At 59.8% G+C, this 56219-nt stretch carries 55 protein-coding genes (1 of these 55 running past the window's edge); 20 read left to right on the forward strand and 35 right to left on the reverse strand.

Annotation, left to right across the window (positions count from 1 at the left end):
• Together CGA22_RS20270 and CGA22_RS20275 are read left to right on the forward strand one after the other, a co-directional pair.
• On the forward strand, window positions 1-2212 hold a 2212-nt coding region (locus tag CGA22_RS20270), incomplete at its 5' end, for an RHS repeat domain-containing protein (RefSeq protein WP_188258688.1).
• Window positions 2212-2628 carry a hypothetical protein gene (locus tag CGA22_RS20275; RefSeq protein ID WP_041021866.1) on the forward strand — a complete coding sequence of 139 codons (417 nt, stop codon included), beginning with the start codon at window positions 2212-2214 and terminating at the stop codon, window positions 2626-2628. The genes CGA22_RS20270 and CGA22_RS20275, both read left to right, overlap by 1 nt.
• Window positions 2629-3024: 396 nt before the next feature.
• On the opposite strand, the gene CGA22_RS20280 is transcribed toward CGA22_RS20275, so the two are convergent.
• Together CGA22_RS20280 and CGA22_RS20285 are read right to left on the reverse strand one after the other, a co-directional pair.
• Complete coding sequence (locus CGA22_RS20280; protein ID WP_041021865.1) at window positions 3025-4812, reverse strand: bifunctional diguanylate cyclase/phosphodiesterase; 1788 nt, start codon at window positions 4810-4812, stop codon at window positions 3025-3027.
• A 119-nt stretch (window positions 4813-4931) separates the two neighbouring features.
• Window positions 4932-7013 (reverse strand): carboxy terminal-processing peptidase, encoded by a 2082-nt coding sequence (locus tag CGA22_RS20285; protein WP_177329239.1) that lies wholly within the window; start codon window positions 7011-7013, stop codon window positions 4932-4934.
• A 139-nt stretch (window positions 7014-7152) separates the two neighbouring features.
• Between CGA22_RS20285 and CGA22_RS20290 the strand changes: the two genes are divergently transcribed.
• Window positions 7153-8115 carry a zinc-binding dehydrogenase gene (locus tag CGA22_RS20290; protein WP_041021863.1) on the forward strand — a complete coding sequence of 321 codons (963 nt, stop codon included), beginning with the start codon at window positions 7153-7155 and terminating at the stop codon, window positions 8113-8115.
• Window positions 8116-8177: 62 nt separating this feature from the next.
• Here the strand turns inward: CGA22_RS20290 and CGA22_RS20295 are convergent, their stop codons facing one another.
• Both CGA22_RS20295 and CGA22_RS20300 read right to left on the reverse strand, forming a co-directional pair.
• On the reverse strand, window positions 8178-9761 hold the full coding sequence (locus tag CGA22_RS20295) for a hypothetical protein (RefSeq protein WP_156996887.1): 1584 nt from the start codon (window positions 9759-9761) through the stop codon (window positions 8178-8180).
• Window positions 9762-9945: 184 nt separating this feature from the next.
• A complete protein-coding gene (locus CGA22_RS20300; RefSeq protein WP_052435103.1) occupies window positions 9946-11445 on the reverse strand; it encodes a hypothetical protein in 1500 nt (499 codons plus the stop codon).
• Window positions 11446-11681: 236 nt separating this feature from the next.
• Between CGA22_RS20300 and CGA22_RS20305 the strand changes: the two genes are divergently transcribed.
• Together CGA22_RS20305 and CGA22_RS20310 are read left to right on the forward strand one after the other, a co-directional pair.
• Window positions 11682-11924 (forward strand): hypothetical protein, encoded by a 243-nt coding sequence (locus CGA22_RS20305; protein WP_041021862.1) that lies wholly within the window; start codon window positions 11682-11684, stop codon window positions 11922-11924.
• A 283-nt stretch (window positions 11925-12207) separates the two neighbouring features.
• A complete protein-coding gene (locus CGA22_RS20310; RefSeq protein WP_052435102.1) occupies window positions 12208-13701 on the forward strand; it encodes an Ig domain-containing protein in 1494 nt (497 codons plus the stop codon).
• 44 nt (window positions 13702-13745) lie between these two features.
• Here CGA22_RS20310 and CGA22_RS20315 read toward each other — a convergent pair whose 3' ends face one another.
• From CGA22_RS20315 to CGA22_RS20340, 6 genes are all read right to left on the reverse strand, one after another.
• Complete coding sequence (locus CGA22_RS20315; RefSeq protein WP_041021860.1) at window positions 13746-14399, reverse strand: HAD family hydrolase; 654 nt, start codon at window positions 14397-14399, stop codon at window positions 13746-13748.
• Between the two features lie 46 nt (window positions 14400-14445).
• Entirely contained in the window at window positions 14446-15435 is a 990-nt protein-coding gene (locus tag CGA22_RS20320; RefSeq protein WP_041021859.1) for an ABC transporter ATP-binding protein, read from the reverse strand.
• A complete protein-coding gene (locus CGA22_RS20325; protein WP_041021858.1) occupies window positions 15432-16232 on the reverse strand; it encodes an ABC transporter permease in 801 nt (266 codons plus the stop codon). The genes CGA22_RS20320 and CGA22_RS20325 overlap by 4 nt, the downstream gene beginning before the upstream one ends.
• Window positions 16219-17055, reverse strand: coding sequence for an ABC transporter permease (locus CGA22_RS20330; RefSeq protein ID WP_162164414.1), 837 nt, complete (start codon window positions 17053-17055; stop codon window positions 16219-16221). Before CGA22_RS20330 ends, CGA22_RS20325 begins: the two co-directional genes overlap by 14 nt.
• Before the next feature lie 5 nt (window positions 17056-17060).
• A complete protein-coding gene (locus tag CGA22_RS20335) occupies window positions 17061-17867 on the reverse strand; it encodes an alkaline phosphatase family protein (protein WP_041021857.1) in 807 nt (268 codons plus the stop codon).
• Between the two features lie 183 nt (window positions 17868-18050).
• Entirely contained in the window at window positions 18051-19118 is a 1068-nt protein-coding gene (locus tag CGA22_RS20340; protein ID WP_041021856.1) for an ABC transporter substrate-binding protein, read from the reverse strand.
• 361 nt (window positions 19119-19479) lie between these two features.
• Between CGA22_RS20340 and CGA22_RS20345 the strand changes: the two genes are divergently transcribed.
• Window positions 19480-20208 (forward strand): UTRA domain-containing protein, encoded by a 729-nt coding sequence (locus tag CGA22_RS20345; protein WP_041021855.1) that lies wholly within the window; start codon window positions 19480-19482, stop codon window positions 20206-20208.
• On the opposite strand, the gene CGA22_RS20350 is transcribed toward CGA22_RS20345, so the two are convergent.
• The 6 genes from CGA22_RS20350 to minC form a co-directional block, all read right to left on the reverse strand.
• Entirely contained in the window at window positions 20200-20382 is a 183-nt protein-coding gene (locus CGA22_RS20350; protein ID WP_041021854.1) for a hypothetical protein, read from the reverse strand. The genes CGA22_RS20345 and CGA22_RS20350 overlap by 9 nt on opposite strands.
• A 121-nt stretch (window positions 20383-20503) precedes the next feature.
• Window positions 20504-21793 (reverse strand): M18 family aminopeptidase, encoded by a 1290-nt coding sequence (locus CGA22_RS20355; protein ID WP_024779630.1) that lies wholly within the window; start codon window positions 21791-21793, stop codon window positions 20504-20506.
• Between the two features lie 196 nt (window positions 21794-21989).
• Window positions 21990-22625 (reverse strand): RluA family pseudouridine synthase, encoded by a 636-nt coding sequence (locus tag CGA22_RS20360; protein WP_003204542.1) that lies wholly within the window; start codon window positions 22623-22625, stop codon window positions 21990-21992.
• Window positions 22626-22805: 180 nt separating this feature from the next.
• A complete protein-coding gene (minE, locus tag CGA22_RS20365; RefSeq protein WP_007960071.1) occupies window positions 22806-23060 on the reverse strand; it encodes a cell division topological specificity factor MinE in 255 nt (84 codons plus the stop codon).
• The gene (gene minD, locus CGA22_RS20370) at window positions 23060-23872 is read right to left on the reverse strand and encodes a septum site-determining protein MinD (protein ID WP_041021853.1); all 813 of its coding nucleotides are present in this window, start codon (window positions 23870-23872) and stop codon (window positions 23060-23062) included. The genes minE and minD overlap by 1 nt, the downstream gene beginning before the upstream one ends.
• 202 nt (window positions 23873-24074) lie before the next feature.
• On the reverse strand, window positions 24075-24812 hold the full coding sequence (minC, locus tag CGA22_RS20375) for a septum site-determining protein MinC (protein WP_041021852.1): 738 nt from the start codon (window positions 24810-24812) through the stop codon (window positions 24075-24077).
• Window positions 24813-24930: 118 nt separating this feature from the next.
• Between minC and CGA22_RS20380 the strand changes: the two genes are divergently transcribed.
• Entirely contained in the window at window positions 24931-25863 is a 933-nt protein-coding gene (locus CGA22_RS20380) for a lipid A biosynthesis lauroyl acyltransferase (RefSeq protein ID WP_041021851.1), read from the forward strand.
• A 36-nt stretch (window positions 25864-25899) separates the two neighbouring features.
• On the forward strand, window positions 25900-27060 hold the full coding sequence (locus CGA22_RS20385) for a patatin-like phospholipase family protein (RefSeq protein WP_041021850.1): 1161 nt from the start codon (window positions 25900-25902) through the stop codon (window positions 27058-27060).
• A 215-nt stretch (window positions 27061-27275) separates the two neighbouring features.
• Here the strand turns inward: CGA22_RS20385 and CGA22_RS20390 are convergent, their stop codons facing one another.
• From CGA22_RS20390 to puuE, 6 genes are all read right to left on the reverse strand, one after another.
• Complete coding sequence (locus CGA22_RS20390; RefSeq protein ID WP_041021564.1) at window positions 27276-28061, reverse strand: outer membrane protein OmpK; 786 nt, start codon at window positions 28059-28061, stop codon at window positions 27276-27278.
• 263 nt (window positions 28062-28324) lie between these two features.
• Window positions 28325-29626, reverse strand: coding sequence for a urate hydroxylase PuuD (locus tag CGA22_RS20395; RefSeq protein ID WP_041021563.1), 1302 nt, complete (start codon window positions 29624-29626; stop codon window positions 28325-28327).
• Between the two features lie 52 nt (window positions 29627-29678).
• Window positions 29679-30182: an ureidoglycolate lyase gene (locus CGA22_RS20400; protein ID WP_041021562.1), complete on the reverse strand. Its 504-nt coding sequence runs from the start codon at window positions 30180-30182 to the stop codon at window positions 29679-29681.
• A 137-nt stretch (window positions 30183-30319) separates the two neighbouring features.
• The gene (alc, locus tag CGA22_RS20405; RefSeq protein WP_041021561.1) at window positions 30320-31315 is read right to left on the reverse strand and encodes an allantoicase; all 996 of its coding nucleotides are present in this window, start codon (window positions 31313-31315) and stop codon (window positions 30320-30322) included.
• Between the two features lie 64 nt (window positions 31316-31379).
• The gene (gene uraD, locus CGA22_RS20410) at window positions 31380-31895 is read right to left on the reverse strand and encodes a 2-oxo-4-hydroxy-4-carboxy-5-ureidoimidazoline decarboxylase (RefSeq protein WP_024779639.1); all 516 of its coding nucleotides are present in this window, start codon (window positions 31893-31895) and stop codon (window positions 31380-31382) included.
• Window positions 31892-32818 carry an allantoinase PuuE gene (puuE, locus tag CGA22_RS20415; RefSeq protein ID WP_041021559.1) on the reverse strand — a complete coding sequence of 309 codons (927 nt, stop codon included), beginning with the start codon at window positions 32816-32818 and terminating at the stop codon, window positions 31892-31894. The genes uraD and puuE overlap by 4 nt, the downstream gene beginning before the upstream one ends.
• Window positions 32819-33230: 412 nt before the next feature.
• Here puuE and uraH point away from each other — a divergent pair, with 412 nt between their 5' ends.
• A complete protein-coding gene (gene uraH, locus CGA22_RS20420) occupies window positions 33231-33584 on the forward strand; it encodes a hydroxyisourate hydrolase (protein WP_024779641.1) in 354 nt (117 codons plus the stop codon).
• Between the two features lie 93 nt (window positions 33585-33677).
• On the opposite strand, the gene CGA22_RS20425 is transcribed toward uraH, so the two are convergent.
• The 5 genes from CGA22_RS20425 to CGA22_RS20445 form a co-directional block, all read right to left on the reverse strand.
• The gene (locus CGA22_RS20425) at window positions 33678-35033 is read right to left on the reverse strand and encodes a hypothetical protein (RefSeq protein ID WP_156996875.1); all 1356 of its coding nucleotides are present in this window, start codon (window positions 35031-35033) and stop codon (window positions 33678-33680) included.
• A 386-nt stretch (window positions 35034-35419) separates the two neighbouring features.
• Window positions 35420-39145, reverse strand: coding sequence for a calcium-binding protein (locus CGA22_RS20430; protein ID WP_156996873.1), 3726 nt, complete (start codon window positions 39143-39145; stop codon window positions 35420-35422).
• 96 nt (window positions 39146-39241) lie between these two features.
• Window positions 39242-39871: a LysE family translocator gene (locus tag CGA22_RS20435; protein ID WP_041021557.1), complete on the reverse strand. Its 630-nt coding sequence runs from the start codon at window positions 39869-39871 to the stop codon at window positions 39242-39244.
• 62 nt (window positions 39872-39933) lie between these two features.
• The gene (locus CGA22_RS20440; protein ID WP_041021556.1) at window positions 39934-41283 is read right to left on the reverse strand and encodes an NCS2 family permease; all 1350 of its coding nucleotides are present in this window, start codon (window positions 41281-41283) and stop codon (window positions 39934-39936) included.
• Between the two features lie 324 nt (window positions 41284-41607).
• Window positions 41608-42054 carry a MarR family winged helix-turn-helix transcriptional regulator gene (locus tag CGA22_RS20445; RefSeq protein WP_041021555.1) on the reverse strand — a complete coding sequence of 149 codons (447 nt, stop codon included), beginning with the start codon at window positions 42052-42054 and terminating at the stop codon, window positions 41608-41610.
• 82 nt (window positions 42055-42136) lie between these two features.
• Between CGA22_RS20445 and CGA22_RS20450 the strand changes: the two genes are divergently transcribed.
• Window positions 42137-43303 (forward strand): PLP-dependent aminotransferase family protein, encoded by a 1167-nt coding sequence (locus CGA22_RS20450; RefSeq protein ID WP_041021554.1) that lies wholly within the window; start codon window positions 42137-42139, stop codon window positions 43301-43303.
• A gap of 134 nt (window positions 43304-43437) precedes the next feature.
• Here CGA22_RS20450 and CGA22_RS20455 read toward each other — a convergent pair whose 3' ends face one another.
• Window positions 43438-43809, reverse strand: a complete 372-nt coding sequence (locus tag CGA22_RS20455) for a glutathione S-transferase N-terminal domain-containing protein (protein ID WP_041021553.1) — start codon at window positions 43807-43809, stop codon at window positions 43438-43440.
• A 103-nt stretch (window positions 43810-43912) separates the two neighbouring features.
• Window positions 43913-44458: a GTP cyclohydrolase I FolE gene (gene folE, locus CGA22_RS20460; protein ID WP_010456659.1), complete on the reverse strand. Its 546-nt coding sequence runs from the start codon at window positions 44456-44458 to the stop codon at window positions 43913-43915.
• Between the two features lie 475 nt (window positions 44459-44933).
• Here folE and CGA22_RS20465 point away from each other — a divergent pair, with 475 nt between their 5' ends.
• Genes CGA22_RS20465 through CGA22_RS20475 form a run of 3 tightly spaced genes read left to right on the forward strand, consistent with a single transcriptional unit; the run spans window position 44934 to window position 46260 of the window.
• Entirely contained in the window at window positions 44934-45365 is a 432-nt protein-coding gene (locus CGA22_RS20465; RefSeq protein WP_156996871.1) for an SRPBCC family protein, read from the forward strand.
• Window positions 45362-45796 (forward strand): EVE domain-containing protein, encoded by a 435-nt coding sequence (locus CGA22_RS20470; RefSeq protein ID WP_041021552.1) that lies wholly within the window; start codon window positions 45362-45364, stop codon window positions 45794-45796. Before CGA22_RS20465 ends, CGA22_RS20470 begins: the two co-directional genes overlap by 4 nt.
• Complete coding sequence (locus tag CGA22_RS20475; RefSeq protein WP_052126348.1) at window positions 45796-46260, forward strand: MarR family winged helix-turn-helix transcriptional regulator; 465 nt, start codon at window positions 45796-45798, stop codon at window positions 46258-46260. Before CGA22_RS20470 ends, CGA22_RS20475 begins: the two co-directional genes overlap by 1 nt.
• Before the next feature lie 54 nt (window positions 46261-46314).
• Here CGA22_RS20475 and CGA22_RS20480 read toward each other — a convergent pair whose 3' ends face one another.
• The 3 genes from CGA22_RS20480 to CGA22_RS20490 form a co-directional block, all read right to left on the reverse strand.
• A complete protein-coding gene (locus CGA22_RS20480; protein WP_041021551.1) occupies window positions 46315-46872 on the reverse strand; it encodes a Smr/MutS family protein in 558 nt (185 codons plus the stop codon).
• A 74-nt stretch (window positions 46873-46946) separates the two neighbouring features.
• The gene (locus tag CGA22_RS20485) at window positions 46947-47267 is read right to left on the reverse strand and encodes a hypothetical protein (protein ID WP_041021550.1); all 321 of its coding nucleotides are present in this window, start codon (window positions 47265-47267) and stop codon (window positions 46947-46949) included.
• Window positions 47268-47397: 130 nt separating this feature from the next.
• Entirely contained in the window at window positions 47398-47988 is a 591-nt protein-coding gene (locus CGA22_RS20490) for a cysteine hydrolase family protein (RefSeq protein ID WP_041021549.1), read from the reverse strand.
• Window positions 47989-48242: 254 nt separating this feature from the next.
• Between CGA22_RS20490 and prmB the strand changes: the two genes are divergently transcribed.
• A complete protein-coding gene (prmB, locus tag CGA22_RS20495) occupies window positions 48243-49151 on the forward strand; it encodes a 50S ribosomal protein L3 N(5)-glutamine methyltransferase (RefSeq protein ID WP_041021548.1) in 909 nt (302 codons plus the stop codon).
• 70 nt (window positions 49152-49221) lie between these two features.
• Here prmB and CGA22_RS20500 read toward each other — a convergent pair whose 3' ends face one another.
• Both CGA22_RS20500 and CGA22_RS20505 read right to left on the reverse strand, forming a co-directional pair.
• Window positions 49222-50010, reverse strand: coding sequence for an N-acetyltransferase (locus CGA22_RS20500; RefSeq protein WP_041021547.1), 789 nt, complete (start codon window positions 50008-50010; stop codon window positions 49222-49224).
• Window positions 50011-50109: 99 nt separating this feature from the next.
• The gene (locus CGA22_RS20505) at window positions 50110-51075 is read right to left on the reverse strand and encodes an alpha/beta hydrolase (protein ID WP_041021565.1); all 966 of its coding nucleotides are present in this window, start codon (window positions 51073-51075) and stop codon (window positions 50110-50112) included.
• 142 nt (window positions 51076-51217) lie between these two features.
• Here CGA22_RS20505 and aroC point away from each other — a divergent pair, with 142 nt between their 5' ends.
• Genes aroC through mtnC form a run of 5 tightly spaced genes read left to right on the forward strand, consistent with a single transcriptional unit; the run spans window position 51218 to window position 55358 of the window.
• A complete protein-coding gene (gene aroC / locus CGA22_RS20510; protein WP_041021546.1) occupies window positions 51218-52309 on the forward strand; it encodes a chorismate synthase in 1092 nt (363 codons plus the stop codon).
• Between the two features lie 34 nt (window positions 52310-52343).
• Window positions 52344-53489 (forward strand): MFS transporter, encoded by a 1146-nt coding sequence (locus CGA22_RS20515; RefSeq protein WP_041021545.1) that lies wholly within the window; start codon window positions 52344-52346, stop codon window positions 53487-53489.
• Window positions 53486-54106, forward strand: a complete 621-nt coding sequence (locus CGA22_RS20520; RefSeq protein WP_041021544.1) for a methylthioribulose 1-phosphate dehydratase — start codon at window positions 53486-53488, stop codon at window positions 54104-54106. The genes CGA22_RS20515 and CGA22_RS20520 overlap by 4 nt, the downstream gene beginning before the upstream one ends.
• Before the next feature lie 18 nt (window positions 54107-54124).
• The gene (locus CGA22_RS20525; RefSeq protein ID WP_041021543.1) at window positions 54125-54670 is read left to right on the forward strand and encodes a 1,2-dihydroxy-3-keto-5-methylthiopentene dioxygenase; all 546 of its coding nucleotides are present in this window, start codon (window positions 54125-54127) and stop codon (window positions 54668-54670) included.
• A 4-nt stretch (window positions 54671-54674) separates the two neighbouring features.
• Window positions 54675-55358: an acireductone synthase gene (mtnC, locus tag CGA22_RS20530; RefSeq protein WP_041021542.1), complete on the forward strand. Its 684-nt coding sequence runs from the start codon at window positions 54675-54677 to the stop codon at window positions 55356-55358.
• An 85-nt stretch (window positions 55359-55443) separates the two neighbouring features.
• Here the strand turns inward: mtnC and CGA22_RS20535 are convergent, their stop codons facing one another.
• Entirely contained in the window at window positions 55444-55722 is a 279-nt protein-coding gene (locus CGA22_RS20535) for a DUF3509 domain-containing protein (protein ID WP_041021541.1), read from the reverse strand.
• A 351-nt stretch (window positions 55723-56073) separates the two neighbouring features.
• Here CGA22_RS20535 and CGA22_RS20540 point away from each other — a divergent pair, with 351 nt between their 5' ends.
• On the forward strand, window positions 56074-56219 hold the 5' portion of the coding sequence (locus CGA22_RS20540) for a long-chain-acyl-CoA synthetase (protein ID WP_041021540.1). Its footprint extends 1681 nt past the window's final position; only the first 146 of its 1827 coding nucleotides appear in the window; the start codon lies at window positions 56074-56076; the stop codon falls past the right edge of the window.

A 56219-nucleotide genomic window follows, 5' to 3' on the forward strand; every position in this document is an offset into this window, starting at 1 on the left:
GGCCTGGACCTACAACGCCTATGGCAAGGTCATCTCCGAGCGCGATGAACAGGGCCGCGTCACCCGCTACGAATACGCCGACGATCTGCATCTGGTCAGCCGCCGTCTCAATCCCGACGGCAGCACGTTGCGCTACCGCTACGACTCGGCGCGGTTGCTGCTGACCGAGATCGAGAACGAATCCGGCGAAAAATATCAGCTGGACTACACCCCCAGCGGATTGATCCGACAGCAAATCGGCTTCGACGGCCAACGCACCGCCTATGCCTACGACCTCAATGGGCACCTGCTGGAGAAAACCGAGTTCGGTGCCGACGGCAGCCAGCTTGTCACCGCCTACCAGCGCGACACGGCCGGACGCCTGCTGATCAAGACCCTGCCCGACGGCCAGACAATCCAGTACCGCTACGACGGGCTGGGCCGGCTGGTGGATGTCGATGACGGCAGCGACCACCCGCTGGCCTTCGAGTACGACACCCAGGACCGGCTGATCACCGAGCATCAGGGCTGGGGCACCCTGCGCTATGGCTACGACGCCTGCGGGCGGCTCAATCACCTGCGCCTGCCGGACAACAGCAAGGTCGACTACCACCATGCCCCGGGTGGTGCGCTGACTGCCATCGACCTGAACGGCGCACGCCTTACCGAACACCTGGTGCGTGGCGGCCGCGAATATCAGCGCCAACAAGGCCTGCTGCTCAGCCAGTACGAACACGACGAACAGGGCCGGCTCAAGGCCCACAGCGTGCTGCAGAACCAGCAGACCTTGTTCTGGCGCGATTATGCCTACAGCCCCAAGGGCAACCTCGCCGCGATTTCCGACAGCCGTCGAGGGCGGCGCGAGTACCAGTACGACCCGCTGGACCGCCTGACCCGGATCGAGCATTCCCACACCGATCCCGCGGAACACTTCGCCCACGACCCGGCCGGCAATCTGTTGATGCAGGACCGCCCCGGCCCGACCCACCTCAAGGGCAATCGCCTGCTGATGGAGGGCGACCGCCACTACGACTACGACGCCTTCGGCAACCTGATCCGCGAACGCCGCGGCAAGGCCCAGGTCCTCGTCACCGAATACCGCTACGACAGCCAGCACCGCCTGATCGGCGTCACCACGGCGGACGGCCGCGAAACGTCCTACCGCTACGACGCCTTCGGCCGACGCATCAGCAAGACCGTGGCCGGCCTGACCACCGAGTTCTTCTGGCAGGGCGACCAACTCGTCGCCGAAAGCAGCCGCCAGCACCACCGCAGCTACCTCTACGAACCCGGCACCTTCCGCCCGCTGGCGCTGCTCGACGGCAAAGGCCTCAACGCCTGCCCGTTCTACTACCACCTCGACCACCTGGGCACGCCCCAGGAACTGACCAACTACGGCGGCCAGATCGTCTGGTCGGCGCGCTATAACGGCTACGGCAAGGTCCGCGAGATCCAGCACGACGGCGGCGAACAACTGGAACAACCGCTGCGCTTCCAGGGCCAATACTTCGACCCGGAAAGCGGCCTGCACTACAACCGTCACCGTTACTACAATCCGGAAACGGGCCGCTACCTGACCCCTGATCCGAGCAAACTGGCGGGTGGGCTCAATGGGTATCGATACACCCTGAACCCGACGGGGTGGGTGGATCCGTTGGGGTTGGTGGATTGTCCGGGGAAGGGTGGGTGCAGGCCGGCGGTTGCGGAGCAGGATCCGGCTGCGAAGGTTGGGGTGGATGAGGGGGAGCCGCGGCTGCCGATGACGGCGGAGCAGCGGCGGGATCGGATTGATGAGCTGGGGGAGGCGAATGCCAAGCGACGTGTCACTCGAATGGAAAAAGAATACGGCATGCATACCGTTGAAAAGCATGGGTCAGAAATATCAGATGCTGCGCTCAAACAGAGGGCAATTAACGGTGCAAATCCGCATACGGGCGAAATTCCGAAAGGCGCGAATGGAAGTTTAAGCTCCCAGTTCAGCAATTGGCGCGTTCATTTAAATGCGCTGAATAAGGCTATGACTAGAGGAGAGCTTGGGTTGGATCCGTTTACAGGTCTGGATCACAAAAAAGATAGAATAGTAAGACAAGAGTTGCCCGGAGCAGGGCGTGGGTACAAGCCGAATAAGAAGGATAAGCAGAATCCAAAGTTGAACGAAAACCTAAATTGGTTCGAGGTGAAGTTCGATAAGCAGGGCGTGCCGTATACCGGATTTCCCACGGAGAGAAAATAATGTTGAAAGATCCTTTTCTGAATGAGGCGTTTGTGCCTGATCTCATGTGGTTTATCGGCCAGTTCGATGTCTACGATCAAGAGGAAACAAGAGGCGTAGCGTTGGGGGGATACGATCCCAATGATAAGCATGACCGCTCTGAATTGATTATTAAATATGCTCTTGATTTAGCGTGTCTGTCATATAGGCACAAATATGTGCTAGTAGCATTTCTCGAGGAGACACTTAAGGATCCGAATTATGATTTCCAGGCGTTGTTTGAAATAGATGAGGATTGTGCGGGCAGTTGGCCTCGCGACGAATGGTATAACTTAAAGAGTCCTCGAGAGTTTCTCCAAGATGTGTTTGTGCTTGCGAAGGAGGTTTGGAGAGAGGATCTCAAGACAGCGGCCCAAGAAGATCCATCGACTTGGTAGACCAGCAGTAGCTTACCAAATGGATGTGCAGATAGCCTTGCATAGCAAATACTCTGCTCAAAAACCCACTAGACTGATGGATTAAATGACGGCTTTCACAAGTTACATAATTTTTTGGCGCTCATTTCCATTAAGACCTGGCCAGCCGAACACGAAACCGTTGAGCAAGTCCTTAACGCCTTCCTGGCTGAATCTGACACGGAAGTTCTTAGGCAGGCGGTGTCGGTAAGCTGTCAAAGCTGCATTGATTTGTTGCGGATATGATCCGCACACAGCGGTTCTCTACTACCTATCAGCACACCATGAACTGCTTTTGTGGCGAGGGAGCAAGCTCCCTCGCCACAGGGTTTCGCTAGTCGTGCTTGCAGCGGGCGGTCTTTGCCCAGGACGCTCGCCTCACACCGATAAACTTGATCTCATGACAGGCTCCCGCTCAGCCAAACCATCAATCAAATAGACACTTCCTCCCAAAATCTCCTTCGCATGATGCTTAGCCTGCGAAGCCAGTTCCGCCAACTGGCTCGCATCCAGCTCTCCGCAAACCTCCGAGCGCAGATGCACCACGCCAATCGACAGCGACAACAACGCAAACTCCTGCCGAATCCCCTGTCGGTTCAACGCCGTAAAGCATCCAGCTTCCAGATGTTCAGGGCGATAGAACCGACGGCAATGGGTCTGGAAGTCGCTCAGCAGTTGGTTCAGGCGCTTGCGCCAGTCTTCCGGGCCGAGGACCAGCAGGAAGTCGTCTCCGCCGATGTGGCCGACGAAGTCGCGGCTGGGGTCGATGCGTTCGTTCAGGCATTGGGCCAGGCACAGCAGGACTTCGTCGCCGCGACCGTAGCCATAGATGTCGTTGAAGGGTTTGAAGCTGTCGATGTCGACGTAGCAGATCACCGCTTCCTGCCGCTGTTGCAGCAGACGGGTGAGGCATTGCTGGATCGGTACGTTGCCCGGCAGCAGGGTCAGCGGGTTGGCGTAGCGGGCCTGTTGGATCTTCAGTTCGGTGATGAGCTTGAGTACGTCGATCACCCGTCCCAGCCCCAGGTAGTGACCGTTGAGGGTGATGATGAAGTCTTCTTCGATGCGTTGTCGGGCGCGGCTGGTGATGAGGCGGCTGACTTGCTGCAGCGACTGGCTCAGTTCCACGGCCAGGAAATCATCGCTCATCAGGCGGCTGATGGGTTTGCGGGCGAACAGGTCAGTGGCGAAGGGTTTGAGCAAGGCGTCCGAGAGTGAATGGCGGTGGACGATGCCGCAGGGGCGGTTCTGATTATCCAGCACGGCCAGGGAATTGAGGTTGGCCTGGCGCCGAAAGGCTTCCAGGACCCGTGCCGTGGGGGTGTCGTGGGGCATGGCCGGTTGCTCGTTGAGCAGGGCGCTGAGGTCGTTGATTTCATCGCTCAGCGGCACCGCGCCGCTGTCCTGCCGGGGCATCAGCGCCTTGGCATCCCGGGATGGCTGTTCCTGAGGGCGGGCGAGCAGGTATCCCTGGACCAGATCCACGCCCATTTCCATCAGCACTGCCAGTTCTTCCGGCAGTTCGATGCCCTCGGCAATCACTTGGGAACGTGACGTCCGGGCGATCTTCAGGATCGAGCCGACGAACTCGCGCTTGAGGGCATCCTGGTGAATGCCGTCGATGAAGTGGCGGTCGATCTTCACGTAATCGGGGCGCAATTCGGACCACAACCGCAGGCTCGAATAACCGGCGCCAAGGTCGTCCAGGGCAATGGAGAAGCCCATGGCCCGGTAATGATGCAACGCGTTCTGCAGAAGCTGGAAATCATCGATCGGGGTTTGTTCGGTCAGTTCGATGACCACTTGGCTGGGCGGGATGCCGAAGTCCTGCAGCAGTTGCAAGGTGCGCCCGGTCTGGTGTGCCGATTCCAGCAGCGACTCGGGCGAGACATTGAGGAACAGCTTGCCCGGCAGTTTCTGCTCGTTGAAGCGTTGGCACGCGCTGCGTCGGCAGGCCAGTTCCAGTTCACTGAGGCGTCCGGCCTGGCGGGCCACGGAGAGCAAGGCGATGGGCGAGTGCAGTGGGCTGTTGGACGGCCCGCGGGTCAAGGCTTCGTAACCCAGGATGCGCCGTTCGGACAGGCACACGATCGGTTGGAACAGACTGTGCAAACCGCTTTGAGCCAGGATTGAACTCAAGGCACTCAGCTGTTCGGTCGTGGTCATGGCGATCTCTGGCAATAAAAAAAGGACTGGGCGCCGTGGTGGGGCGCCCAGTCCTGTATTTCACGACAGACTGATGTCAGTTTGATGACACTCCGACGAGAGTCACCATTAAATGGCCATCATCCTTGCTTGGCGACCGTCGTATTGAGTTTCAGGTAATCCAGCAGGATTCGCCCGGTCTCGCTCAGGTACGCATCGTCTTCCGGCTTGGTCTTTTCCGGTTCGGTGATCAGGTCTTCGTCTTCTTTCTTCAGTTCCTTGAGCGGCTCTTCGCCCTTGGCCTTGCGACGCAGGTTTTCCATTGCCAGTTGCTTGGCCTCGATGTCGGCATGCTGGGCGCGACGGTCGGCTTCGTTGAGGCTGACGGTTTTCTCCAGCATCAATTTCTGCGCCAGGGCCAGTTTGTCGCGGATGAACACGAACTCGGCATCCTGGGAGGTCCGAGCGTCGTGGTCGGACTTGAGCTGGGCCAGGAATGGTTTGAACGGATCCACCGCCGGTTTGATCGCTGGCCGGATGGTGTCCCACGGCATGGCTTCGGGCAGGGCGCTTTCGCCGATTTCCTTGGTGTCGATGATCGACGGGTAATCGATGTCAGGCAGCACACCCTGGTGCTGGGTGCTCTGGCCGGACACCCGGTAGAACTTGGCCAGGGTCAGTTTCAGTTCGCCATGGTTCAGCGGCTGGATGGTCTGCACGGTGCCTTTGCCGAAGGTCTGCCCACCGATGATTAACGCCCGGTGATAGTCCTGCATGGCGCCGGCAAAAATCTCCGAGGCCGATGCCGACAGGCGATTCACCAGCAAGGCCATCGGCCCTTTGTAGAACGCGCCCGGGTTCTCGTCTTCGAGTACGTCCACCCGGCCATCGGCGTTGCGCACTAGCACGGTAGGGCCCTTGTCGATGAACAGGCTGGTCAGTTCGGTGGCTTCCTGCAAGGAGCCGCCGCCGTTGTTGCGCAAGTCGATGACGACGCCGTCGACCTTGTCCTTCTGCAGTTCGGTCAGCAGTTTCTTGACGTCGCGAGTGGTGCTCTTGTAGTCCGGATCCCCAGCGCGGAACGCCTTGAAGTCCAGGTAAAAGGCCGGGATCTCGATGACGCCGAGCTTGTAATCCTTGCCATCCTGTTTCAGGTTGAGGATCGATTTCTTCGCGGCCTGTTCTTCCAGTTTCACCGCTTCGCGGGTGATGGACACGATCTTGCTGGTCTGGTCGTTCGGCGCATTGCTGGCCGGAATGACTTCCAGGCGCACCACCGAGCCTTTCGGGCCACGGATCAGCTTGACCACTTCGTCCAGGCGCCAGCCGACCACGTCGACCATTTCCTTGCCGCCCTGGGCAACACCGATGATCTTGTCCGCCGGGCCGACCTGCTTGGTCTTGTCGGCAGGGCCCGCCGGTACCAGGCGCACGATTTTCACCTGGTCGTTGTCGCTCTGCAGCACTGCGCCGATGCCTTCCAGGGATAGGCTCATGTTGATGTCGAAGTTCTCCGCGTTATCCGGCGACAGATAATTGGTGTGCGGGTCGTAGGACATGGCGAAGGTATTGATATACGCCTGGAAGATGTCTTCGGCGCGAGTCTGATCCAGGCGAGCCAATTGGTTCTTGTAGCGCTTGGTGAGGGTTTCCTGGATCTGTTTGGGGTCCTTGCCGGCGATCTTCATGCGCAGCACTTCGTCCTTGACGCGTTTGCGCCACAGGTCATCGAGTTCGGCTGCGCTTTTGAGCCAAGGAGCGTCCTTGCGGTCGACCAGCAGGGTTTCCTTGGCATTGAAGTCGATCTTGTCGACGCCTTTGTTCAGCTCGGCAATGGCGTAATCCAGGCGCGCCTTCACGCGGTCCAGGTAACGCTTGTAGATGACGAACCCGGCGTTCAGGTCGCCGCTCTTGAGAAAGTCGTCGAACTGGGTTTTCCACTTGTCGAATTCAGCGATGTCGCTGGCCATGAAATAGCTGCGTGACGGATCCAGCAGCTTCAGGTAGCTGTCATAGATGATGACCGAGCGCGCGTCATCGAGCGGTGGTTTGCTGTAATGATGACGTTTGAGCAACTCGACGACGTTAAGGCTGGCAATCACCTCGTCGCGATCGGGTTGAAGCTTGTCCCAGCTGTTGGCTGCGAACGTATCGCTCGACAGTGGCAACAGGCCGAGGCCAATGACAAGCGCGAGGGCGGTGCTGGGGAACAGATGCTTCATACTGATTCGACGCAGGGACAATTGATAACGCATATTAGGCCGTCTTTGAAGTCGCCGGTTCCATGTGGCCCGGGCGCATAATGCAAGAAAGCCCGGCGTTACAGCAGCGGGCCCAGTCGAGACTCACTATGGAGGCACCGTGAAAGCATTGCAAGGCGTTGAAGGCCAAGTGGTATGGGCTGATGAGCCAAGTCCGACATGTGATGTAGGGCAAGTTCGCATTCGTGTGGCGGCTGCCGGCCTGAATCGGGCCGATTTGTTGCAGAAAGCCGGACTTTATCCGCCGCCCCCCGGGGCCAGCCACGTACTGGGCTTGGAGTGTTCCGGGGTCATCAGCGAGGTTGGGCCGGGCTCGTCCTGGCAGGTGGGCGACCGCGTGTGTGCCTTGCTCGCCGGCGGCGGTATGGCCGAGGAGGTGGTGGTCGACGCCCGGCATGTACTGCCGGTGCCCGAGGGCCTGTCCTTGGCTGAAGCGGCCGCGCTGCCGGAGGTCTACAGCACTGCGTGGCTGAATCTGTTCCAGCTGGCAGGCCTCAAGCCGGGGGAGAAAGTGCTGTTGCACGCCGGAGCCAGCGGCGTCGGTTCGGCCGCGATCCAGCTGTGCAAGGCGTTCGGCAACCCGTGCTGGGTCAGTGTCGGTTCTGCGGATCGACTGGCCTATTGCGAGGCGTTGGGGGCCCAGGGCGGTGTGGTACGGGCTGATGACATCGAGCGCTTGAACGACTTCGCGCCCTTCGACGTGATCCTCGATCCGGTGGGCGCCAGCTACGCCAGACTCAACGTGAAACTTTTGTCAGTTGACGGGCGTTGGGTGTTGATCGGACTGATGGGGGGACGGGAAAGCCACCTGGACCTGGCGAAGATCCTTGCCAAGCGTATCCAGTTGCTGGGTTCGACCTTGCGCAGTCGCGACGATCAATTCAAGGCCGATCTGCTGCGGGAGTTGGGTGAACATGTCTGGCCGTTATTCACCGAGAAGCGCCTGAGCCCACAATTGGTCGCGACATTCCCGATCATGGAAGCCGAGGCGGCGTTTGCTGAGCTGGCGAGTAACAAGGTGTCAGGGAAGTTGGTATTGGTGATTGATGAGAGCCTGGGCTGATTCCGGGGAAACTTGCCCGTGCTGCCTGAATGTGGAAAACCACGTACTGCCAAAGGGTTGACCTAGAGGTTAACCCTGAGGACCTGGGAGAACATTCGTTGCTCGTTGCTGTTTTTACGGACAATCGAGTAGTTGATCAGGACGGGTTTTCCGCTGTTTTCGGATACCCAGGCACTGGGAATGTCAAAAACGTTGGCTTGACCGGACGTCACATCCTGGCTTTCAGTATCGTGAGTCGTGACACCGACCCAACGAACCCTGACGGTGTAACCTGTCTCACCGCCGTAGTTCACGCTAACCTTCGAGTTGGAATAACTCGGCGCCGGTAATGGATGCACCGCTTGCGGATCGATATGCAGCGTCAATCTTGCCGACTCTATCGTCTCACCGACACCTTTCTCCTTGACTGAATAACCGACCTCGACAGATCGACCGATATTGTCGACGACTTCCAGACGGGGGATCGGGATCAATCTTTTCCCGGGCGGGTCGCCCACCTCTATTACCCCGCTGTTGTAGTTGACCCGACCCTGCCAGCGCACCCTGATGGTATCGGTTGCATGCATACCGGTGTAGTGAGGTACTTCTACGTCCACATGCGCGTCGGTGTAGATGTCGCTCATTCTCAGATGGTCGCCCGCCGCGTTATACGTTTTGGGAACCCCGGGTCTAAGTTTGTGCGAGGGAAGCACAGCCTGGTCCGCGACATCGTAGACAAACGTGGCGTCCTCCGAAGGGGTGTTGGGTAAGGTAAGACGAATGATGGGGACCACCATGCCTCCGGTGCGGTCGTAATATTTCTGTTGGTCGATTCGGGCATTCGCGAGCCCGGCACCGAGATAGAAGAAGGCTTGAATCGGTAATACCCCTGGCTGATTCTCAGGCCAGGCTTTGATTCGAAGTTCGTTGTGGTCCCCAAAGGCTACGGTGGGGATCAAGGAGCGCACTCGGATGGCTTGATTGAAGGCGCTTACTGCTTCGGCGCCCAAGTCACTTTCCACCATAAAGGCACAAGAGTGCACAGTTGGATTCCTGGAATGAGGAACCGATTGATAATGAGCCACCCACTGCTCCGCGGTGGTCACATTTTGTTCTCGGCAAGGTTTACTGGTAGGGAACACGAACGGAGGAACAATGCTGTCCCTGCATCCATACTGTCCCGCCGCGTCTCGATAGAAAGTAGCGCCGTCGAGTGGGAAATAGCAGATGATTTCAGGTTTGATTTTGTCCGTTGGGGCACTGAAATAAGGGTAGAAGATAAAACCGTTGGCCCCATTCCAGGGCGCGCGCACAAATTTCGTATCGGCTCTTAAATAGGAAAAAGAAACAGCGTCGGTCGTTCTTGAGAAGTCGCTATGATCCCAAGGATCGTAATTATCACTGGTTTTAGTGATGCGTAATGTTACGCCTGAGCAGAGAAAGGCCGGTGTAGTGGGGGTTCCGCAGTCGGTGACGGTATTGTGATAAGCCGTGGTCAGGTTTCTGGCGGTTTCCTCACCGGAGTGCTCATAAATATTAGACGCCTGAAGGGCGGGCGGCGGTGAGGGTGATTGAGTTGCACAACCAAATAATACGGCGAGCGTGAGGGCCGTAAGTACCTTTATGCTGGCGTTGATATAAGTCCACTGTTCAAGGCGCTTGTCCATGAAGATTCCCGTCGTGGAGGACTGTCGAGTTGATCAGACGTGGAGTGTATTAACCTGCGGACGCAGCGTTGCGTCTACTGTCAGAAATAACAGGTCAAAGCAAGAAGGCGCACCATCTATCGGATACCTGGATGCGCGCCGCGTTGAACTTGTGAGATCGAACCTTTGAAGCGCCAAGTGGTGACTACGGGGTCATCCTTAATACGCTAGAGAACATCCGCTTCTCGCTACTGTTTTTACGCACGATGGAGTAATTGATAAGGACCGGCCTTCCACTGTTCTCGGTTATCCAGGCACCGGGAATGATGAACACGTTGGCCTGGCCGGTCGTCACATCCTGTGTTTCCGTATCCCGGGTGATCACCCCAGTCCAGCGAACTCTGACGGAATAGCCGGTCTGGCCGCCGTAGTTCACGGTGACCCTGGAGCCCGAGTAACTGGGCGCGGGTAATGGATGAATCGCCTGAGGATCGATGTACAGGCTCAGTTTCTTGGACTCTATCGTTTCACCGACGCCTTTTTCCTTGACCGAGTAACTGACCTCAACCGATCGGCCGATGTTGTCGATGACCTCCAGGCGTGGGATCGGCACCCGCCTTTTACCGGGGGGATTGCCCACCTCGATAATATTGCTGTTGTATCTGACCCGACCTTGCCAGCGGGCCCTGACGGTATCGCTACCATCCATGCCAGGGTATTGGGGAATTTCTACATCGACGTGATCGTCGGTATAGATATCGCTCATTCTCAAGCGATTGCCCGCTGCGTCATAAGTTTTAAGTACCTTGGGCTCGGGTTTTGTCTGTGTCTGAGGAGGAATGGCTTGATCGGCTTCGCGGTATTCAAATGTCGCTTGCCCTTGGTAAGTGCTGGCCAGGGTGATGCGAATAATGGGTAAAACAATACCGGTCAACGCATGGAAGCGTTTCTGGTCGTGTTGCACGGAAGCAATACCTGTGTCGCGGGTATACATGAATGCTTCGATCGGCAATTTTTCAGGAATGCCGGGAGCCCAGGTCTCCAGTTTCATATCGTTCGGTGCGTCGTAGGCAATGGAGAGTACTAAGGGGGCAGTCAATAGACTTTGATAAAAGACCGGTGCCGTCGGCACGGCGGACGATTTACTGACGTCAAAGCCGCAGCGCTCCCGTCCATAGGGGTATTGAACGAAATGGGCAGCCCACTGCTCGGCGGAATTGATGCCTTGCTTGCCACAAGGTTCACTGACAACGGGAGCATCCTTGTGCGCTCCACAACCTTTGTTGGAACGTAGATCCGATGCGCCGTCGACGGGGAAAAAGCACAGGATCTCAATCGAGATCTTATCGGCTGGTGCCGCCAGCTTAGGGAAGAAAATATAGCCCTTGTCGTAGGTATAGGCGAGGCGCTTTATATTGAAATCCGAACGTAAGTAAGAAAAGGAAGTGCCTCCCACGCGTAACGCTGTGTCGCTGGGATTCCAGACATCATAGGACTTTGCTTCCGCGTGATTTGTGCCCCGCAATATAATTCCCGAACAGAGGAAAGCCGGCCTGTTCACCGTGCCGCAGTCGGCTCGAGTATCCTCATATCGACGGCGTAGTTCAGCCGCAATCGTGTGGCCATCGAGGGGTTGTGCGAGTGCAAGGACTGTACTACCCAGCAGTAACAAGCCACCGGTAAGTACCATGAGTAGTTTTTTCATTGGCTTTTATATCACTCCGGTCTCCTGAATATTAGGTTGCGGATAGGACAGGGTGTCTACTGTCATTCCTGACAGTAGACACCCTGTCCTAATTAGTTCACTTGATATTTCCCTCACTAGATGGATATACACCCTGTCAAGTCTGACAGTAGACGGCGCGATGATAGCCACTCTAGATTGGCCTTCGAGAGCCATAAAGTCTCTCTGATAGTTTCCCTGACAGAAGAGGTGCCGTGATGGCCAAACAAGAGATTCGCCTGTCCAAAGAAGATATTGATGGCGACAGCTCACCCGATATTCTCGTGGAGTTCTATAAAGACGAGGCGCTGCAGTTCGCGACTTTTATCTCCGCTTCAAAAGCGAATGGCTCCTACGATACCGTCAACGTCAAGACTGACACCGATGCTGATGGCGATATGGATGTGCAGGATGAAAACGCTCTGCTGGAACTGGCCAAGGCCTTTTCCGTATTCGAGTAGCGATGGAGTATGTCTGGTCACGCCGCGCTACGGACATTGGTGTTCGCACACTCTTCCTTATCAGCTTGGAGTCGACCTGGCGAGGGAGCTTGCTCCCGCTTGAGTGCGAAGCGCTCACAAAAGGGGCTGCTGCGTACCCCAGCGGGATCAAGCTCTCTTGCCACAAGGGCCTGTATCCAACTCATTGATCCGGTAGTTATTCGAACTGTCATTCCTGACAGTAGGCAACCCCTGGCGTTCGCGCATCTAATCGATCCAGGTACCGCCTGAGTGGAGTCCAGCCATGTTGGCCTCAACAACAATAAAGAAAATACTCCCCATTGCCCTCGGCATTGCACTATTGCTGGGATGCAGCGCGACTTCCGAATACCTACAACAGCTGCATACGAATAATGCTGATGAAATAGGCAGGCAGACAGCGATCAATCTGACCGCTCGTTATCATAAAAAAGTGTTCGATTGCGGTTCCAACTCGCCGGCGTACCTGTGTTCGGGGGTTTTATTCAGGGGAACAAAGCCATCCACGTCGTACTATTTTTGGGACCCCAGCCCTTTTTCTGTGACAAGCGGTGGCGTGTCCTTCTCGTATCTGAGGGAGGATTCGAAATACACCAAGCTGGTCTATGGCTACAACAATGGCTTCATCTTTCGCGCTTATCAGGATTCCGGACAGACAGCGGTTCAGCCAGAGATCCTGTGTTCATTTCCCGTGGACGCTTGGACATTCGATAGGGACGATAAGGGTTGCGGACAGTACCACACGTATCCGGGCATCAGCCGGGAATGCCAATCCCAGGGGATCACCACCGCATCCCAATGGCTGACGCACTTTCAATCCGTTGCGTCAGCGCAACGGCCACCTCACCAGTGCGGTTTCAATGTGCGAGCTGCACTCGGTACAGCTGCGGCGAATGCGTTCTACACCAGTCTCGAGGCGCGAACATTGGGCAATAGCGATCCGGTCCTGGGTCCGATCCAGAACGAAGTGCGTGTGGCCACCTGGGCACAGAGTGCAGGTCGTGACTTGCCTATCGAAGCGCTTTTCTACACTCCGGGAGGCTTGCCCGGTGCCCAGCAATATCAGCGGGATTTCTACGCTGAAACCGAGCGATGGCTGCCGATCATTGCCTTGACGTTACCCACCACAACAGCGGGCGACGCGACATTCGACTATCGCAGCGCTGACCAGGCATTTTTCCCCGGCGGACCTCTGTCCATCGACCGAACGCCGTTGGCAGTGGATGGCTTCAGGATCTTCGCTTCCTGGCCTGCGACGGGAGCTGATGCTCCCGGCAACAAAGTGACCCGCAGGGCCGTCGGCGGAACCCCACCGTACCGGTACACCTCCAGCAATACCCAGGTGGCGACGGTCACGGCCAGCGGCCAGGTGACAGGGATAAGGCGTGGTAGTGCGGTGATTACCGTATCCGATTCGAGCACGCCGGTGCAGTCGGCAACCTATACGGCTCAGGTCAGTAACACCTGGTTGCTGGGAGTCGTGGTGCCCGGCACCTTCACGAGTCTGGCAGCTTTTCATCAATGGCTGAGAACCGTCGGCGGATACCTGATCAACAGCAGTGGGCAGTTCCAGATGCTGGAGAATCTGTATGTCCGGCCTTTCCCATTGCCGCGTGGCAGATATTGGCTCGGTGAACATGGCGGCGTTTGTCCAGCGGGTTACTACACCTACTATCATGCTGAAAATACCCAAGCGCTCGCCTGTGCATTACCTGGCGAAAGCAGCGTGACCGGTGCGCTGTATGTCATACCTTATTGAGCTGATGCGACGAAGAACGCGGCTCCCATCAGGTAAGCGTCAGCTTATTTCCAGCTGTGGATCGGCCACCCCGCCAGTTCGGCATGGGCCTTCAACACCGGATCCGGGTTCACCACATGGGGGTAGTCCACCCGTTGCAACAACGGCAGGTCATTGCGGGAATCGGAGTAGAAACTCGCCCCTTCCAGGTTTTCTTCCTCGGCGTCCAGCCAGTCGAGCAAGCGGGCGATCTTGCCTTCGCGGTAGGTCAGGGTGCCCACGGTTTTGCCGCTGTACACTCCATGGGTCACTTCAAGCTCGATCGCCAGGATCTCATCGATGCCCAGGCGTTCGGCAATCGGTCCCACCAGGTGCGTGCCCGAGGCCGAGATCACCAGGATCCGGTCGCCCGCCTTGCGGTGTTCGGCGATGGTCTTGGTGGCGTCGCTGAAGATGATCGGTTCGATGAAGTCCTCCACCCAAGGCGCCACCAGGTGTTCGACTTCTTCCGGCGTGCGGCCGATCATCGGTTCCAGGCTGAAGTCCATGTACTCTTCCATGCGCAGCTTGCCGTGGCTGTAGGCGTCCATCAGCTCATTGTTGCGACGCATGAACGACTCGGGATCGACCCAGCCCAGGCGCCCCATCTGCTCGCTCCAGAGGGTGGCGCAATCGCCGTGGATCAGGGTTTCGTCCAGATCAAAAATTGCCAGGGCCATCAGCACATTTCCCTTCTCAAGATCAGCTTCAGAATCAATACAGCCATCAGGCTACCTCACACAGGGCCGACGGATCGATGGAAAGTGCCAGGCGGGCGCCATCGGGATGCAGGTCGGCCGCCGAACGGTTGAGCACGTCCACCACCAGTTCCACGCCGCGGGCTTCGACCCGGTAGCGGATCACGTTGCCCAGCAGGCTGTGACTGCGGATCAGCGCATCCGGGTCGCCGCTGCGACTCAGCTCGATGGCTTCCGGGCGAATGGCGATACGACTGTTCACCGGCCGTTGCAGCAGTCGGGTGGCGCTGTCGGCGTCCAGCAGGTTGTAGTTGCCGATGAAGCCTGCCGCGAAAACGTCGACCGGCGCAGTGTAAAGGGTTTCGGCATCGCCGCTCTGTACGATCTTCCCCTGGTTCATCAGGAAAATCCGGTCAGACATGGTCAGGGCTTCTTCCTGATCGTGTGTGACGAAAATCGTGGTCAGACCCAATTCGCGCTGGATCTGTCGGATCTGTTCGCGCAGGTGTTTGCGAATCCGCGCATCCAGGGCCGACAGCGGTTCGTCCAGCAGCAACAGGCGCGGCCGGGTCACCAGGGAGCGGGCGAGGGCAACGCGCTGGCACTGGCCGCCGGAGAGTTGATGGGGGTAGCGGCCGGCGAACTCGTGCAGTTCCACCAGGCGCAGGATCTCCTGCACGCGCTGGCGGCTGTCTTCGGCCTGGATCTTTTGCATGCGCAGGCCGAAGGCGACGTTCTGCTCCACGGTCATGTTGGGAAACAGGGCGTAACTCTGGAACACCATGCCGATGCCGCGTTTTTGCGGGCTCAGGGGGACGATGTCCTGGCCGTCCAGCAGGATCTTGCCGGCATCCACTGCCGTCAATCCGGCAATGCAGCGCAGCAGCGTGGACTTGCCGCAGCCGGAAGGGCCGAGGAGGGTGACGAATTCGCCCTTGCCGATTTCGCAATTGATGTCGCTGAACACCGGCGTGCCCGCGTAGCCTTTTTGCAGGTGTTGGACGCTGACGTAGCTCATTGGCTTTTGTCCTTGTTCAGAATGTTCGCCGCCCAGGTCAGGACCAGTACGAAGAAGAAGTAGGAAATCACCAGGGCACTGGTGAAGTGGCCGCTGCTGTTGCGCATGTTGTTCAGGTAGACCTGCAGGGTTTCATAGCGGGTGCCCACCAGGATGTTGGCGAACACGAACTCACCGAACAGGAATGAGAAGGACAGCAGCAGCGCCACCATCAGGCCCTTGCGCAGGTTGGGCAGCACCACCAGCAAGGCCGCCTGGAAGGTGCTGGCGCCGAGCAGTTGGGCGGCGTCCATCAGGTCGCGCAGGTTGATGGCTTGCAGGTTGTTGGTGATCGCGCGGTACATGAACGGCAGGGCGACGGTGAAGTAGCAGCCGATCAGGATCCACGGGGTCCCCACCATTGCCAGCGGGCCGGAGCCATAGAGTTGCAGCAATCCTACCGACGACACCACCGGCGGCACCGCGAAGGGCAGCAGGATGAGAATGTTCATCAGTGCGTCGAGTTTCGGGAAGTGGTAATGCACCACGAACAGCAGTGGCAGGATCAGCACCACCGAAAGCACCAGCGCGCCGACGCAGACGATCAGCGACTGGCCGAAGGCGCTGAGAAAACGTGGGTCGCTCCACAGTTGCACGTACCATTTGAAGGTAAAGCCTGCGGGCAGCACGGTGGCCGACCAACTGCTGGCGATGGAGTAGATCAGCGTGCCGGCCAGGGGCAACAGCAGGATGGCGAACAGCAGGTACACCACGGCCCGATGATAGAGGCCGACAGGGCTCGATTCAGCGCGAGACATGGTAGCTCCTCTTGAGCAGCAGTTGATGGACGACGGTCACCAGGGTCATCAACGCCACCAGCACCACGGCCAGGGCGCTGGCCATGTTCGGGTCCAGGGAGATGTCGCCGGAAACCATGGCGGCGATGCGAATCGGCAGCACGTTGAAATTGCCGGTGGTCAGCGCGTACACCGTGGCATAAGCGCCAAGAGCGTTGGCCAGCAGGATCACGAAGGTTCCCAGCAGCGCCGGGGTCAGCACCGGCAGCCCGATGTGCCGCCAGAACTGCCAGCCGTTGGCGCCCAGCAGCGCGGCGGACTCGCGCCAGTCTTCGCGCAGCGCGTCGAAGGCCGGATAGAGCAGCAGCACGCCCAGGGGGATCTGGAAGTAGGTATAGAGGATGATCAACCCGGTTTTCGAGTACAGGTTGAAGTCTTCGATGATCCCCGCCTGCTTGAGCATGAGGGTGATGCTGCCGTTGAACCCCAGCAGAATGATAAAGGCGAACGCCAGGGGCACGCCGGCGAAGTTGCTGGTCATGTTGGCGAAAGCGTTGACGAAGTTGCGCAGCTTCGAATCGACCCGGCGCAGTGAATAGCTGCCGAGCACTGCGATGATGATCCCGAACACACTGGACCAGAAGCTGATTTCCAGGCTGTGCTGGATCGCTTGCAGGTAGAACTTCGAACTGAAGATCTTGCTGAAATTGGCCAGGCCCCAGCCGAACTCTTCCGACTCCAGGCTGTTGACCAGCACCCAGAGCAGCGGGGCGATCTGGAACACGATGAAGAAAATCGCGAAGGGCACCAGGCACAACGCTGCCAGCCATTTGCCGCGCGTCATGGCATTCACTTGAGCAACTCCTGGCAATACGGTTTGTCGTGAGCAACACCGAGCAACTGGCAAAGGGTGCCGCACAATTCGGTCTGCCGGGGCTTCGCGGCGGGGTCGAGGCTGAAGCTGTCCCCAAGCACGAACAGCGGCACTTCCCGTTCCTCGGCCAACAGGCCGTTATGGGAACGGTCGTTGTTCATCCCGTGATCGGAAGTCACCAGCACCTGATAACCGCCATCGAGCCAGGCTTGCAGGTACACCGCCAGGTTGATGTCGGCTGAGCGGGCGCTGTTGCGGTATTGCGGGGTGTCGAGGCCATGCTTGTGGCCGGCATCATCGATATTCATCGGATGCACCAGCAAAAAGTTCGGCGAATGGCGCTGACGCAAATGTTCGGCGTCGGCGAACAGGTGGGAATCGGGGTAGTGGTCATTCCAGTAGAAATGCCCGTACTGGATCGGCAGGTCGGGGTTGTCGGTATGCCGATCCCGTCCAGCCACGAACGGTGAAGCGTTGTAGAGCTCGCTGACCCAATGGTACGCCGCGGCCGCCGTGCTCAAGCCGCCTTCGGTGGCATAGTGGAAGACGCTGCGCTGGTTCGACAGGCGCGAGACGTTGTTGTGCACGATGCCGCTGTCGATGGGCGCGACGCCGGTGAGGATGCATTCATAGAGCGGGCGGGACAGGGCCGGCAGTTCACATTCCAGTTTGTAGAGAGCCGCGCGTCCTGCGCTGACGTAAGCCTGCAAATGTCCCATGGCATGCCGGGCGACTTCGTAATTGAGGCCGTCGAGCACTACCAGGATGACGTTGTGCTTCATGGGTACCGGGACTCCGGACAGGAACCAGAAAGCTCGGATTCACCGCAGCCCCTGTGGGAGCGAGCCTGCTCGCGATAGCGCAGTGTCAGTCAACTTCAATATTGAGAAGTAGACCGCTATCGCGAGCAGGCTCGCTCCCACAATGGGATCTCCGTTGGGTATCCGAGCGGGCTAACTACCGCTTCACTGCATATTGATGATCACTTCTTCCTGCCACTTCTGTGGCAGTGCCTTGGAGGTCTTCTCCCAGGCATCCGCGTCCTTGATCGGAGTCACGCCTTTATATTGCTCGTTCGGCAGCAGCTTGGCCTTGACCTCTTCCGGCAGCGTCAGGTGCTCGGCGCGGATCGGCCGGGCATTGCCTTTCGCCAGGTTGATCTGGCCGGCGTCGCTGAAGATGTACTCGCGAGTGAGCTTGGCGGCATTCGGGTGCTTGGCGTATTTATTGATGATGGTGGTGTAGCCGGAGATGACCGAGCCGTCGGACGGAATCAGCACGACGTAATCATCCGGGTTGGCCATCTTGGCCTTGTAGCTCAGGCCGTTGAAGTCCCAGACCACGCCGACTTCGACTTCACCCTTTTCCATGGTGGCGATGGTCGGGTTGGCCATGGACAGGCGTCCTTGCTTGGCGATCTCGGCGAACATCAACAGGGCCGGTTGCAGGTTCTTCTCGTTGCCACCGTTGGCCAGGGCCGCTGCCAGTACGCCGTTGGCGGCCTGGGCCGCGGTGCTCACGTCACCGATGGAAACCTTGTATTTGCCGGTTTTGAGATCAGCCCATTTGGTGGGTACTTCGGAACCATGCAACAGCTTCTTGTTGACGATGAACGCGATGGTGCCGGTGTAGGCCAGGGCCCAGTTGCCATCCTTGTCCTTGGCCCAGTCCGGAACCTGTTCCCAGGTGCTTGGCTTGTACGGTTGAACCACGCCCTGTTTGACCGCAATCGGTCCGAACGCCGCGCCCACGTCACCGATGTCGGCGCTGGCGTTGTCTTTCTCGGCGGCGAATTTGGCGATTTCCTGGGCCGAGCTCATGTCGGTGTCGACATGTTTCAACCCGTAGGTCTTGGCCAGGTCTTCCCAGGTGCCTTTCCAGTTCGCCCAGTCATCGGGCATGCCGACGCTGTTCACGGCGCCTTCCGCTTTCGCAGCGGCTTCCAACGTTTTCAGATCGGTATCAGCGGCCATGGCGGCGGTGCACATGGCAATGGTCGAGCCTAACAGTGATGCCAGGAAAAGCTGTTTCATCCGAAGCTCCTATGGGCGTTTTCAACGCGGCGATTGCGGTTGTGTTGGCGGTTATGTTGGTCTAGGTCAGCAATACCTGAGCCAATGTAGGCGAGCCCTGTGACATTTTGATGTCGGCGGTGGATGCACCTACACCGATTCGGTTCGCGCGCAGTGACTGATAGCTAAGCGTAGACCATGGTTAAACAGCTGATACGAAAGGACTTGGCCGCAAATTTGCACATCTGCGAATCGACCGTTCGGCGGTTCTGTCATCTGTCAGTCATGTGCAGTGCCTAGGCTTGCAGGAATGAAAGTGGCTCGGTGCATCCACCGATTTCGCCCCGAAACAGTGCTGGTCTAGTCCAGATAGGTAACGTTGATGCGCGTTGAGACAACCAAAGCGGTGACAACTATCGGGCAGGTCCTGCAAGAGCAGCTTGACCATGGGTTGCTGGCCCCCGGCAGCAAGCTGCCGGCCGAGCGCAAGCTCAGTGAGCTATTCGGCACCACGCGCATCACTGTGCGTGAAGCCTTGTTGCAGCTCGAAGCTCAAGGGCAGATCTATCGCGAGGAACGCCGGGGCTGGTTCGTCTCGCCACCACGCCTGGCCTATAACCTGATGCAGCGCAGCCATTTCCACGCCATGGTGACAGCCCAGGGACGGGTACCTTCTACCCAGGTGATTTCGGCTCGCCTGCAGCCGGCTTCGGCGGCGGTGTGTGCCTGGCTGCAATTGCCGGCCTTGTCGAGCGTGATCCAGATCTGCCGTGTGCGGCGTATCGACGAGCGCCTGGTGTTGTATGTCGAGCATTACCTGAACCCGCAGTATTTTCCCGACATTCTCGGGTTCGATCTCAACCAGTCCATGACCGAGTTGTACGCCCGTCATTACGACCTGCACTACGGCCGGGTGAAATTCGAAATCGTGCCCACGTCTTTACAGCCCGAAGCCGCTGCGGCGCTGAAAGTCTCGGTGGGCAGCCCCGGGTTGCGGATTGCGCGGGTCAACTATGACCAGCATCAACGGCTGATCGATTGCGACCTGGAGTTCTGGCGACACGATGCGATTCATGTCGGAGTGGATGTGCTGGAGGCGGCGTCAGATTGACTCGTTGAGTTTGGTCATGATCCTGAACAGGACTGTGGCGAGGATCAGCAGCATGCCGATCCACATGGCGAAGACCCCGACGTTCTTGTCACGAAAATTGAAGCCGATGGCCAGCAGGATCATGCCGGCGAGGATGGGCACCAGCATGGCGTTGAAGATGGACGAGGGAATCATGGTGACGGCCTTGTCGGGGGGATAAGGTCAGTCTAGCTGGGGTTTTGCGAGGTCGGGATGACCTGCATCAAACGCTGTTGTGGCGAGGGGATAAATCCCCTCGCCACAAGGAATAGGCTAGTCAGGGCAACTCACGACTGGCGTAGAACGCACTCAGCACTTTCACCAGATGCGCCAGATCATGGCTGCCGCACAGTTCGCGGATCGAATGCATGGCGAAGGTCGGCAGGCCGATGTCCACGGTGCGTACGCCCAACTGGCTGGCGGTGATCGGGCCGATGGTCGAGCCGCACCCCATGTCGCTGCGTACCACGAAGCTCTGCACCGGTACTTCTTCGGCCATGCACAGGTGGCGGAAGAACCCGGCGGTTTCGCTGTTGGTGGCATAGCGCTGGTTGCTGTTGACCTTGATGACCGGCCCGGCGTTGAGCTTGGGGCCATGGTTGGCGTCATGTTTGTCGGCGTAGTTGGGGTGCACGCCGTGGGCGTTATCCGCGGAAACCAGCAGGGATTTCTGAATGGTCCGTACGAACTCTTCGCCTTCAGGCAGCAGGCGACGCAGGGTCTGTTCCAGCATCGGGCCGTCGGCGCCACAGGCCGAGCAGGAGCCCACTTCCTCGTGATCGTTGCACACCAGCACGCAGGTTTCTTCCGAGTCGGCGTTGAGCAAGGCCTGCAGGCCCGCGTAGCACGACAGCAGGTTGTCCAGGCGCGCGCCGGCAATGAAGTCGCCATGCAAGCCGATGATCGCGGCGCTCTGGGTGTCGTAGAAACTCAACTCGTAGTCGAGCACCACGTCGGCGTTCAGGCCGTGTTCGCGGGCCAACTGGTCAGTGAGTACGGCACGGAAGTCGACGCGCTCGTCGCCGGCGAACTGCGCGAGGATTGGCGGCAGTTCGTTCTGCGGGTTGATGGCCCAGCCCTGGTTGGCTTCGCGATTGAGGTGGATGGCCAGGTTTGGGATCGTGGCAATGGGTGCCTTGAAGTCGATCAGTTGGCTTTCGACCTTGCCGTCCCGGCGGAAGGTGACGCGTCCGGCCAGGGACAGGTCGCGGTCGAACCACGGCGCCAGCAGCGCGCCGCCGTACACTTCCACCCCCAGTTGCCAGAAGCCGTGACGTTGCAGCTCAGGCTGGGGCTTGACCCGCAGGCAAGGGCTGTCGGTGTGGGCGCCGACCAGGCGGATGCCGTCGTGCAGCGGCGCGTTGCGGCCCAGCTTGAAGGCGATGATCGAAGAGTCGTTGCGCGTGACGTAATAGCGACCGTTGGCCTCGGTGGCCCAGGTCTCGCGTTCGTCGAGGCGCTGATAACCCGCCGCCTCCAGGCGTTGGGCAAGGCTGGCGGTGGCATGGAACGGGGTAGGGGAGGCCTTGAGGAAATCGATCAGGCCCTGGTTCAACTCTGCGCGCATAAATAGCTCCAGACAGCAATGGGCGGAGTTTACCGTATTGGCCGTTGATAGGGAGGGGGCTGAAGTCGATGTTGACTGGGCTGTCCTCATCGCGAGCAGGCTCGCTCCCACAGGTATTTGCGCTGAACACGGAACCTGTATTCGACGAAGATCCCTGTGGGAGCGAGCCTGCTCGCGATGAGAACGCCGCAATCCTTCAGAACGGCGCCGGGCACTCGAAGCGCAGGCGCTCGCCGCTTTGCGGATGGGTGAAGCTGAGCATGCTGGCGTGCAGGCACAAGCGGGGCCAGGCGGCCAGGGCCTGCGGGTGGGCATAGAGGCCGTCACCCAGGAGCGGATGGCCGATGGACAGCATGTGCACGCGTAGCTGGTGCGAGCGTCCGGTGATGGGCGTCAGTTCGACCCTGCACCAATCGCCACAACGTTCCAGTACGCGCCAGAAGGTCAGGGCGTGCTTGCCATGCTCATGGTCGACCACGTGGCGGGGCTTGGTCGGCGGGTCGTAGCGCAGGGGCAGATCAATGCTGCCGCTGTCCAGCTCCGGTTGGCCCCAGCACAACGCGGTGTAGGCCTTTTCGGTTTCCCGGTCATGAAACTGCCGGGACAGTTCGCGATGGGTGTCCGGGTCCCGGGCCAGCAGGATGATGCCCGACGTCTCCCAATCCAGTCGGTGCACGATGCGTGCTTCCGGGTAGCCATTTTCCTGCAGGCGGGTGATCAGGCAGTCCTTGTTGTCGTCGGCCCGACCGGGCACCGACAGCAGCAGGGTCGGCTTGTCGACCACCAGGACGGCGGCGTCCTGATGAATGATGCGGATGTTGGAAAGGGGCATTGAAAACAGTCTCGGTACAAACGCCAACGGCGGCTCGGATCCATTCCCTGTGTGGGAGCGAGCCTGCTCGCGATTGCAGTGGTCCAGCTTGCATTGAAGCTGAAGGGTCCACCGTCATCGCGAGCAGGCTCGCTCCCACATAGGTTCAGGCCCGAGCCGCCGTGGCTCCAGCTGGATCGATCAGCGATCCGGCAGGGTGATATTGAGTTCCAGAATCGAGCAGCTACCCTGGCTTTCCAGTGCGACATGGACGTCATCGTTGCCGATATTGACGTACTTGCGGATCACTTCGACCAGTTCCTTCTGCAAGGAGGGCAGGTAGTCCGGGGTGCTGCGTTGGCCGCGTTCGTGCGCCACGATGATCTGTAGACGCTCTTTCGCGACCGAGGCGGTACTGGGCTTTTTGTTGGCACGAAAGAAGTCAAAAAGGTTCATTACCTACCTCCAAACAGGCGCTCGAAGAATCCCTTCTTCTCGACGTTGAGGAACCGGTGTTCCAGGTCTTTGCCCAGCAGACGGTCGACAGTATCGCTGTAGGCCTGGCCGGCGTCGCTCTGGTCGTCGAGGATCACCGGGACGCCCTGGTTGGAAGCCTTGAGCACCGCCTGGGATTCCGGGATCACGCCGAGCAGGCGTACCGCGAGGATTTCCTTGACGTCTTCGACACCGAGCATTTCGCCCTTTTCCACGCGCTCCGGGTGATAGCGGGTGATCAGCAGGTGTTCCTTGATCGGCTCTTCGCCCTTCTCGGCGCGACGGGATTTGCTCGCCAGCAGGCCCAGCATGCGATCGGAGTCACGTACCGAGGACACTTCCGGGTTGGTCACGACAATCGCTTCGTCAGCGAAGTACATCGCCAGGTGGGCACCTTTCTCGATACCGGCCGGGGAGTCGCAGACCACGAACTCGAACTGTTCCTTGAGATCCATCAGGACTTTTTCCACGCCTTCCTGGGTCAGCGCGTCTTTGTCGCGGGTCTGGCTGGCGGCCAGCACGTAGAGGTTCTCAAGGCGCTTGTCCTTGATCAGGGCCTGTTGCAGGTTCGCTTCGCCATTGACGACGTTGACGAAGTCATAGACCACGCGCCGCTCGCAACCCATGATCAGGTCGAGGTTACGCAGGCCGACGTCGAAGTCGACGATGACAGTCTTGTGGCCGCGCAGTGCGAGGCCGGTACCGATAGCGGCGCTGGTGGTGGTCTTACCCACACCACCCTTGCCGGATGTAACCACGAGAATCTTGGCCAAGGTGTTTCACCCCTAAGGAAAAAGGACGTTGTCCGTCCTTGAAAAACATCTCTTGAAAACTGCTGCAATTGGACAGGCTTGGCTGGAATAGGGTGCTGGGCCGGGTTTACCTCCGGTAAACACTGCCTGATCCTTTTTTCCTACGTCGTTTTAGCCGTTTTCGCTACGTTTTAGAGATGCTTGGAAAATGCGGCAGTATCCGTTAAAGCCGAATGATGTTCAACACGTCGCCCGACAGGCTGACCTGCACGCCGGCCCCCCACAGCGGGTCACGGCGTAAATCTTCGGAAACCTTGTACTGTCCGGCGATGGAGAGCAGTTCAGCGCTCAATTGCTGGCAGAAAATCCTGGCTTTCGTGTCACCCTTGACGCCGGCCAGCGCGCGGCCGCGCATCGGACCGTATACATGGATGTTGCCATCGGCCAGAAGTTCCGCCCCCGGGCTGACCGAGGACACTACGACCAGATCGCCACCCTGGGCATAAATCTGCTGTCCGCCGCGCACGGGCGAGGTAATGACCCGGGTCGGCTTGACCTCGGGCGCCGGCGGTTTTTCCGGTTTTTTCGCCGCTTCGGCCGGGGCCGGTTCCAACAAACGCTCCCGGGCGCCGGACGGTGGTAGCACCGGAATGTCCACGGCGATGGCGGCGGCGATGTCTTCGATGCGGCTGGCGCGGATTGCCAGGGTGCGCAGGCCATGCTGGCGGCAGACGCGCATCAGGCCCGGCAGGTCCACCGAGCCCTCGTTGGCCGGCAGCTTGTCCAGGGCCAGCACCAGCGGGGCATTGCTGAAGAAATTCGGCGCCTGGGCGACTTTGGCCGCGAGCTGCCGGTCAAGGCCCTCCAGGTCGTTGCGGGCCAGCTCCAGCACCGTAATGGCGAGCATGCTGCCCTTCAGCTGGAACACGGGATCTTGGTCTAGCGGTTCGGTTTGGCTCATGGTCGGCGTACAACGGCTTGTCACTAAAAGTGCCGAGACTTATAACGAGATCGTCCGCGAGCCGCAAGCCGGGTCGAACGATGTAGAATGCGCGGCCCATGTCTTTATGGAAGCTGTAATGGATCGCCCGCGTTTTCGAAGTGCTTTTTTTCACCCGCGTTTCTGGCTGCTATGGTGCGGCCTGGGGCTGTTGTGGCTGATCGTTCAGTTGCCTTACCCGTTGCTGCTGCGGGTCGGTCGTGTCCTGGGGGCACTGATGTACCGGATGGCCGGCGACCGACGGCGCATCGCCAGGCGCAATCTGGAGCTGTGTTTTCCGGAAAAATCCGCGGCGGAACGCAAGCGTCTGCTCAAGGAAAACTTTGCCTCGACCGGTATCGCCTTCTTCGAAATGGCCATGAGCTGGTGGTGGTCGCGTTCGCGGCTGGCCAGGCTGGCTCATGTCGAAGGCCTGGAGCATCTCAAGCAGGCCCAGCGCGAGGGCAAGGGCGTGATCCTGATGGCCTTGCATTTCACGACGCTGGAAATCGGCGCGGCCTTGCTCGGCCAGCAGCACACTATTGACGGCATGTACCGGGAGCACAAGAATCCGCTGTTCGACTACATCCAGCGCCGGGGCCGTGAACGGCATAACCTCGATTCCCTGGCGGTGGAACGTGAAGATGTGCGTGGCATGCTCAAGTTGCTGCGCGCCGGCCGGGCGATCTGGTACGCACCGGATCAGGATTACGGCGCCAAGCAAAGCGTGTTCGTGCCATTGTTCGGCATCCAGGCGGCCACGGTGACCGCCACCAGCAAGTTCGCCCGTCTCGGCAAAGCGTTGGTGGTGCCGTTCGTCCAGGAACGCCTGGCCGATGGCAGCGGCTATCGTCTGGTGATCCAGGCGCCGTTGGAAGATTTTCCGGGTGAGACCGAGGAAGCCGATTGCATCCGTATCAATCGGTGGGTGGAGCAGTCGGTGAGCGACTGCCCCGAGCAATACCTCTGGGCCCACCGGCGTTTCAAGAGTCGTCCACCGGGCGCGCCGAAGCTGTACGACAAGCGCGGTTGAGCCTGCAGTTCCCATCCATGAGCACGGAGTGTTGCGATGATCCCAGCTGAACCGGTGACAGGTTTGATTCTTTCCGGCGGCGGGGCTCGGGCGGCGTATCAGGTGGGGGTGTTGGCGGCGATTGCCGAATTGTTGCCGGACGAGGCGCAGAACCCGTTTCCGGTGATCGTCGGTACCTCGGCCGGGGCGATCAATGCGGTCAGCCTGGCGAGCGGGGCGATGCACTTCAAGACGGCCATCGAGCGGTTGACGGCGTTCTGGCGAACGGTGCGCAGCCATCAGGTCATGCGCAGCGACTGGTACGGTGTGCTGGGCCAGGCGACGCGTTTCATCACCCACAGCCTGCTGGGCCTGGGGGCCAAGTTGCCGGTGGCGCTGGTCGACAGTTCGCCGTTACGGACGCTGCTGGAGGCGCAATTCCACGCTTCGGGTATCGAGCAGGCCATTGCAGAGCACCAGTTGCGTGCGGTGGCGGTGACTGCGTTCGGTTATGAGTCCGGCCAGGCCGTGACGTTCTACCAGGGCCGCGGGACCATCGACGCCTGGTTGCGGCACCGTCGGATCGGCGTGCCGACCGTGCTGTCGGTCGAGCATCTGCTGGCCAGTTCGGCGATTCCCCTGCTGTTCGCGCCGGTCAAGATCGGTCCGCAGTATTTCGGCGACGGCGCGGTGCGTCAGCCGGCGCCCATCAGCCCGGCGTTACACCTGGGCGCGAATCGGGTGCTGGTCATCGGTGTCAGCGGCAACCCTCGTGGGCCGGGTGCGGCGGAACCGGTGGCGCGCAGCTACACCGGCCTGCAACCGACTCTGGCACAGATCGGCGGACATATGCTCAACAGCACCTTCATTGACAGCCTGGAAAGCGATATCGAGTTGCTTCAGCGCCTGAACGGGTTCAGTCATTTGCTGCCCGACGACGTGCCGGCCCACACCCTGGGCGCGGCGCCGGTAGACGTGCTGGTGATTTCGCCGAGCCAGCCGATTGATGAAATCGCTGCCCGCCACCGTCAGGAGCTGCCCCGTGCGCTACGGGTTTTCCTGCGCGGGCCAGGCGCGACCAAGACCAGCGGCGCCAGTGTGTTGAGCTATTTGCTGTTCGAGTCGGGGTATTGCAACGAACTGATCGAGCTGGGTCGCCAGGATGCCCTGGCCCAGCGCGATGAACTGAGCCGGTTCCTGGGGTTGGCCCGAGGGTGATGCAAGCCGATCCAGTGCCATCGCGAGCAGGCTCGCTCCCACAAGGGGTCTACATGGCGAGCGCGAAATCTCAACCCACCCCCATAACCCCTGTGGGAGCCGAGCTTGCTCGCGATGACGGTGGTACATCCAGCACCTACTTGGCCTGATCCACCGCTATCGCGAGCAAGCTCGGCTCCCACAAGAATTCCTGTGTATCCAGGATCAAGGGGGGCTCAGAAGTGATACTTCAGCAAGAAGCTCGTGTTGCTCTGGTTGGTCTTGAACCCTTCGCTGTCTTCGATCCCGTACTTGTTCTTCCAGTAGTCATATTCCACACCCACATACAACTGCTTGGCACCCAGGTTCATGGCTTTGCCCAGGTCATATTTGATCTGCGGGTTGATGTGCAGGTTGGCGTGGGAGGTGCCTTTGGCATTGCTGTCGTTGTCCACCACCCAGTCGATGAAACCGTCAATCAGGATGTCCGACGAGCCCACGGGAATCGTGTACGCCCAGACCGGGGTGATCTGCCAGACGTTGTCGCCAGCCCGTGGGCCTTCGGTCTGGCGGTTGTAGAAATTCAGCTGGAAGTAATCGAAGCCGGGAATCGCCAGGTCGAAGCCCGGGCCGATCAAGTAGGACTCGTTGTCGCCTTCGCCAAACTCGTAGGTCATGGCCAGTAGCACGTCCTTGATCGGCCCCGCCTCGAGCTTGCGATCGAAAATCTTGCCGAACGACAGGCGCGGGCTGAATTCGCCATAGTAGGTGTTCGGTCCCGACTGACCGTCCTCCTTGCCGTTGTAGAAGATCCGGTCGAGGAAAAAGAAGTTGTCGCCGTATTTCCAGGCATCGGCGTGTTCGAAGGTCACGGTCTGCTGGATGCGCGGGTTGACCTGGAAATCCTTGCCGTACAGGTAGGTCAGGCTGTTGTTCTGCCATTGGAACAGATCGTCGGCCATGACCTGGCCGCAGGCCAGCAAGGATCCTGCGAGTATCAGGCTGGTGCACGTGCATTTCATTCGGTTTGCTCCCAAGGTAAGTGGTACCGCTTTTTTTGTCAGCGCTCTGGTGTGGCGCCTTTTCTCCAGATAAAACATCCGTTCGGTCAGGTTTTTGCTTGTGGCAAATCCTGCTGGTCGAGCCCAGGGGGAAAATTCCCGAAGGGCTCGTTCAACTGTCTGGAACAATGTTTGGCGAGATGCAGGGAGTGGCTGGCAGGCGACTGGGTCGCCTGCCAGCGGGCAGTACGTGTATCGGGTTCAGTCAGGTCGGGTAGGGGGACTCAGTTGGTCTGCGCGCCCTGGGTGATCCACGCGCCGATCAGGTCCCGTTCCTGCTGAGTCATCTGGGTGATGTTGCCCAGTGGCATGATCTGGGTGGTCACGGCCTGGGCCTGGATACGCGCGGCCTGTTGCTGGATCTGCTGTGGCGTATCGAACATCACCCCGGCCGGTGCCGCGCTGAACAGCGGACTGGTGGGCTTGGCCGAATGGCAGACCGAGCAGCGTTCCTGAATCACGCTGTGCACCTTCTCGAACGAAGGGCCCTGGGCATAGGCGGCCTGGGCAGGTGCCGCGGCAGGCTGTGCTGGTGCGGTCTGCGGCTTGGCGCCACCGCCCACGGCGGTTTCCGGCAGCGGCTGGTACTCGATGGCGGCGGGCGCCTTGGCCACGTCCGGGGCGATGGATGCGGGCTTGGGCCCGGTGACATACGCCAGGCAGATCATCGCCAGGGCGCCGACCGGCAGCGTCCAGGCAAACCGGTTGCTGTCGTGGCGGGTGTTGAAGTAGTGACGCACCAGCACCGCCGCCACCGCAATCCCGGCGAGGATCAGCCAGTTGTATTGGCTACCGTAGGTGCTCGGGAAGTGGTTGCTGATCATGATGAACAGCACCGGCAGGGTGAAGTAGTTGTTGTGGCGCGAGCGCAGCAAGCCCTTGGCCGGCAACGCCGGATCGGGTGTGCGGTTCTCGGCGATGGCGGCGACCAGCGCACGCTGTGCCGGCATGATGATGCGGAACACGTTGCCGACCATGATTGTGCCGATGACCGCCCCGACATGCAGGTACGCACCGCGGCCACTGAATACCTTGCTGAACCCGTAGGCCGCGGCGATCAGCAGCACGAACAGGATCGCGCCGAGCAGGGCGGGGCGCTTGCCCAGGGCCGAGTCGCAAAGGAAGGAATAGACAAACCAGCCGACGAACAACGAGCCGATGCCCAGGGCGACGCCTTCGGGCCCGCTCAAACTGCTGCCGGGGGCCAAAAGGTAGATCGTCGGGTTCCAGTAGAACACCACGCACAGCAGCGCGATACCCGACATCCAGGTGAAATAGGCTTCCCACTTGAACCAGTGCAGGTTGTCGGGCATGGACGGCGGTGCGAGTTTGTATTTTTCCAGGTGGTAGATGCCGCCACCGTGGATGGCCCACAGGTCACCGGCCAGGCCGCTCCTGGGGTTGACGCGATTGAGGTTGTTTTCCAGCCAGACGAAATAGAACGACGCGCCGATCCAGGCCACGCCAGTGATCATATGAACCCAGCGGATGCTCAGGTTCAGCCATTCCAGCAAATGTGCTTCCACAGTCGTTACCTCTCGCCCGTCACGCTTGTTCTCGCGTGATCGGACGCTTCTCTTATTGGTGGGGATCGAGGATCAACCACTCATCCTCTTCGAAGAAATGCTCATCGCAGTTATTGCCTGTGCCACTGCGATCAACCACCAGGAAGTCATCCCGCTTTTCGATCGTCAGCACCGGGTGGTGCCAGACGCCGCGATGGTAATTGATGCCCTGCCTGCCGTTGGTGACGAAGGCGCGGACCAAGCCTGATACAGGTGCATCGCCAAGTGGCGCGACCACGATCAGAAAGGGGTTGCCGAGCAGCGGAATGAACGCCTGGCTGCCCAGCGGATGGCGCTCCAGCATGCGCACGGTCAACGGCATGTCCAGCGCGTCGGCGCGGAAGATGCTGATGATTGCCTTATCGTCCGGCGCGGCGGTTTCAACCGTCGCCAGGCGATGGAAGCGCATGGTCGAACCGTTATTGATCATGAAGTGATCGCTGCCGTCGGTTTCGATCACGTCACCGAAGGGGGCGAAGGCTTCTTTGGTCAAGGGTTCGATCTTGAGTGTGCGCATGCTGGTCTTCTTAATCTCTTGATTTGATCGTTCCCATGCTCTGCGTGGGAACGCCTCACCGGACGCTCTGCGTCCGCTTTGTGACGCAGAGCGTCACGGTATGCATTCCCACGCAGAGCGTGGGGACGATCATCGTGTCACTTCGCGACCTTACCCAATACCCGCAGGCGACTCACACCCCCATCCGGGAACACATTCAGGCGGATGTGGGTAATTGGCCCCAGGGCCTTGATCTGCTCGGCGAACGTGTGTTCGGCGTGCATTTCCAGTTTCTGGCTCGGCAGCAGCTCGCGCCAGAACAGTGACTGGGTTTCGATCTGGCTGTCGGTGCCGCCCTTGACGAAGGCGCCCTGGATCGAGCAGCTGTCGGGGTAGTTGCCCTTGAAGTGCAGGGTGTCGACGATGACTTTCTCGACTTCGCCGGCATGGCCCAGGGCGACGATGACCCAGTCGTTGCCTGGCGTACGGCGCCGGGCGGTTTCCCAGCCGTCGCCCATGTTGACGCCACGGCCCGGGTTGAGGATGTTGCTCATGCGCCCGAAGTGCTCGTCGGAGCAAGCCAGGGCGCGACCGCCGTTGAGGGCGGCGGCCAGGTCGATCTGTTCGTTGTCGCCGACGGCCGACCAGTCGCGATACGGAATGCCGTAGACCCGCAACCGGGCCACGCCGCCATCAGGGTAGATGTTGAAGCGCAGGTGGCTGAAGGCCTGGTCGTTGCTGATTTCGTGATAGTGGTGGCTGTTTCCTTGCAGCTCGACGGCAGACAGCACTTCGGTCCACTGGGTGTTGTCGTCCGGCTCGCCTTCGGCCAGGAAGCAGGCTTCCAGGGACGCCGACGGTGGGTAGTTGCCGGTGAAGAATGAAGTGTCGATGTCCACGCCCTTGATCGAACCCGGTACACCCAGGCGGATCACTGCGCTGTCGTAGCCTTCGAAGCGCTTGCGACGCGACTCCCAGCCGTCCATCCATTTGCCGTTGTCATCGAACACGCCTTCCTTCCACACGGCCGGTGTGGGTTGGAACAGGCGGTTGGCGTCGGCGAACCAGTCATCGGTGACGGAGATGATCTTTGTGCCGAGACGGGCGTCGGCCAGGTTGACGAACTTCTCGAAAGGTACGGCGTAAGCTTTCATTCTTCTTGTCTGCCTTTAAATAAGTTGGCTGGGGATGCTTGCTGGCCTGGACTCAGGCTGCTCGCTAAAGGGTCAGTAGTCGGAACAACGCGATCTTGTTGATCTCCGCCAGTGCGCACTTGAACTCGGTGTCCACCGGGTTATGGATGCGGGTTTCGAATGCCGCGAGGATCTGATGCCGGTTGCTGCCTTTTACCGCCATGATGAAGGGAAACTCGAACTTGGCCTTGTAGGCGTCGTTCAGCTCGGTGAAGCGCTGGAACTCTTCGGCCGTGCATTGGTGAATACCGGCGCCGGCCTGTTCGTTCGTGCTGGCTTCGGTCAGTTGGCCCTGGACGGCGGCTTTGCCGGCCAGGTCCGGGTGAGCGTTGATCAGGGCCAGTTGGCTCGCGTGATCGGCACTCAACAGGATGTCGCTCATGCGCTGGTGCAGGGTTTCGATCTCGTCGATCGACGGGTCCTGGCCGAGGTCGAAGGCTTTCTCGGCGACCCATGGCGAGTGTTCGTAGATATCGGCGAAGGCGTCGACGAACGCCTCGCGGCTCAAGGTCGACGGCTTGAGGGTCTGGAACGCGGTCATTTCAAGGCTCCAGGATGCGGATGGGTCTGCTGCCAGTGGCGGGCGATGTCGACGCGACGGCTGAACCAGACCTGCTCATGACCCTTGGCGTACTCGAGGAAACGCTTGAGGGAGGCGAGGCGGGCCGGACGGCCGATCAGGCGGCAGTGCAGGCCGATGGAAAGCATCTTCGGGGCCTCGGCGCCTTCGGCATACAACACATCGAAGGCATCCTTGAGGTATTGGAAGAAGTCGTCGCCGTTGTTGAACCCCTGCACCTGGGTGAAGCGCATGTCGTTGGTATCGAGGGTGTACGGGATCACCAGGTGCGGCTTGCCGTTGGGGGTGTTCGGTTCCCAGTAGGGCAGATCGTCGTCGTAGGTGTCGCTGTCGTAGAGGAAACCGCCTTCTTCCATCACCAGCCGCCGGGTGTTGGGGCCGGTGCGGCCGGTGTACCAGCCCAGTGGGCGTTCGCCGGTGATTTCGGTGAGGATGCGGATCGCTTCGAGCATGTGCTCGCGTTCCTGGGCTTCATCCATGTACTGGTAGTCGATCCAGCGATAGCCGTGGCTGCAGATTTCATGACCGGCGGCGACCATGGCACGGATCACGTCCGGATGACGCTGTGCGGCCATGGCCACGGCGAAGATGGTCAGCGGAATATCGAATTCCTTGAACAGCTTGAGAATCCGCCATACCCCCGCGCGGCTGCCATACTCGTACAGCGATTCCATGCTCATGTTGCGCTCGCCCTGCAGCGGTTGCGCCGCGACCATTTCCGAAAGGAACGCTTCGGACTCCTTGTCGCCGTGCAGGATGTTGCGCTCGCCACCTTCTTCGTAGTTGAGCACGAAGGACAGGGCGATGCGGGCGTTGCCCGGCCAGTGGGGATGGGGAGGGTTACTGCCGTAACCGATCAGGTCGCGTGGGTAGTCAGCGCTCACTGCAGTCTTCCTTCTTGTTCGTACCATGTAGGTGGCGCCCGGGCGATGAAGCAAAAGCTGGCGTCACGACGATGGGTTAATTGTATACAACTTTATGGGCGATTTGTAAGCCTGATTTTTTGCATTTTTCACCGTACCCCTGGCTGCCCTACACTGCAAGAAATCTGCCGGGTTGGTCAATTAATCATTGGAGGAGCCGTGTATCCTTTGGTTTGGCCCGAACCCCGAGCTTAAGAACGTGCGGGCAAAGGGCGCGGCAGATGTGTGTTTTTTATTGTGTACAATTTCTATTTAAAATGTCTTAATTTGCACATCGCCGCGGCGTTTCATGCTCTGAAACGGTGCGGCTTGTCTTTCAACTGATTCAGGAGGCGTCGGGCCGGACTGCCCTGCAGCGAGGCGCGCACAATCAATGGGACGTTTGACTACTCACGTTTTGGATGCTGCACATGGCTGCCCGGGCAGTTCGATCAAGGTCGAGCTGTACCGTGTGGAAGGCCCGCAACTGCACCTCGTCGCCAGCGCGTCGACCAACAGCGATGGCCGTTGCGATGCACCACTGCTGCAAGGGGAGGACTACCGTTCGGGGGTCTATCAGTTGCAGTTCCACGCCGGCGATTACTACCGTGCCCGGGGTGTGCAATTGCCCGATCCGGCCTTCCTCGATGTGGTGGTGCTGCGCTTCGGAATCTCGGCCGAGCAGGAGCACTATCACGTGCCCCTGCTGATTTCGCCCTACGCCTATTCAACCTATCGCGGCAGCTGACCCCAAGCAGCCGCCTGCTCCTGGAAGTGCCTGCGCATGGCGCTTCTCTGGTTTTTGCCCGCTCACACTGCGGGCTTTTTTTTGCTTGCCCATTTACAGCCGGGCATTGTCATCCCGGATGATGAAGACGGTGTCGGCGTAGCCTGGCAGGATCTGGGAACCGCCCTTGAGCCAGATGATCTTGTTGGCGGCATGGGCGTCCCTGACGGCTTGCGCGGCGGCGTCGCCGACCTGGGTTTCCAGGTTCATGCCGGTGGTGTTGGGGTTGGTGTGGGTGGGCAGGGACAGCTTTGGGATCCGGGTGCGATGCAGGCTCATGAAAAACAGGTAGTCATGCCCTGTTCGCCGAAAGACCAATGCCGGAAAGCTGTTGAAGTTGTTGGGCTCCATGACCGTATAGCCATTACGGGTCAGGAGGCCGGCCATGAAGCGTTTGAAGTCCACTGTCGAATACGTCGAGAGGAAGAAATCCCACTGGCGCCGGAAACGCATGGGGTCGAAATCAAGCCGGTCCAATGTGCCTGTCGTGGACGGGAAGGGCAGCTCGATCGCGCGCGAGGTGCTCGTAACGCCTGAAGAGGTCGGAAGAATCGAGAGCATCAGCAATGGATCGCTCCATTGCGGGTGCAGTGAAGGGGTGGCTTGTTCCCAACTGTGGAAAATCTGCCGGAGTGCGGTCAGCCCCGCTGCGTCGGCGTAAGTCGAGCTGTTGGCCAGCTCGAACTGCTTTCTGGCGATGTTTTCCAGGGTCACGGTCGTCACCTCCGGGAAAACGTCCCTGACGTAGGCCGTCAGGGGTTTCTCGAAGGGCAGCCTGGCGTCGATCTCCCAGTGATTATCCGGTGGGACGCGTATGACAGCCCTGGGCTGTTCGTCAGGTGTATGCCTGAGGATGGCCTCCAGCAGGTCGAAATCATAGGCAGGATGACTGGGGGGCTGGATGTAGCTGATCGGGAATTCACGATCCTCCATGCGGCTCATCACCTTGTAGTGAATATCGTTCACCGTGATGAAATGAGGCCGTGTGAGCGTGGGCTTGAACGCCCAGTCCCGCCTGAATACCGCCGGGCCTTGCACAGCGGGTTCGTTTTGCGGAGGCGACGTTGTGCGCTGGCGCTTGGGCGCGGGCCCTTCGGAGGGCTCATCGTCCGACAGGCTGTGGAGGGTAATGGTCTGCGGGGAGTCACTGGTGTCTGTCTCGACGGGCTGGGCAACCCGCCGCCACAGGAGACTGCCTTCCACCTGTTCCAGGCGTGGTCCGGAGGCGATGAGTTCGGTGCTTGATCGGGCCCGGTAGTTCTGTTCGGCATCGCGACCCAGCAATACCGTTGCACCGTCTTCCAGCTCGACGTATGTGCGTGTCCTGAACGTCCGGATGCCGGAGGTCGCGTCTGGCGCCGATAACAAGGGGACCAGTTCGGGTGAAAGGTGGTAACTGTCCAGCGACACCGGGGCGGCCTCACCTTGGGCGGACGCCTGTTGTGTGATTTCGGATACCTGGAAGGTCGTAGGCTGGGGTTCTGACGCTTCGGTGTGTCTTCCCGACGGCGAGACGGATGCCTGGCCCGTTCCTTCCGTCCTGGTGGGACTCCTGGGCGAACCTTCCGGCGTTGTATCGCGACTGGTGCGGGATGTATCGGAGGAGGAAGTTGGGATATTGGGGCGGGTATTTTTTCTTGGACTCATTGGGTAGTTGGCTCTTGGATATCAATAATGAATATGACTTGAAGCTGAAGGCTGATCTTTGCCTTGAAGATGTTCTTGGAAAGTGCTCGCGCAGGTGCACTACATATATATTGCGTTTGAACTAAATATTGGGAAAACCCTGCATAAGACTATGCAGGGTTGGAAAGGACTTTGTCCGGTGAGAGCGTCCAATTCATATCAGGCATTCTTGCGGCAAATGTCGGGCCCAGAATGATTGCCTTTGCGAGCATCAACGACTTGCTCGGCGTTAAGTCCTCCACCAACTTGGTGCATTGTTCCCGCAATAAACGCAGTGCCTCATCGCCCAACGGGGGATGTTGACCGAGGCCTTCCCGGGCCACTTCCTGATAGATCTGGAGATGGTGGTTGCACAAGTTTGTTTTTCTAAGATCCAGCGCTGTAATGACGCGAGATTTATTTGTATCCAGGGTCCACTTGCGTGTCTTGAGGTGATAGCTCAAGGTGCCGGGAGTGCCATCCTTGACGGCAACATTGAAGACCCTCAATTGTTCGGACGACAACCTGGAAAGTTCCACGGGCAACGCTGCATCGGGGCCGAGCGTGGGCGCGAAATATCGGCCATCCAGTGCTTCTACATAAACGCTCTCGAACAAGCTGTCGACTGCATACACGACACCCTGTGCGGTGATAACGCGTATCTGGTCCACAAGGTCATCCACTTCATAAGCGGGAAGATGAATGACCGTTCCGCCGATTTGCAGCAGGTTGGAAGCCAGTTTGATCTCGACCTGGCCGAGGTGCGTAGCGTCGAATTCCCACAGGGAGGCCCGAGGTAATCGGGGGTTGGCGCTGGCCAGCGCGCCTGGCGTGGAGAGGCGTAGCGTCATGTTCGGGCCCAGGTGGACAAGGTAGGTGGAGCCTTGGCCAATCAGGACTTCGACCCCCGTTTGTACGGCGGCTGAAGTGAGCAGGGCGCAGGTCGCCCGGTTGCCCATGTAATAAGGCTTTTTATCCAAGGGCTGAAGATAGGCGTATTTCTTTTTTGTCGGCGTGAGTGGCAGTGGTATTTCCGCTTTCCATTTCACCGGATCCTTGTCGATGAACGTCCTGTCCAGTAACAGCCCATAGTCGGGGGTGGGTAGGGCCAGACGGTAGGATGAGCCGTCATTCGTGACCAGGATCACCGTATGATTCGGATCGAGGGCGGAAAATGCGCGTCGCCCCGTGGCGGTTTTTCGTGCGGTATAACGCTCATCGGAACTGGCGAGGTTGTTCAGGATGACCCGGCAGTTGCCAAAGTGCAGCGTCAGGTCACATTCACCATATTTCACCGTGTCCGATTCATCTCCCTGAATGACATAGGCGTTGTAATGGGCCTCGATCCGTGTCAATTCGGAGTGGATGTAGTCCAGGTGGAGTGTGGTGGAGTATTCACTTTTTTGTTTGACGCTGAGCGTGGTGAGTTCAACCAGACGGGAAACGTAATAGCTCGTATCTTTGTCGTGGGCGATCGATTGTTCGCTTCGATCGTTGAGGATGGCCGGGTTCCGTGGCGTTCCTTGTTGCACCATGACGGCTTCGATGGCGAGCGGGCGACCCTGCTCGAGACTGTCGGGCAGGTCGGGTACCCAATGAAAACCATCTTTTGTGATGAACGTCAGTTTGTTGTTTTGTAAGGATCGCGGATACGCAGTATCGCCGTAGACATTGTTGACGGTGACCTTGCGCACGTCCCAATCGTTTGAATCGAAGCGTGAAACCAGCACCAGGTTGCCTGCTTCAATGGCCCAGCTTTCAATCAGATCCGCTCGCCAGTCCAGTGCGATGACGCTGTTATCCACGCCGTCTTCAGTAATCGATACATGACCCGGTTTATGGGCGATGGCATAGACATCCTCGCCAGGGCCACCGGCGGCGTCGCGGTTATGACCCCCGAGGATGGAGATCTGGTCGTCTCCCGCGCCGGCCTCGATTGAATCGTTGCCACGGGATTTGATGATGTTCGGGCCGGCCGTACCTTTGATGACGCTGGCCCCGCCGTCGAGCAGTTCGACCTGTTCAATGCTCTCAAGGAGGGTAGGGCGATAGGCGCCGTTCGCTGTTCCATGAGGGGCCTGGATGATGACGCTGACTTGCCCGGCGGCCAGATCGACCTGATAACCCAATCGCGGCGTCTGACTGTCGCTGGCACCTCCCGCCAGGATCAGCGTGTCATTGCCTGCGCCCCCCATCAGGCGGTTAGGTCGGGACGCCCGGTTCCTGGCGACGATCTCGGGCGCCCCCTCGAAAATGAACACATCATCCTTCGCACCGCCGGTCAGTGCCTTGACGCCTGCCCCGTAACGGAAGACGTTTGGCTTGTTTTCAACGCCTAGAACGGTGTCGTTGCCGCCGCCGATGGACCAATGGATACCTTTGTGGTCGGCCGCCGTTCCAATGACTGCGCCGGGCGTCTCAGCCGTTACGCCGCTGCGCGCATCGATCCAGTCATCGCTGCCCTTGATCCGGGGACGCACGGAAGTTGCCTGATACCTTTCCCCGGTCCACCAACTCCGGGTGTTGTAGGTCACCCGTTGGAGTTCTACGGTGAACTTGCCGTTTACGATCGCTTCGGTGCTGTCTTTCAACGGTCCCTTGAGCAAGTTCAAGGCATTGGCCTGGAGTCGCTTCGTCTGTTCAGCGGTCGCCTTGGCGATGGTGTAGCGGTTCTGGATATCGTCATCGGGGCTGATCGTCCAGAAGGCGAACCAGCCCGTGCGGAGGCGCTCATGGACGGTGAGTTGGATGTAGTCGTCGATTTCATCGACTTGACGGATCGCGCCCCAGATCTGTGCACCGACCACCAGGATAAGCCCTGCGGCCAGGCCCGCAGGCCCCGCTGATGTAAACCCTGCCAGCGCCGCGACCCCAATGGTCACGGCCATGGCGGCACTGGTCACGCTCAAGGCAGCGTTGACATAGTGATCGGTGGCCTCGCGGCCGGTGGCGCCGGCGGCGGCCTTGAACGAGTCCACTGCGGCGACGATATCGAAAGGCAGTGTGAGCACGCTGGCAATCAGGCCGCTTCCCCGGGCCAGCCGGATGGCGAAGGTCGTTTTGGCAAAGTCCCCCAGGGAGCGCTGGCCGGCCTTGATCATCTGGGTGGCTTGGCGGGTGACCAGCGCTTCGACCCCGATGGACGCCACCTCGGCGGCCACGCTGGTCCCGTTGAACAGGGTCTGGTAGGCGTCCTTGTTCCGGATGGCGTCTTGCAGGCCTCGCAAGCCGCTGTAGATGCCGAAGGCCTGAAGCCCCAGGCCCGTGGGAATGAGCACCTGGCTCTTGGTCAGGTTGATCCAACTGGATGACCGCTGCACAAGTGCTTGGGTGTCGAGGTGCTGGGCCGCTTTCAAAAGCCTTTCAAGCGTGCTCCGATAACGGCTCGGCTCAGCCTGGGTTCCAGAGGGTTCCCGCAACAGTGATTGCGCGGTGCGTGACCGTTGGCTGGCCATTTCGAACAGCAACGTGGGCAGCCGATAGTCGTTTGCGTCGGCGGTGAGTCTTATACGGGTTTCGACATCACGGGCATTGAACTGCAGTGAGTTCAGGAAAAAGCGATTGGGAATGCGAAAAAAAGTGTTCTCGCCGTTGAGGGGCTGTCCATCGGTTGTTGCGCCGAGTGCATTCAGGGCTGAACGGGTGACGGCCACGGAGCCGATGTGGAACGGGCCGTAAAGTTTATCCACAACTTCAAGTTGCGCCTGTCGCTGCTTGAGTTCTGAACTGAGCTGCGATTGATCGGCAACTTCGAAATCGAGCGTTTCGGTTGTGTGCGCATTGGCGTGCAAACCTATATCCGTAATGACGATGCCATGTTCGGCAGAAACGGAGGGGGGCTGAATAACCTTGGCCATTGTGAACGTCCTTGTTCAACGATGATTAAATGGCCCTCTATGTAAGATGTTTTCCTGAACGGTGTATATCGATGGGTTGTTGCCTCGTTTTGCCACTCAGTGGGCGGACAATAAAGACGCCGCGCCTGCGCCCCCGAACAAGCCTGCACTGATGCGGTTGAACCAGCTCTGGCCTTTACCCGTACGCAGATACCGCGCCGCACCGTGGGCGCCGAGGCCATAGGCCAGCTTGCAGAGCAGGTCGAGGACGGTCCAGGTGGCGATCATGATCAGCAGTTGGGGCAGGAACGGTTGCCCGGCGCTCAGGAACTGCGGCAGGAAAGCGGCGAAGAACAGGATGTCTTTCGGGTTGCTGGCGCCCAGCACGAATGCCCGGCCAAACAGTGCGCGGAAGCGTGGGACGGCGGCGGCCTGGGGTACTTCGGCGCCTTGGGCGGGCTGTCGCGATTGCTGCCAGCTCTGCCAGGCCAGGTAGAACAGGTACAGCGCCCCGACGATCTTCAGGGCACTGAACAATTTCTCCGAGGCCAGCAGCAATGCCCCGAGTCCCAGCGCCGAGGCGCTCAACAAGCAGATCGAGGCGATCACCCCACCCAGGAATGCCGGATACGAGCGACGCAGGCCGTAGTTCAGGCTGTTGCCGATCATCAATAACGACAGGGGGCCGGGGATGAGAATCACCACCAGCGCGGCGCCACTGAACAACAGCCAGGTTTCCAGATTCATTGCTTTGCTCCTGATGTACAAAAGCCTCACCCGATGGGTGAGGCGGGTGGATACGGTGTCCCTTACAAGAAGATGAACTTGGCGATGAAGATCGCGCAGAGCACCCACAGGCTGACAGAAATTTCCTTGCGTTTACCGGTGCCGGCCTTGAGTACCACATAGGTGATGAAACCCAGTGCGATACCGTCGGCGACCGAAAAGGTCAGGGGCATCATGATCGCCGTGACGATGGCCGGAATGCTGTCGGTCGGCTCGTCCCATTCGATATGGGCCATGCCGCCCATCATCAGCATGGCGACGTAGATCAAGGCACCGGCGGTGGCGTAGGCCGGGATCATCCCGGCCAGTGGCGCGAAGAACATGGCGGCAATAAATAGCACGCCGACGGTCACTGCCGTAAGCCCCGTCCGGCCTCCCGCCGCGACACCGGCAGCACTTTCCACGTAGCTGGTCACCGGTGGCACGCCGACCATGGCGCCGAACACGCTGGAAGCGCTGTCGGCCTTCAGGGCGCGGGAGAGGTTCTCGATCCGGCCATCGGCCTTCACCAGCCCGGCACGCTGGGCCACGCCCATCAAGGTGCCGGCGGTGTCGAACATATGCACGAACAGGAAGGCCAGCACCACGCTGATCATGCTGACGTTGAACACGCCGGCTACATCCATCGCCATCCAGGTCGGTGCCAGGCTCGGTGGCGTCGACATCACACCATTGTATTGCACCAGGCCTAGGCCCCAGCCGGCCAGGGTCACGGCGATGATGCTGATCAGGATCGCGCCGAATACCCGGTGATAACTGAGCACGGCAATCATCAGGAAGCACACGGCGGCGAGCAGCGGGCCGGGTTCACGCAACGAGCCGAGCTTGATCAGGGTGGCGGGGCTGTCGACGATGATCCCGGCGGTCTTCAGGCCGATCAGTCCGAGGAACAGCCCGACCCCCGCACCCATGGCGAATCGCAGGCTCACCGGAATGCTGTTGAGCAGCCACTCACGAACCCGTGACAGGGTCAGGATCATGAACAACACGCCGGAAATGAACACTGCGCCCAACGCGGTTTCCCAGTTGTAGCCCATGGTGCCGACCACCGTGTAGGTGAAGAAGGCATTCAGGCCCATGCCCGGTGCCAGGCCCACCGGCCAGTTGGCGTACAGGCCCATCAACAGGCAACCCAGAGCGGCGGCGATGCAGGTGGCGACGAACGCCGCGCCGTGGTCGATGCCGGCATCGGCCATGATGTTGGGGTTGACGAAAATGATGTAGGCCATGGTGATGAAGGTCGTCAGGCCGGCGATCAGCTCGGTCTTCACCGTGGTGCCATGCACGCTGAGTTTGAAGATGCGCTCCAGCCAGCCACGGCTTGATGGCGGCGAGAGGTCCAGCGTCCGGGCTTCGGGTTTGCGGCTTTCCACAGCGAGTACTCCTCAACAGTTTTATTGTTATTTCCAGCGTCGCAGGCCTTGCGGGGGGAGGCTTGCGCGCCTTGAGGCAGGTAAGGCTGGCGAAGTAGTTGACCTGGTGGTCAGAAACTCGCACGAAGCGAATTATGCTTTTGTATACAAATAAAGCAAATAATGTTTTCTGTTTTGTGGACGAAATGTCCGGCGATAGGGATATATCGCCTGGGAGGGCGCTATCGCGGGCAAGCCTTGCTCCCACAGATAGGGATCATCTTGTGGGAGCAAGGCTTGCCCGCGATGGCGATAGCCCGAGCCATGCATGACTTGAGTTGGATCTCAGTCGACGGATACCTGACCCTTGCCCAACGCCATATTCACCGCCAACCACCCATTCACCGCCGCTTCCCCGGCCTCGGCAAACACCCGCTCCAGCAATTTCACCTGCTCGCGCCGCAACGCCTGTTCGAACCGCGCACCTTCTTCAGTCAACTCCAGCAGCCGCTTACGCTTGTCGGTCTCGGACGCGACGCTGTTGACCAGATGCATTTCCATCAATTGCCGCAAGGGCATGTTCAGGGCCTGCTTGGTGACGCCCAGCAGGGCCAGCAGCTCTTTCATACTGAGTGAGGGATACCGGGCGATGAAAAAAACGATGCGCTGGTGCACCCGGCTCAACCCACGACGCTCGAGCATTTCATCGGCCTTGGCGGTGAACGCCTGGTAGCCGAAGAAAAACGCTTCCATGGCCATTTGCTGGGAAGTCGGGTTTTTAAGGTCAAGCATATTGACGTATCCAGAAAGATCGGAGTAATTTCGGTCAATCAGTTTGACTCATTTCCCCAATGCCTCGCTACAGGTGGTCCTCATGGCTTTTTCCGAACGTGTCTCGCGCCTCAAAAGTTCTTTGATTCGAGAAATCCTCGCGGCGGCCCAACGCCCTGAGGTGATGTCGTTCGCCGGCGGTCTGCCCGCCGAAGCCATGCTGCCGAAAGTGGAGTGGGACTCCATGCCCCTGGCCATGGGCCAATACGGCATGAGCGAAGGGGAGCCGGCGCTGCGCGAAGCCTTGGCGGCGCAGGCACGGGCACTGGGCCTGGCTTGTGAGGCGAATCAGGTGCTGGTGGTCAGCGGCTCGCAGCAGACCCTCGACCTGGCGGCGAAGCTGTACATCGACGTCGGCACCGAGATCATGCTGGAGGCGCCGACCTACCTGGCGGCGCTGCAGATTTTCCAGCTGTTCGGCGCCAACTGCATCACGGTCCCCCTGCAGGCCGATGGCCCGGACCTGAAGCAGTTGCGGGCGCGTCTGGAACAGCATCGGCCGGCGTTCATCTACCTGATCCCCACGTTCCAGAACCCGTCGGCGGTGCGCTACAGCGAGGCCAAGCGCGACGCGGTGGCGGCCTTGCTGGATGAGTTCGGTGTGACCCTGATCGAAGACGAACCCTACCGCGAACTGACCTTCGACGGCGGCAGCGCCACGCCGATTGTCAGTCGCTTGAAGAAAGCCAGTTGGATCTACACCGGCACCGTGTCGAAAACCCTGCTGCCGGGGCTGCGGGTCGGTTACCTGATTGCCAGCCCTGACCTGTTCCCGCATCTGTTGCGGCTCAAGCAATCGGCGGATCTGCACACCAATCGCATCGGCCAATGGCAGGCGTTGCAGTGGATCGGCAGCGAGAAGTACCGCAGCCACCTCGGCGAGTTGAGGGATTTCTACCGGGAGCGTCGTGACCGCTTCCAGGCCGCGTTGCACACGCATTTTGCCGACATTGCGGACTGGAACATGCCTCAGGGCGGGCTGTTTTTCTGGTTGACCCTCAAGCAGCCGCTGGACACCCGCACGCTGCTCGCTGCCGCGCTGGAGGCAGATGTCGCGTTCATGCCGGGAGAGCCGTTCTTCCCCGAGCCGGACCGGCACCTGGGGCACTTGCGGCTGAACTTCAGCCACATCGATCCGGCGCGGCTGGATGAAGGGCTGAGGCGGTTGGCGGGGGTGGTGCGGGCGGCGTTGGCTGCCGAGGCGGCGTGAGGCGGTGGGGCTTGTGGTGAGCGGGCCGGCGCTATCGCGAGCAGGCTCGCTCCCACAATGGATCTTCAGTACTCACAGAACCCCTGTGGGAGCGAGCCTGCTCGCGATGGGGCCCTTACATTCCCCCAAAACCATCAGACCGCCGAAAACCGCTTTTCCAGGTAATCAATGATCACCTTGGACTCATACATCCAGGTGGTCTGGCCATTCTCTTCGATACGCAGGCACGGCACCTTGATCCGTCCACCTTGCTCCAGCAGCACCTGGCGATCCTGTTCGTTGTTCTTCGCATCGCGCAGGGCCACCGGTACGTTGAGGCGGCGCAGGGTGCGGCGGGTTTTCACGCAGAACGGGCAGGCGTGGAATTGATACAGCGTCAGGCTGCGGGCGGCCTGGTCGACCTGCGCCTGGGCATCGGCCGGGCGTTTTTTCTTGCCGGGACGGGTGATGAAGTCGATGAAAATGATCAGTTGGCCCAAACCAACTCGAAGCGCTTTGACGATCACGGTATAAGCCTCGCGGCAGGGAAGAAGAGGGCGCGCAGCTTACCTGATTTTTCACGGGCGAAAAAAAACCGGCGATCAATGCCGGTTTTTCTCGAACGACAGGTTACTTGATGAGGCTGAGGAACTCGCTGCGGGTCGCGGCGTTTTCACGGAACTCACCGAGCATCACCGAGGTGATCATCGAAGAGTTCTGCTTTTCCACACCGCGCATCATCATGCACATGTGCTTGGCCTCGATCACCACCGCCACGCCCAGGGCACCAGTGACCTGCTGGACCGCGTCGGCGATCTGGCGGCTGAGGTTTTCCTGGATCTGCAGGCGACGCGCATACATGTCGACGATCCGCGCGACCTTCGACAGCCCCAGTACCTTGCCGCTCGGGATGTAGGCGACATGGGCCTTGCCGATGAACGGCAGCAGGTGGTGCTCGCACAACGAGTACAACTCGATGTCCTTGACCAGCACCATTTCGCTGTTGTCGGAGCTGAACAAGGCACCGTTGGTGACTTCTTCGAGGGTCTGTTCATAACCACGGCAGAGGTACTGCATGGCCTTGGCAGCGCGCTTGGGCGTGTCGAGCAGGCCCTCGCGGGAAACGTCCTCGCCCAGTTGGCCGAGAATCGCGGTGTAATTCTGTTCCAGTGTCACAGAGGCTGATTCCATAAGGGTTTCAGGAGGGTACTTGTTCTGTCTGTACCAATTTTGTATCAATCAAGCTGTTTTCGAGTTTCCCGAGTTCGCTCCAGTCGGTGCTGGAGTTGATCCGTCGGGCACAGGTCGAAGCAACATTCGAGCGCCATAACCAGCTGAATAGCGATGCAGGCTCATACCCGCCATGGGGCACATGGTAGCGTATGTGTGCCGGTAGTTGTATTGCCGGCCGGTGCTATTCATCCAATCTCATCGGTGGTGAGGCTTTACCTGGCTGCGGGCTCACCGGTCTGTTTGGATCGGGTTTTTCTGACCGAGCGTCTCGTGTCGTCAATTCGCTTCGGCATCATCCCAAGGCGTAACCACCAGCTTGGCCAGTGCGACAGCGTAGTGACTTCCTTTTGCGTGATACACGATTGACGATGGTTGTATGCGTGCATACTATAAGTCAACTTACTAAAAGGAGGCCGACATGCCCAACCCCATGCACGCCACTGCTTCATATACTCACGAAACCCGTGCATCTGCAGCTGCAATCTGGGCGCTTTTCGAAGCTGTTCCCCGATGGAAAGATTGGAACGCAGGTGTCCATTTATGCACGCTCCACGGTTCTTTCATTGAGGGTACATGGATGACAATGGTGCTGCCTGACCAAGAGGTCATCCAGTCTCAGTTGGTAGAAGTCAATAAACCAAACGGATTCACTGATGAGACTGTACTTGGTAGCACCACTATTCGCGTCAGGCATGAAATCACTCCGCTCCTGAATGGCAATCACTCTATCGTCTATTCGATTGATGTCGTGGGAGAGGATGCAGAGGAGATCTGCACGCAAGTGTCTTGTGATTTCTCTGAAGTCCTGCGGGCACTGGCAGCCCGCGCAGAAAGTGAGACGGGCGTATGAGCCAGGCGTGGCTGGGTGTCGTATCTCGGTCGCACGTCTGGCGAGGCATGGAGGGCGGCTTTGCACAGGTCTGTCATGGCAAAAAGGAGCCGCTGCGCAAGATGAGCAAGGGTGATATTTTTGTTTATTACTCCCCGAATATAGAAGTGCAGGGGGCGCCGCTGAAAGCCTTCACCGCCATTGGGAAAATTGAGGACGATGAGGTTTTCGAATTCGACATGGGCGCAGGGTTCGTGCCGTTTCGTCGTCGGGTTCGATATGCCAAGGCAAAAGAAGTCGCTCTGGACCTCGTGCGTGGAGAACTGGACCTCTGTGTTCCGCCAAACTGGGGCATTGTGCTAAGGCGCGGACTGATCCCATTGACCGACAAAGATACCTGCACAATTGCTTGCGCGATGGGTGTTGACCTGCTGGAACTGAGGCGTAATTGATGAAGTCGAAACCGCTGCCAACCCTCCATAGCGGACCGTCAGATAGTCCAGGTTTTTTGCTCTGGCGCATCTCCAACACCTGGCAGCGTGAGCAGCGCGCCGCATTACAGCAGCTGGGTCTTACCCATACCCAGTTTGTCATGCTTGCAGTCGCAACGTGGTTTGCCTCACAAGAGCCGCTCACCCAGGCACGCCTGTCGCAATTGACTGGCAGCGACCCGATGACCACCTCTCAAGTGGTCAGAACGCTTCTTAAAAATGGGCTGTTTGTGAGAGACGTACATCCTACTGACACGCGAGCCAAGATTATTTCAGTTTCCGAAGCCGGTCGTGATCTGGCACACAAGGCAATTGTCATCGTGGAGGAAGTTGATCGTAAATTTTTTGGATCTCTAGGCGAGCAGCAGTCCAGCCTGGTCCTCCTTTTCCGACAACTGCTCGATAAGACATCATCGACGCAATAGAGAGAGAAAAGGGGGCGTTGGCGGACACGGCGCTGCAAGCTCGGCAATCGAAGGCTACTCGTCGCGGCCTTCCATCATGGTGCGCTTGAGCATCACGTACACCGCCCCGGCGCCACCGTGTTTCGCCTGGCAGGAGGTGAAGCCCAGCACTTGCGGGTGCTGGCGCAGCCAGGTGTTGACGTGGCTCTTGATCATCGGCCGCTTGCCGTCCAGTCGCACGGCCTTGCCGTGGGTGACGCGCACACAGCGGATTTCGAATTTCGTGGCTTCGGCGAGGAAGGCCCAGAGGGTTTCCCGGGCTTTTTCGACGCTCATGCCATGCAGGTCGAGGCTGCCTTCGAAGGGGATCTGGCCGACCTTCAGCTTGCGCATCTGGCTTTCCTGGACGCCGTCGCGCGCCCACATCAACTCGTCTTCGGGACCGACGTCGATCACGAACTGATCGGACAATCCGTCCACGGTCGTGGCATCGGCGCGCACGGTGGCGGCTTGGCGCAGCTTGGCGATCTGTGCGCGATCGGCTTTGGGTTTGCCAGTGTCGGCGCGATCGTGTTTGATCGGTTTAACGCCCTGGATCGCACTTTTGAACAGGGAAAAATCGTCGTCTTGCATGTCAGCCTCCGCGAAGGCCGGCCAGTTTACCCAAGTCCAGTGGGATCGGGCGCGACAAAACGTCGGATGGCGGGTCAGTCGTGCTTTTTCATCAGGTGCGGAGCCATGGCCAGCTCCAGGGATTGGCGGGCGCGACGGCGGCAGCGGCGCCAGAGCCAGACACCCAGCCACAGGACCAGAAGGCCCACGGCCAGAATGATCGCCGAGCCGAGCGGGGTGGCATTCAAGTCGCCCATTGCGGGCGGGCGGCCCAACAGGCTGGCGGCACCGGCCATGGCCAGCAGGACGCCGAGTGTTGCCAGGAGCGCCGCGATGGCCGCGCCAAAACGAAACCGCCAGTTGCTCGGGCCCTTGGGCCGCAAGCGACGTGCGTCAAAACCATCGGATAACTTCATTCCGACCTTCCTCAGTGGGTATCGGCCCTTCGACCGGAAGATGTTCGGGTTGTTCCTGAGGCTAGGGCAATTGCGGCTAATGAGAGTCTTTTGCGGATGAGCGGCGGACGCGGCCGCTCATCGAGGGCAATCAGATCAAGTCGTGGGTCAGGGCCAGGGTGGCGAAGTTGTCCGCCATGATCGCCATTTCGGTCTGGTGTACATGTTCGGCGCTCAGGACGCCGCCCTTGTGCGGCAGGTCGCGGGTGGCGCAGGCGTCTTCCACCAGGGTGCAGCGAAAACCCAGGTTCTTGGCGGCGCGCACGGTGGTGCTGACACTGGAATGGCTCATGAAACCGCAGACGATCAGGTCCAGGGGTCCAAACTCTTCCAGGCGCTTTTTCAATTCGGTGCCATGGAAGGCGCTGGGCAGCAACTTGCCGATGACGGTTTCGTCACCCTGGGGTTCGAGGCCTGGAATGAATTCCCCACGTTCGCCCTGTGGATCGAACAGCCCGCCATGGGTGCCCAGGTGACGCACATGCACGATCGGCCGGCCGGCGGCACGGGCCGCGCCGAGCAATTGCCTGATGTTCGCAACCGCTGCATCCATGCCACTCAGGGCCAGGGGGCCGGCGAGGTATTCTTTCTGGGCATCGATGATGATCAGGGTCGCTTGGCTCAGGTTGGCCGCCGCGTAACCACGGCCGCTGAGTTGAAACATCGTTTTTGGAACGGACATTCTGGGGCTCCTTCGGGTGGGGCTTTTGCGACATTGTCCTCTGGCTGAGCGGTTCTGTGAATCGCTTCCATCGCAAGTGCCGTCGTTGCTGGCCTACAGCCTTGTCAAGATGCCTGTCCTGTTCAATGGGTGGCGCAAAAAACGGAAGGGTCCTACGCCTGCTCCGGCGTTTTTCAGTCGTCCTTGAGGCACGTTTGGGTGGGGGCGCGTTTGGCTGTTAGACTCGCCAGTCGTTTTTTCTGGAGTTTGCCGCCGTGATCACTTCCCGTCTTCGTACCCTGCGCGACCATATCCGTTGGGCCGTCAGCCGTTTCCATGGGGAGGATCTGTTTTTCGGCCACGGCACCGACAATGCGTGGGATGAAGCCCGCCAACTGGTGTTGGGCGCGTTGCACCTGCCTTGGGAAATGGCCGACAGCTACCTGGATTGCAGCCTGGAAGACGACGAGCTGGTCCATGTGCAGCGCTTGCTGCAACGGCGCATCGCGGAGCGTATCCCGGCGGCCTACCTGTTGGGTGAGGCCTGGTTCTGCGGGATGTCGTTCATTGTCGACGAGCGTGTGCTCATTCCGCGCTCGCCCATCGGTGAGTTGATCGAAAAACGTTTCGAACCCTGGTTGGCCCAGACACCGGCGCGGATCCTCGACCTGTGCACCGGTTCCGGTTGCATCGGTATCGCCTGTGCCTATGAGTTTCCCGAAGCCGAAGTAGTGCTGGCCGACCTGTCGTTCGAAGCGCTGGAAGTGGCCAACCAGAACATCGAGCGCCACGGCGTCGATGAGCGGGTGTTCACCGTCCAGGGCGATGGTTTCGAGGGGCTGCCGGGGCAGCGTTTCGACTTGATCGTGTCGAACCCTCCCTACGTCGATGCGGAAGATTTCGCTGACATGCCCCAGGAATACCAGCATGAGCCGGAGTTGGGCCTGGCCTGCGGCGATGACGGTTTGAACCTGGTTCGCCGGATGCTGGCCGAGGCGGCCGATCATCTGACCGAGAAGGGGTTGCTGATTGTCGAGGTGGGCAACAGCCAGGTTCATGTCGAGGCGTTGTATCCCGAAGTCGATTTCGCCTGGCTGGATTTCGAACGCGGCGGGCATGGCGTGTTCATGCTCAGCGCCGAGCAGTGCCGCCAGCATCAGGGCTTGTTCGCTTCGCGGGTTTGAATCTATTTGAGGCTGGAGTTTTTGTGGCGAGGGGATAAATCCCCTCGCCACAGGTGGAAAGAGCCGGTACTCAGTGCCGCGTCGCAATCCAGATCAGCAAGCCCGCCTGGAACATGGCAAACGCCACCAGGCAGGTGATGGTGAAGCGCAGGCCGGTGTCTTCGCGCTTGAACTTGTTGACCTTCTCCTCCTGCTGCTTGAGTTTGACCTCCTGTTCCGCCAGGTTCTGCTCGGCCTGTTGCAGCATCTGCGCGGCTTCGAGGATTTCCACGAACTGCAGCTTTTCGGTATTCCAGTCTCCTTTCAGGTCACCGACCTGGGCATCCTTGACGCTGCCCTTGAGATGCTGGGCATCGGCATAGACCACCTCGAAGCCATGGGCTTGCAGGAAGCGGTCGCGGCGCAGTCGGGTATCTTCGTTCAGCGCGTCTTTGTTGTTCAGGTCGGTGCCGTCCACCCGGTAGCTCGACCAGCGCTTCTTGGCCCACGTAGCGGCCTGGGCTGCGAGGAAGCGGCCGATGCCACGGTTCATCGGCTCTATCTGCAGGCTGTCCGGGGAAAAGTGCAGGCGCTTTTCGACGTGGTCGGCCCAGACGTCGAGATGGTTCTGTTCCTTGCGCACCCGCTGGCCCGGTAACTGGATGCTCATGCGCAACAAGCTGCGTTCCTTGCTATGGCGCTCGGCGTAGCTGAATTCGACGAACCGCAGCGGCCGCGCGCCCGTGGCACGGTCCGTCTTGAGCGGGGCCAGCCGGAGCATCTTGTGGTGCTCGGCTTGCACGTCCGCCCAAGGCAGATCCGCCGCCGGTGCGGCGGGCGTTTCGGCAGTGGTGTCGGGTGAAGTTTCAGTCTCAGTCATAACGGCGAAATCCTGTCCTGGCCGGCTCGTCGGCAGTCAATGCGCTGTCCGACACCGGTCTATCGGCCGTTTTTTCCAGGACTGGAGGGCTAAAAGCGTTTAACGGGTGGCTATCGAGTCAATAAAGGCCAGGATATGAGTACCGAGCGCCGCCGCCAGGGGCAGGCCGGGATCCTTGTAAGACGCCAGTTGCTGTTTCTCGTCGTTGGGCACGATACGCATCACGTGGTTCATACCTCCGATCAGCGCCAGTTCGGCGTCGGGTTTGGCCGCCTTCAATTGCCGGGCATCATCGACGCTGACCTGGATGTCATGGCTGCCCTGGATGATCAAGGCCGGCACCTTCAGCGCTGCGAACGCCTGGGCCGGATCCTGGCGGAACAGCGAAATCAGGTACGGCTGCACGCTGGGGCGGAAAATGAACTGCAGTTGCGCCGGCACGTTCGCGTCGACGCGACCGGCCTTGAGGCTGTCGAGCAATTCATTGCTGCGCAACATCAACGGTGGTGGCAGGCGGCTGCCCAGTTGCTGGCGCAGCACCTGGTCGATAGGCCGGGCACTGCCGGCCACCGAGATAACCGCTGCCGCGTTGGCCTGGGGGGCGGCGAGGCTGGCGATCAGCGCGCCTTCGCTGTGCCCCAGCAGGATCAACGGACCCAGCCGTGGGTCGGCGGCCAGCTTGTGACTCCAGGCCACGGCATCGGCCACATAGGCCTCGACACTCAGGTCGCGTTCGTCCGGTGTCGCGGCCAGGCTGGCGGCCACGCCGCGCTTGTCGTACCGCACGCTGGCAATGTTGTGTTTGGCCAGGACCCAGGCCAGGCGCTTGAGGCTGTCATTGCGTCCGCCCTCGGGATTATTGCCGTCGCGATCCGTAGGACCGGACCCGGAAATGATCAGGACAACCGGCACCGGCGTGTCGGATTTGGGCAGTAACAGTGAACCGAAGAGTTCTCCGTGGCCGGTATCGAGGCTGATCGGTCTTAGCAGGACCGTCGCCTGGGCCAGGCTGGAAAACAGGCCGATGAACAGGGTAAGGCTCAGGACACGCAGGTTTAGCATCATCACGCCACTGGTTGCGAAGGTGCCGGTTGGACTGGCGGCCACCGATAAGGTTCGAGGATGAACTACGCAGTTAGCCTGCGTATACTGGCGCCCATCACGAATCCCAGATTGAGTTTCTCAGCGATTTCACGGAGCACCCTGCATGTCCGGCAATACCTACGGCAAGCTGTTCACTGTCACCACCGCGGGCGAAAGCCATGGCCCGGCGTTGGTCGCCATTGTCGACGGCTGCCCGCCGGGCCTGGAGATTGCCCTGGAGGACCTGCAGCGTGACCTGGATCGCCGCAAGCCCGGTACCAGCCGCCACACCACCCAGCGCCAGGAAGCCGATGAAGTCGAGATCCTGTCCGGCGTGTTCGAAGGACGCACCACCGGGTGCGCCATCGGCCTGTTGATCCGCAACACCGACCAGAAGTCCAAGGACTACTCGGCCATCAAGGACCTGTTCCGCCCGGCCCACGCCGACTACACCTACCACCACAAATACGGTGAGCGCGACTACCGTGGCGGCGGCCGCAGTTCGGCCCGGGAAACCGCGATGCGCGTGGCGGCCGGGGCGATTGCCAAGAAATACCTGGCCAGCCAGGGCATCGTGATTCGTGGCTACATGAGCCAGTTGGGCCCTATCGAAATCCCGTTCAAGACCTGGGATTCGGTGGAGCAGAACGCCTTTTTCTGCCCCGACCCGGACAAAGTGCCTGAGCTTGAGGCCTACATGGACCAGTTGCGCCGGGACCAGGATTCGGTCGGCGCGAAGATCACCGTGGTGGCCGAAGGGGTGATGCCCGGCCTTGGCGAGCCGATCTTCGACCGCCTCGACGCCGAACTCGCCCACGCGTTGATGAGCATCAACGCGGTGAAAGGCGTGGAAATCGGTGCCGGTTTCGCCTGCGTCGCCCAGCGGGGCACCGAACACCGCGACGAACTGACCCCGCAGGGTTTCCTCAGCAACAATGCTGGCGGCATCCTGGGTGGCATTTCCTCGGGCCAGCCGATCGTGGCGCACCTGGCCTTGAAGCCGACGTCCAGCATCACCACGCCGGGCCGCTCCATCGACATCCAGGGCAACCCGGTGGAAGTCATCACCAAGGGCCGTCACGACCCGTGCGTCGGCATCCGTGCCACGCCGATCGCCGAGGCGATGATGGCGATCGTGTTGATGGATCACCTGTTGCGGCATCGCGGCCAGAACGCCGATGTGCGGGTCGGCACCCCGGTGCTGGGTCAGCTTTGATGGCTGACCTGCCGACCGCCGTGGCCTGACGACCATGGCGGCACTGCCGTACTGGCGGCTTTCCAGCTTCTATCTGTTCTATTTCGCCCTGCTCGGTTCGACGGCGCCGTTCCTGGCGCTGTATTTCGATCACCTGGGATTCAACGCGGCACGCATCGGCGAGCTGGTGGCGATTCCCATGTTGATGCGCTGCGTGGCGCCGAACATCTGGGGCTGGCTGGGGGATTACACAGGGCAGCGCCTGGCGATCGTGCGGTTCGGCGCGGTCTGTACGTTGCTGACCTTCTCGCTGATCTTCATCGACAAGAGCTACGCCTGGCTGGCGATGGTCATGGCGTTGCACGCGTTCTTCTGGCACGCGGTGCTGCCGCAGTTCGAAGTCATCACCTTGGCTCACCTGAGCGGGCAGGCCTCGCGCTACAGCCAGATCCGCCTGTGGGGCTCCATCGGTTTCATCATCGCCGTGATCGTGCTGGGTCGGTTGTTCGAATGGCTGAGCCTGGACATCTACCCACTGGCGCTGGTGCTGATTATGGGTGGCATCGTGCTCGCCAGCTTCTGGGTGCCCAATGCCCAGCCGGTGCAGGGGTCGCGGGTGGCGGGCGACGGGTTCCTGCGCCAGTTGCGCAACCCCGGTGTGCTGGCCTTCTACGCTTGCGTCGGCCTGATGCAGATGAGCCACGGCCCGTATTACACCTTCCTGACGCTGCACCTTGAACGGCTGGGTTACAGCCGTGGGGTGATCGGCGTGCTGTGGGCTGTCGGCGTGGTGGCGGAAGTCCTGGTGTTCCTGGTGATGAGCCGGATCCTGGCGCGTTTTTCCGTGCGTCGGGTGCTGCTGGCGAGTTTCCTGCTGGCGGCGTTGCGTTGGTTGCTGCTGGGATCATTGGCCGAATTTCTCTGGGTACTGCTGTTTGCCCAGGTGCTGCATGCCGCGACCTTCGGCAGCTTTCACGCCGCTGCCATCCATTTCGTGCAACGTAGCTTCGGCTCCCGCCAGCAAGGCCAGGGCCAGGCGCTGTATGCCGCGCTGGCCGGCACGGGCGGGGCATTGGGCGCGTTGTACTCCGGCTACAGCTGGAACGCCTTGGGCGCCACCTGGACTTTCAGCATCGCCAGCGTCGCAGCCTTCGCTGCAGCCGTTATCATTGCCACACGTATGCAAGAGGACAGGCCATGAGCCTTACCCGTGAACAGCTTGCCCGGGACATCATCGACGCCGGGCGTTTTCTGTATGGCCGCGGTTGGTCCCCGGCCACCAGCAGCAATTACTCCACCCGTCTTGCCCCTGACCAGGCCTTGCTCACCGTGTCCGGCAAGCACAAGGGGCAGTTGGGCGTTGACGATGTGCTGGCCACAGACCTGGATGGCAATAGCCTGGAACCGGGCAAGAAACCTTCCGCCGAAACCCTGTTGCACACCCAGCTCTATCGCTGGCGCCCGGAGATCGGCGCGGTACTGCACACCCATTCGGTGAACGCCACGGTGCTGTCGCGCCTGACGAACGAAGCGTTCATCGATTTCGAAGACTATGAACTGCAAAAAGCCTTCAGCGGCGTGTCGACCCACGAGTCCCGGGTGCGCGTGCCGATTTTCGACAATGACCAGGACATCGCCCGCCTGGCCGCCAAGGTACAGCCGTGGCTCGCCGAGCATCCCGATTGCGTGGGCTACCTGATCCGTGGTCACGGCTTGTACACCTGGGGGACGCGCATGAGTGATGCGCTGCGCCAGATCGAGGCGTTCGAGTTCCTGTTCGAGTGCGAGCTGAAAACCCGCGCACTCCTGAACCGTTAATTTGCTGGAGCCATTGCCATGAGCAGCCTGTCCGTTTACCACGTCTCAAGTCCCGACATCCCGAACAAGGTGTTGACCCACTTCGAAGACATCGCCGCAACCCTGGCCGAACAAGGGGTTCGCTTCGACCGTTGGGAGGCCGCGACGAAAATCCAGCCTGGCGCGACCCAGGACGAAGTCATCGCCGCCTACCGCAGCCAGATCGATCAATTGATGACCGAACGCGGCTACATCACGGTCGATGTCATCAGCCTCAACAGCGATCATCCGCAAAAAGCCGAACTGCGCGCCAAGTTCCTCGACGAGCACCGCCACGGTGAGGACGAAGTGCGCTTTTTCGTCGCCGGGCGTGGCCTGTTTACCCTGCACATTGACGATTACGTCTACGCCGTGTTGTGCGAAAAGAACGACCTGATCTCAGTTCCTGCCGGCACACCGCACTGGTTCGACATGGGCGAGCATCCGCACTTCGTTGCCATTCGCCTGTTCAACAACCCGGAAGGCTGGGTCGCCAAGTTCACCGGCGACGACATCGCCAGTCGTTTCCCACGCCTGGAGGACTGAGCCCGTGTCGATCAAAGCCATACTCACCGACATCGAAGGCACCACCAGCGCAGTGAGCTTCGTCTTCGACGTGCTGTTTCCCTACGCCGCGCAACATCTGCCGACATTTGTCCGCCAGCACGCCGACCGCGGCGACGTGGCCGAGCAATTGGCGGCGGTGCGCCAGGACAGTGGCGAGCCGGAGGCAGACATCGAGGGGGTCATCGCGATTTTGCTGGGCTGGATTGCCGAAGACCGCAAGGCCACGCCACTCAAGGCGTTGCAGGGCATGGTCTGGGAGCAGGGGTATCAGGCCGGGCAATTGAAAGGGCACGTGTACCCGGATGCGGTCGAGGCACTCAAGCGCTGGCATCAGGCTGGCTATGGGCTCTATGTGTATTCATCGGGGTCGATCCAGGCGCAGAAGCTGATCTTCGGCTGTTCGGAAGCCGGTGACCTGTCGCCGCTGTTCAGCGGTTACTTCGACACCACCTCAGGGCCCAAGCGCGAGGTCCAATCCTATCAGCGGATCAGCCAAACCATGGGCATTGCGCCGGACGAGATCCTGTTCCTGTCGGACATCGTCCAGGAACTGGACGCGGCCAAAGGGGCTGGCATGGCGACGTGTGGGTTGGCTCGGGAGGGGGGGACGTTGGAAGGGCATGTCACGGTGGACAGTTTTGCCAATATAGACCCAAAGCGCTTCTGAGGATCATTACACACCCTGTGGCGAGGGGATAAATCCCCTCGCCACAAAAGCCCAGTTGAGGGAGTCCAACTGGGCGAACTTCAGGTCAAGCGCTGTGGTAAGTCGGCAGCGCGAAGCGATGCTGACTCTGCAGCATGGTGATCTGCGGCAGCTCGCTGGCCTGTTCAGCCAAGTCACGACGGATAGCACTGATCACCCAGGACAATTGGTCCCCTGCGTGCAACTGGGCGTAGGAAATCGAGCGTTTGAACTGTTTGCCTTCGCTATTGCGCAATGTCAGCAGGATGCCGCCGTCCGGGCGAGCTTGTGTAGTCACTTCGTAGTTGGAAAACAGGGATGCAAACTTTTCTTGAATCATATTCATATGACTGCTCCTTGGTGGTGGCAAACCGTGGAGGAGAAGTTGCACTGACCATGCCAGCATTGGATCCGCTTAAAAATCCTTTAAAAACAATAGCTTATATTTTTGCTGGATTTTTGCTTTCGTGCATCTTGCATGAACGGCCATCGTGCATCCTGCATTTTGCGTGGTCATGCAATCATTTTTGGAACCAAATCGATTTCTAACGCTCACGCCTCACCTGTTCCGGGCGGTGGATACAAAACATTGCAAAAACCGCGTGTACAGCGCGGCAGCCGCTGGGTAATTTCGACCGATTCGTCGCTGCCAGCCTGAGCGCAGGAACCGAGACCCACCGGTCGAACAGGGAGTTTCATGAGTCGTATACCCAGCGACGCCATTACCTGGGGCATGATGCTGCGCAAGCTGCCTACCCTCGCCAGAGTCGCTCCTCGGATCGTCAAGGGCCGCAAGCTCGCCAATGTCCGGGATCCGGCCCAACCCTGCGGCCTGGGCTGGAG

The organism is Pseudomonas sp. PSB18, assembly GCF_014596565.1.
Classification (GTDB): Bacteria; Pseudomonadota; Gammaproteobacteria; order Pseudomonadales; family Pseudomonadaceae; genus Aquipseudomonas.

What these genes read in the sequence shown, in the direction of transcription:
- CGA22_RS20275 (WP_041021866.1), top strand. Translation starts at nt 2,212, where the DNA reads ATGTTGAAAGATCCTTTTCTGAATGAGGCGTTTGTGCCTGATCTCATG.
- CGA22_RS20280 (WP_041021865.1), bottom strand. Translation starts at nt 4,812, where the DNA reads ATGACCACGACCGAACAGCTGAGTGCCTTGAGTTCAATCCTGGCTCAA.
- CGA22_RS20285 (WP_177329239.1), bottom strand. Translation starts at nt 7,013, where the DNA reads ATGAAGCATCTGTTCCCCAGCACCGCCCTCGCGCTTGTCATTGGCCTC.
- CGA22_RS20295 (WP_156996887.1), bottom strand. Translation starts at nt 9,761, where the DNA reads ATGGACAAGCGCCTTGAACAGTGGACTTATATCAACGCCAGCATAAAG.
- CGA22_RS20300 (WP_052435103.1), bottom strand. Translation starts at nt 11,445, where the DNA reads ATGAAAAAACTACTCATGGTACTTACCGGTGGCTTGTTACTGCTGGGT.
- CGA22_RS20305 (WP_041021862.1), top strand. Translation starts at nt 11,682, where the DNA reads ATGGCCAAACAAGAGATTCGCCTGTCCAAAGAAGATATTGATGGCGAC.
- CGA22_RS20310 (WP_052435102.1), top strand. Translation starts at nt 12,208, where the DNA reads ATGTTGGCCTCAACAACAATAAAGAAAATACTCCCCATTGCCCTCGGC.
- CGA22_RS20315 (WP_041021860.1), bottom strand. Translation starts at nt 14,399, where the DNA reads ATGGCCCTGGCAATTTTTGATCTGGACGAAACCCTGATCCACGGCGAT.
- CGA22_RS20320 (WP_041021859.1), bottom strand. Translation starts at nt 15,435, where the DNA reads ATGAGCTACGTCAGCGTCCAACACCTGCAAAAAGGCTACGCGGGCACG.
- CGA22_RS20325 (WP_041021858.1), bottom strand. Translation starts at nt 16,232, where the DNA reads ATGTCTCGCGCTGAATCGAGCCCTGTCGGCCTCTATCATCGGGCCGTG.
- CGA22_RS20330 (WP_162164414.1), bottom strand. Translation starts at nt 17,055, where the DNA reads ATGACGCGCGGCAAATGGCTGGCAGCGTTGTGCCTGGTGCCCTTCGCG.
- CGA22_RS20335 (WP_041021857.1), bottom strand. Translation starts at nt 17,867, where the DNA reads ATGAAGCACAACGTCATCCTGGTAGTGCTCGACGGCCTCAATTACGAA.
- CGA22_RS20340 (WP_041021856.1), bottom strand. Translation starts at nt 19,118, where the DNA reads ATGAAACAGCTTTTCCTGGCATCACTGTTAGGCTCGACCATTGCCATG.
- CGA22_RS20345 (WP_041021855.1), top strand. Translation starts at nt 19,480, where the DNA reads ATGCGCGTTGAGACAACCAAAGCGGTGACAACTATCGGGCAGGTCCTG.
- CGA22_RS20350 (WP_041021854.1), bottom strand. Translation starts at nt 20,382, where the DNA reads ATGATTCCCTCGTCCATCTTCAACGCCATGCTGGTGCCCATCCTCGCC.
- CGA22_RS20355 (WP_024779630.1), bottom strand. Translation starts at nt 21,793, where the DNA reads ATGCGCGCAGAGTTGAACCAGGGCCTGATCGATTTCCTCAAGGCCTCC.
- CGA22_RS20360 (WP_003204542.1), bottom strand. Translation starts at nt 22,625, where the DNA reads ATGCCCCTTTCCAACATCCGCATCATTCATCAGGACGCCGCCGTCCTG.
- minE (WP_007960071.1), bottom strand. Translation starts at nt 23,060, where the DNA reads ATGAACCTTTTTGACTTCTTTCGTGCCAACAAAAAGCCCAGTACCGCC.
- minC (WP_041021852.1), bottom strand. Translation starts at nt 24,812, where the DNA reads ATGAGCCAAACCGAACCGCTAGACCAAGATCCCGTGTTCCAGCTGAAG.
- CGA22_RS20380 (WP_041021851.1), top strand. Translation starts at nt 24,931, where the DNA reads ATGGATCGCCCGCGTTTTCGAAGTGCTTTTTTTCACCCGCGTTTCTGG.
- CGA22_RS20385 (WP_041021850.1), top strand. Translation starts at nt 25,900, where the DNA reads ATGATCCCAGCTGAACCGGTGACAGGTTTGATTCTTTCCGGCGGCGGG.
- CGA22_RS20390 (WP_041021564.1), bottom strand. Translation starts at nt 28,061, where the DNA reads ATGAAATGCACGTGCACCAGCCTGATACTCGCAGGATCCTTGCTGGCC.
- CGA22_RS20400 (WP_041021562.1), bottom strand. Translation starts at nt 30,182, where the DNA reads ATGCGCACACTCAAGATCGAACCCTTGACCAAAGAAGCCTTCGCCCCC.
- alc (WP_041021561.1), bottom strand. Translation starts at nt 31,315, where the DNA reads ATGAAAGCTTACGCCGTACCTTTCGAGAAGTTCGTCAACCTGGCCGAC.
- uraD (WP_024779639.1), bottom strand. Translation starts at nt 31,895, where the DNA reads ATGACCGCGTTCCAGACCCTCAAGCCGTCGACCTTGAGCCGCGAGGCG.
- uraH (WP_024779641.1), top strand. Translation starts at nt 33,231, where the DNA reads ATGGGACGTTTGACTACTCACGTTTTGGATGCTGCACATGGCTGCCCG.
- CGA22_RS20430 (WP_156996873.1), bottom strand. Translation starts at nt 39,145, where the DNA reads ATGGCCAAGGTTATTCAGCCCCCCTCCGTTTCTGCCGAACATGGCATC.
- CGA22_RS20435 (WP_041021557.1), bottom strand. Translation starts at nt 39,871, where the DNA reads ATGAATCTGGAAACCTGGCTGTTGTTCAGTGGCGCCGCGCTGGTGGTG.
- CGA22_RS20445 (WP_041021555.1), bottom strand. Translation starts at nt 42,054, where the DNA reads ATGCTTGACCTTAAAAACCCGACTTCCCAGCAAATGGCCATGGAAGCG.
- CGA22_RS20450 (WP_041021554.1), top strand. Translation starts at nt 42,137, where the DNA reads ATGGCTTTTTCCGAACGTGTCTCGCGCCTCAAAAGTTCTTTGATTCGA.
- CGA22_RS20465 (WP_156996871.1), top strand. Translation starts at nt 44,934, where the DNA reads ATGCCCAACCCCATGCACGCCACTGCTTCATATACTCACGAAACCCGT.
- CGA22_RS20470 (WP_041021552.1), top strand. Translation starts at nt 45,362, where the DNA reads ATGAGCCAGGCGTGGCTGGGTGTCGTATCTCGGTCGCACGTCTGGCGA.
- CGA22_RS20475 (WP_052126348.1), top strand. Translation starts at nt 45,796, where the DNA reads ATGAAGTCGAAACCGCTGCCAACCCTCCATAGCGGACCGTCAGATAGT.
- CGA22_RS20480 (WP_041021551.1), bottom strand. Translation starts at nt 46,872, where the DNA reads ATGCAAGACGACGATTTTTCCCTGTTCAAAAGTGCGATCCAGGGCGTT.
- CGA22_RS20485 (WP_041021550.1), bottom strand. Translation starts at nt 47,267, where the DNA reads ATGAAGTTATCCGATGGTTTTGACGCACGTCGCTTGCGGCCCAAGGGC.
- CGA22_RS20490 (WP_041021549.1), bottom strand. Translation starts at nt 47,988, where the DNA reads ATGTCCGTTCCAAAAACGATGTTTCAACTCAGCGGCCGTGGTTACGCG.
- CGA22_RS20500 (WP_041021547.1), bottom strand. Translation starts at nt 50,010, where the DNA reads ATGACTGAGACTGAAACTTCACCCGACACCACTGCCGAAACGCCCGCC.
- CGA22_RS20505 (WP_041021565.1), bottom strand. Translation starts at nt 51,075, where the DNA reads ATGATGCTAAACCTGCGTGTCCTGAGCCTTACCCTGTTCATCGGCCTG.
- aroC (WP_041021546.1), top strand. Translation starts at nt 51,218, where the DNA reads ATGTCCGGCAATACCTACGGCAAGCTGTTCACTGTCACCACCGCGGGC.
- CGA22_RS20515 (WP_041021545.1), top strand. Translation starts at nt 52,344, where the DNA reads ATGGCGGCACTGCCGTACTGGCGGCTTTCCAGCTTCTATCTGTTCTAT.
- CGA22_RS20520 (WP_041021544.1), top strand. Translation starts at nt 53,486, where the DNA reads ATGAGCCTTACCCGTGAACAGCTTGCCCGGGACATCATCGACGCCGGG.
- CGA22_RS20525 (WP_041021543.1), top strand. Translation starts at nt 54,125, where the DNA reads ATGAGCAGCCTGTCCGTTTACCACGTCTCAAGTCCCGACATCCCGAAC.
- CGA22_RS20535 (WP_041021541.1), bottom strand. Translation starts at nt 55,722, where the DNA reads ATGAATATGATTCAAGAAAAGTTTGCATCCCTGTTTTCCAACTACGAA.